The 57671-nt window shown below is 73.4% G+C and carries 45 protein-coding genes (2 of these 45 running past the window's edge); 26 read left to right on the top strand and 19 right to left on the bottom strand.

Annotation, left to right across the window (positions count from 1 at the left end):
- Nucleotides 1–583 carry the 3' portion of a phosphotransferase enzyme family protein gene (locus F6W97_RS30065; protein WP_230687105.1) on the top strand. The gene continues 359 nt to the left of window position 1, outside the view, so only the last 583 of its 942 coding nucleotides appear in the window; its start codon lies off the left edge, out of view; its stop codon occupies nucleotides 581–583.
- Between the two features lie 116 nt (nucleotides 584–699).
- Entirely contained in the window at nucleotides 700–1452 is a 753-nt protein-coding gene (locus tag F6W97_RS30060; RefSeq protein WP_155373913.1) for an SDR family NAD(P)-dependent oxidoreductase, read from the top strand.
- 58 nt (nucleotides 1453–1510) lie between these two features.
- Here the strand turns inward: F6W97_RS30060 and F6W97_RS30055 are convergent, their stop codons facing one another.
- A complete protein-coding gene (locus F6W97_RS30055; protein WP_155373912.1) occupies nucleotides 1511–2416 on the bottom strand; it encodes an AraC family transcriptional regulator in 906 nt (301 codons plus the stop codon).
- A gap of 99 nt (nucleotides 2417–2515) precedes the next feature.
- On the opposite strand from F6W97_RS30055, the gene F6W97_RS30050 reads away from it, so the two are divergent.
- Entirely contained in the window at nucleotides 2516–2707 is a 192-nt protein-coding gene (locus F6W97_RS30050; protein WP_155373911.1) for a hypothetical protein, read from the top strand.
- Nucleotides 2708–2888: 181 nt separating this feature from the next.
- On the opposite strand, the gene F6W97_RS30045 is transcribed toward F6W97_RS30050, so the two are convergent.
- Genes F6W97_RS30045 through F6W97_RS30035 form a run of 3 tightly spaced genes read right to left on the bottom strand, consistent with a single transcriptional unit; the run spans nucleotide 2889 to nucleotide 20270 of the window.
- Nucleotides 2889–3104, bottom strand: coding sequence for an MbtH family protein (locus F6W97_RS30045; protein ID WP_155373910.1), 216 nt, complete (start codon nucleotides 3102–3104; stop codon nucleotides 2889–2891).
- Entirely contained in the window at nucleotides 3101–19171 is a 16071-nt protein-coding gene (locus F6W97_RS30040) for a non-ribosomal peptide synthetase (protein ID WP_155373909.1), read from the bottom strand. The genes F6W97_RS30045 and F6W97_RS30040 overlap by 4 nt, the downstream gene beginning before the upstream one ends.
- A 58-nt stretch (nucleotides 19172–19229) precedes the next feature.
- The gene (locus tag F6W97_RS30035) at nucleotides 19230–20270 is read right to left on the bottom strand and encodes an iron-siderophore ABC transporter substrate-binding protein (protein WP_155373908.1); all 1041 of its coding nucleotides are present in this window, start codon (nucleotides 20268–20270) and stop codon (nucleotides 19230–19232) included.
- A 142-nt stretch (nucleotides 20271–20412) separates the two neighbouring features.
- On the opposite strand from F6W97_RS30035, the gene F6W97_RS30030 reads away from it, so the two are divergent.
- From F6W97_RS30030 to F6W97_RS30020, 3 genes are read left to right on the top strand one after another with little or no spacing between them, the layout of a single operon-like run.
- The gene (locus tag F6W97_RS30030; protein WP_155373907.1) at nucleotides 20413–21444 is read left to right on the top strand and encodes a FecCD family ABC transporter permease; all 1032 of its coding nucleotides are present in this window, start codon (nucleotides 20413–20415) and stop codon (nucleotides 21442–21444) included.
- Between the two features lie 5 nt (nucleotides 21445–21449).
- Nucleotides 21450–22568, top strand: coding sequence for a FecCD family ABC transporter permease (locus F6W97_RS30025; protein ID WP_230687095.1), 1119 nt, complete (start codon nucleotides 21450–21452; stop codon nucleotides 22566–22568).
- Nucleotides 22569–22570: 2 nt separating this feature from the next.
- Nucleotides 22571–23377 (top strand): ABC transporter ATP-binding protein, encoded by an 807-nt coding sequence (locus F6W97_RS30020; protein WP_155373906.1) that lies wholly within the window; start codon nucleotides 22571–22573, stop codon nucleotides 23375–23377.
- On the opposite strand, the gene F6W97_RS30015 is transcribed toward F6W97_RS30020, so the two are convergent.
- On the bottom strand, nucleotides 23367–24086 hold the full coding sequence (locus F6W97_RS30015; protein ID WP_155373905.1) for a hypothetical protein: 720 nt from the start codon (nucleotides 24084–24086) through the stop codon (nucleotides 23367–23369). The two genes, F6W97_RS30020 and F6W97_RS30015, sit on opposite strands and share 11 nt — an antisense overlap.
- 236 nt (nucleotides 24087–24322) lie before the next feature.
- Here F6W97_RS30015 and F6W97_RS30010 point away from each other — a divergent pair, with 236 nt between their 5' ends.
- Nucleotides 24323–25390: a glycerophosphodiester phosphodiesterase family protein gene (locus tag F6W97_RS30010; protein WP_155373904.1), complete on the top strand. Its 1068-nt coding sequence runs from the start codon at nucleotides 24323–24325 to the stop codon at nucleotides 25388–25390.
- Between the two features lie 141 nt (nucleotides 25391–25531).
- Here the strand turns inward: F6W97_RS30010 and F6W97_RS30005 are convergent, their stop codons facing one another.
- Both F6W97_RS30005 and F6W97_RS30000 read right to left on the bottom strand, forming a co-directional pair.
- Entirely contained in the window at nucleotides 25532–26584 is a 1053-nt protein-coding gene (locus tag F6W97_RS30005; RefSeq protein WP_230687094.1) for a Gfo/Idh/MocA family protein, read from the bottom strand.
- Nucleotides 26581–27873, bottom strand: a complete 1293-nt coding sequence (locus F6W97_RS30000) for an enolase C-terminal domain-like protein (RefSeq protein WP_230687093.1) — start codon at nucleotides 27871–27873, stop codon at nucleotides 26581–26583. The genes F6W97_RS30005 and F6W97_RS30000 overlap by 4 nt, the downstream gene beginning before the upstream one ends.
- Nucleotides 27874–28199: 326 nt before the next feature.
- On the opposite strand from F6W97_RS30000, the gene F6W97_RS29995 reads away from it, so the two are divergent.
- Together F6W97_RS29995 and F6W97_RS29990 are read left to right on the top strand one after the other, a co-directional pair.
- Nucleotides 28200–29348, top strand: coding sequence for a peptidoglycan DD-metalloendopeptidase family protein (locus F6W97_RS29995; RefSeq protein WP_155373902.1), 1149 nt, complete (start codon nucleotides 28200–28202; stop codon nucleotides 29346–29348).
- An 18-nt stretch (nucleotides 29349–29366) separates the two neighbouring features.
- A complete protein-coding gene (locus F6W97_RS29990; protein WP_155373901.1) occupies nucleotides 29367–29885 on the top strand; it encodes an SET domain-containing protein in 519 nt (172 codons plus the stop codon).
- A gap of 68 nt (nucleotides 29886–29953) precedes the next feature.
- On the opposite strand, the gene F6W97_RS29985 is transcribed toward F6W97_RS29990, so the two are convergent.
- Nucleotides 29954–30586 (bottom strand): HNH endonuclease family protein, encoded by a 633-nt coding sequence (locus F6W97_RS29985; protein WP_155373900.1) that lies wholly within the window; start codon nucleotides 30584–30586, stop codon nucleotides 29954–29956.
- A gap of 207 nt (nucleotides 30587–30793) precedes the next feature.
- Between F6W97_RS29985 and F6W97_RS29980 the strand changes: the two genes are divergently transcribed.
- On the top strand, nucleotides 30794–31384 hold the full coding sequence (locus F6W97_RS29980; RefSeq protein ID WP_230687092.1) for a hypothetical protein: 591 nt from the start codon (nucleotides 30794–30796) through the stop codon (nucleotides 31382–31384).
- A gap of 64 nt (nucleotides 31385–31448) precedes the next feature.
- Here the strand turns inward: F6W97_RS29980 and F6W97_RS29975 are convergent, their stop codons facing one another.
- The gene (locus tag F6W97_RS29975) at nucleotides 31449–32438 is read right to left on the bottom strand and encodes a LacI family DNA-binding transcriptional regulator (RefSeq protein WP_155373899.1); all 990 of its coding nucleotides are present in this window, start codon (nucleotides 32436–32438) and stop codon (nucleotides 31449–31451) included.
- A complete protein-coding gene (locus tag F6W97_RS29970) occupies nucleotides 32435–34804 on the bottom strand; it encodes a glycoside hydrolase family 3 C-terminal domain-containing protein (protein WP_155373898.1) in 2370 nt (789 codons plus the stop codon). The genes F6W97_RS29975 and F6W97_RS29970 overlap by 4 nt, the downstream gene beginning before the upstream one ends.
- 126 nt (nucleotides 34805–34930) lie before the next feature.
- On the opposite strand from F6W97_RS29970, the gene F6W97_RS29965 reads away from it, so the two are divergent.
- Together F6W97_RS29965 and F6W97_RS29960 are read left to right on the top strand one after the other, a co-directional pair.
- A complete protein-coding gene (locus F6W97_RS29965; protein WP_155373897.1) occupies nucleotides 34931–35242 on the top strand; it encodes an ArsR/SmtB family transcription factor in 312 nt (103 codons plus the stop codon).
- Nucleotides 35239–35643: an SRPBCC family protein gene (locus tag F6W97_RS29960; protein ID WP_155373896.1), complete on the top strand. Its 405-nt coding sequence runs from the start codon at nucleotides 35239–35241 to the stop codon at nucleotides 35641–35643. The genes F6W97_RS29965 and F6W97_RS29960 overlap by 4 nt, the downstream gene beginning before the upstream one ends.
- Before the next feature lie 172 nt (nucleotides 35644–35815).
- Here F6W97_RS29960 and F6W97_RS29955 read toward each other — a convergent pair whose 3' ends face one another.
- Complete coding sequence (locus tag F6W97_RS29955) at nucleotides 35816–36682, bottom strand: calcium-binding protein (protein WP_196279390.1); 867 nt, start codon at nucleotides 36680–36682, stop codon at nucleotides 35816–35818.
- Nucleotides 36683–36967: 285 nt separating this feature from the next.
- Here F6W97_RS29955 and F6W97_RS29950 point away from each other — a divergent pair, with 285 nt between their 5' ends.
- Genes F6W97_RS29950 through F6W97_RS29940 form a run of 3 tightly spaced genes read left to right on the top strand, consistent with a single transcriptional unit; the run spans nucleotide 36968 to nucleotide 39031 of the window.
- On the top strand, nucleotides 36968–37438 hold the full coding sequence (locus tag F6W97_RS29950) for a GNAT family N-acetyltransferase (protein WP_155373894.1): 471 nt from the start codon (nucleotides 36968–36970) through the stop codon (nucleotides 37436–37438).
- Nucleotides 37439–37478: 40 nt separating this feature from the next.
- A complete protein-coding gene (locus F6W97_RS29945; protein ID WP_155373893.1) occupies nucleotides 37479–38411 on the top strand; it encodes an aminoglycoside phosphotransferase/kinase family protein in 933 nt (310 codons plus the stop codon).
- A 38-nt stretch (nucleotides 38412–38449) separates the two neighbouring features.
- Nucleotides 38450–39031 (top strand): kinase, encoded by a 582-nt coding sequence (locus tag F6W97_RS29940; RefSeq protein ID WP_155373892.1) that lies wholly within the window; start codon nucleotides 38450–38452, stop codon nucleotides 39029–39031.
- Nucleotides 39032–39052: 21 nt separating this feature from the next.
- Here the strand turns inward: F6W97_RS29940 and hemC are convergent, their stop codons facing one another.
- On the bottom strand, nucleotides 39053–39976 hold the full coding sequence (gene hemC / locus F6W97_RS29935) for a hydroxymethylbilane synthase (protein WP_230687091.1): 924 nt from the start codon (nucleotides 39974–39976) through the stop codon (nucleotides 39053–39055).
- Between the two features lie 184 nt (nucleotides 39977–40160).
- On the opposite strand from hemC, the gene F6W97_RS29930 reads away from it, so the two are divergent.
- Nucleotides 40161–41393, top strand: coding sequence for an SGNH/GDSL hydrolase family protein (locus tag F6W97_RS29930; RefSeq protein ID WP_407924620.1), 1233 nt, complete (start codon nucleotides 40161–40163; stop codon nucleotides 41391–41393).
- A gap of 93 nt (nucleotides 41394–41486) precedes the next feature.
- Here F6W97_RS29930 and F6W97_RS29925 read toward each other — a convergent pair whose 3' ends face one another.
- Together F6W97_RS29925 and F6W97_RS29920 are read right to left on the bottom strand one after the other, a co-directional pair.
- A complete protein-coding gene (locus tag F6W97_RS29925) occupies nucleotides 41487–42380 on the bottom strand; it encodes a phosphotransferase family protein (RefSeq protein WP_155373889.1) in 894 nt (297 codons plus the stop codon).
- 22 nt (nucleotides 42381–42402) lie between these two features.
- Complete coding sequence (locus F6W97_RS29920; RefSeq protein ID WP_155373888.1) at nucleotides 42403–42822, bottom strand: DUF4259 domain-containing protein; 420 nt, start codon at nucleotides 42820–42822, stop codon at nucleotides 42403–42405.
- A 110-nt stretch (nucleotides 42823–42932) separates the two neighbouring features.
- Here F6W97_RS29920 and F6W97_RS29915 point away from each other — a divergent pair, with 110 nt between their 5' ends.
- The 3 genes from F6W97_RS29915 to F6W97_RS29905 all read left to right on the top strand — a co-directional run bounded on the left by F6W97_RS29915 (nucleotide 42933) and on the right by F6W97_RS29905 (nucleotide 46072).
- Nucleotides 42933–44201 carry a metal-dependent hydrolase family protein gene (locus tag F6W97_RS29915; RefSeq protein WP_230687090.1) on the top strand — a complete coding sequence of 423 codons (1269 nt, stop codon included), beginning with the start codon at nucleotides 42933–42935 and terminating at the stop codon, nucleotides 44199–44201.
- 233 nt (nucleotides 44202–44434) lie between these two features.
- Complete coding sequence (gene modA, locus F6W97_RS29910; RefSeq protein WP_155373886.1) at nucleotides 44435–45223, top strand: molybdate ABC transporter substrate-binding protein; 789 nt, start codon at nucleotides 44435–44437, stop codon at nucleotides 45221–45223.
- A 9-nt stretch (nucleotides 45224–45232) separates the two neighbouring features.
- Nucleotides 45233–46072 (top strand): ABC transporter permease, encoded by an 840-nt coding sequence (locus F6W97_RS29905; RefSeq protein WP_155373885.1) that lies wholly within the window; start codon nucleotides 45233–45235, stop codon nucleotides 46070–46072.
- 6 nt (nucleotides 46073–46078) lie between these two features.
- On the opposite strand, the gene F6W97_RS29900 is transcribed toward F6W97_RS29905, so the two are convergent.
- A complete protein-coding gene (locus tag F6W97_RS29900; protein WP_155373884.1) occupies nucleotides 46079–46501 on the bottom strand; it encodes a phage holin family protein in 423 nt (140 codons plus the stop codon).
- Between the two features lie 173 nt (nucleotides 46502–46674).
- On the opposite strand from F6W97_RS29900, the gene F6W97_RS29895 reads away from it, so the two are divergent.
- From F6W97_RS29895 to F6W97_RS29875, 5 genes are all read left to right on the top strand, one after another.
- Entirely contained in the window at nucleotides 46675–47505 is an 831-nt protein-coding gene (locus tag F6W97_RS29895) for an alpha/beta fold hydrolase (RefSeq protein WP_155373883.1), read from the top strand.
- Nucleotides 47506–47517: 12 nt separating this feature from the next.
- Nucleotides 47518–48117 carry a phosphoribosylanthranilate isomerase gene (locus tag F6W97_RS29890; protein WP_155373882.1) on the top strand — a complete coding sequence of 200 codons (600 nt, stop codon included), beginning with the start codon at nucleotides 47518–47520 and terminating at the stop codon, nucleotides 48115–48117.
- A 73-nt stretch (nucleotides 48118–48190) separates the two neighbouring features.
- Entirely contained in the window at nucleotides 48191–48586 is a 396-nt protein-coding gene (locus tag F6W97_RS29885) for a cellulose binding domain-containing protein (protein ID WP_155373881.1), read from the top strand.
- A 2-nt stretch (nucleotides 48587–48588) separates the two neighbouring features.
- A complete protein-coding gene (locus F6W97_RS29880; RefSeq protein ID WP_155373880.1) occupies nucleotides 48589–51249 on the top strand; it encodes an ATP-binding protein in 2661 nt (886 codons plus the stop codon).
- Nucleotides 51250–51428: 179 nt separating this feature from the next.
- A complete protein-coding gene (locus tag F6W97_RS29875; protein WP_155373879.1) occupies nucleotides 51429–52568 on the top strand; it encodes a serine hydrolase domain-containing protein in 1140 nt (379 codons plus the stop codon).
- Between the two features lie 139 nt (nucleotides 52569–52707).
- On the opposite strand, the gene F6W97_RS29870 is transcribed toward F6W97_RS29875, so the two are convergent.
- Nucleotides 52708–53469 carry a cellulose binding domain-containing protein gene (locus F6W97_RS29870; protein ID WP_196279389.1) on the bottom strand — a complete coding sequence of 254 codons (762 nt, stop codon included), beginning with the start codon at nucleotides 53467–53469 and terminating at the stop codon, nucleotides 52708–52710.
- 126 nt (nucleotides 53470–53595) lie between these two features.
- Between F6W97_RS29870 and F6W97_RS29865 the strand changes: the two genes are divergently transcribed.
- On the top strand, nucleotides 53596–53886 hold the full coding sequence (locus tag F6W97_RS29865) for a DUF3040 domain-containing protein (protein ID WP_155373877.1): 291 nt from the start codon (nucleotides 53596–53598) through the stop codon (nucleotides 53884–53886).
- On the opposite strand, the gene F6W97_RS29860 is transcribed toward F6W97_RS29865, so the two are convergent.
- From F6W97_RS29860 to F6W97_RS29850, 3 genes are all read right to left on the bottom strand, one after another.
- Nucleotides 53883–54920: a glycoside hydrolase family protein gene (locus tag F6W97_RS29860; RefSeq protein ID WP_230687089.1), complete on the bottom strand. Its 1038-nt coding sequence runs from the start codon at nucleotides 54918–54920 to the stop codon at nucleotides 53883–53885. The genes F6W97_RS29865 and F6W97_RS29860 overlap by 4 nt on opposite strands.
- 99 nt (nucleotides 54921–55019) lie before the next feature.
- Nucleotides 55020–56234 carry an FAD-dependent oxidoreductase gene (locus F6W97_RS29855; RefSeq protein ID WP_155373875.1) on the bottom strand — a complete coding sequence of 405 codons (1215 nt, stop codon included), beginning with the start codon at nucleotides 56232–56234 and terminating at the stop codon, nucleotides 55020–55022.
- 196 nt (nucleotides 56235–56430) lie between these two features.
- The gene (locus F6W97_RS29850; RefSeq protein WP_155373874.1) at nucleotides 56431–57078 is read right to left on the bottom strand and encodes a PadR family transcriptional regulator; all 648 of its coding nucleotides are present in this window, start codon (nucleotides 57076–57078) and stop codon (nucleotides 56431–56433) included.
- 90 nt (nucleotides 57079–57168) lie between these two features.
- Between F6W97_RS29850 and F6W97_RS29845 the strand changes: the two genes are divergently transcribed.
- On the top strand, nucleotides 57169–57671 hold the 5' portion of the coding sequence (locus F6W97_RS29845; RefSeq protein WP_155373873.1) for an NAD-dependent epimerase/dehydratase family protein. 466 nt of this gene lie beyond the right edge of the window; 503 of the gene's 969 nt are visible here — the first part of the coding sequence; its start codon is at nucleotides 57169–57171; the stop codon falls past the right edge of the window.

Below are 57671 nucleotides of genomic sequence, written 5' to 3'. Positions count from 1 at the left end.
GTCGGCCGGGACCGGGCCGGTCGACCAGTGGTATCGCGAGCCCGTCGGAGCCGCCCGCTGGGACGAGCTGGTCCAGGAGCTGAGCGCGGCCGGGGCCCCGTTCGCCGGGCGGCTGGCCGGGCTGCGCGACGAGCTGGTGGCGCTGGAGTCGTGGCTCGAACCGCCCCTGGCGCTGCAGACCTGCCATCGTGACCTGTGGGCCGACAACGTCCTGCCCACCGCGGACGGCGGCATCTGCGTCATCGATTGGGAGAACAGCGGTCCGGCCGACCCTGGTCAGGAACTCGGGTGTGTGCTGTTCGAGTTCGCGCGCACCGACCCGGGCCGGGTCCGCGCGCTGACCGACGCCTACCGGCAGGCCGGCGGCCCCGGGGCGGTGGACCGGCGCGGCAGCTTCTCGATGCTGATCGCGCAGCTCGGGCACATCACCGAGATCGCCGCCACCGACTGGCTCCGGCCGAACGCCCGCTCGCCACGGCGCGCCGACGCCGCCGCGTGGATCAGCGAGGTCCTCGACGAGCCGCATACCCGCGAGCTGCTCGACGCACTGCTCGAAGCAACCGCTGATTCGCAAGCAAGGTAGGATCAGGCAAGAGGCCAGGAGCATGGTTCTAACGTCTGGGCAGCTCACGCTGCTTAGCTGGTTACGTCGATATACCAGGGGTGCGAGAGCACTCCGCGAGTGAATCAGGCGGAACCATGCAGATCGCCATCGTCATCGGCGCCAGCTCCGGCATCGGGCAGAGCGCAGCCGTCCAGCTCGCCAAGCGCGGCTCGGGGGTGATCCTCACCTACCACGGCAACCCGTCCGGCGCGCTGGACACCGTAGCGAGCATCGAGAACGAGGGCGGCACAGCCGTCGCGCTCCCGCTGGACGTCGGCCGCAGCGAGACCTTCCCGGCCTTCCGCGCATCGGTCGTCGCGGCGCTGCGCGACACCTGGGGCCGCGACACGTTCGACCACCTGGTCAACAACGCGGGCTTCGGCCAGATGGCGATGTTCGAGGACACGACCGAGGAGCTGTTCGACAGGTTCATGCGGGTGCTGCTCAAGGGGCCCTACTTCCTGACCCAGACCCTGCTGCCGCTGCTGGCCGACAACGGCGCCATCGTCAACGTGGCCAGCAACTCGGCGCTGCTGTCCGGTATGGAGCCCGGATACTCCGCGTACGCCTCGATGAAGGGCGGCCTCCTCGTGCTGACCCGCTACCTGGCCAAGGAGCTGAGCGTACGCGGCATCCGCGTCAACGCCGTCTCCCCCGGCCCCACCCGCACCAACATCGCCGACTGGAGCCTCTACGCCGACGCCGTCGCCGACATCTCCGCTCGGACCGCGCTCGGCCGGATGGGCGAGCCCGATGACATCGGCCTGCTCATCGCGGCACTGCTCGGCGACGAAGGCCGCTGGGTCACCGCGCAGAACATCGAGGTCGCCGGCGGGTACAACCTCTGATCTCTGAACCACGTCCCGGGAGCTGCCGCACGACGCGACGGCTCCCGGGCCCATGCCGTCACACCAGGGACGGCGCCATGGTGAACGCCGAGTCGCGCAGGCGGGCGGCGTCCTGGCTGGGCGGGGCACCGAATTGGCGGCGGTACTCGCGGCTGAACTGCGACGCGCTGTCGTAGCCGACGCGGATGCCGACACCGGTGACGTCGTTCGGGTGCGTGGCCAGCAACAGCCGGGCCTCCTGCAGCCGGATCTGCTTCTGGAACTGGATCGGGCTCATCGCGGTGACGGCCTGGAAGTTGCGGTAGAAGGCGGACACGCTCATCCCGGCCAGCTGTGCCACCTCCTCGACCCGGAACGCCTGTGCGTAGTGCTCGCGGATCCACCGGACCGCCCGCGCGATGTGGGTCAGGCTGCTGTCGGCCAGGCCGAGCTGGCGTACGACGGCGCCCTGCTCGCCGCTGATGAGCCGCCACAGGATCTCGCGCTTGATCAGGGGCGCGAGCACCGCGGCGTCCCGGGGACGGTCGAGCAGGCGCACCAGCCGGACCACCGCGTCCACGAGTTCGTCGGGCGCGTCGCTGACGACCATGGCCGACGGCGCAGCGGCCCCTGTGGACGGCACGTCCCCGGGAGCCGCCTGCAGCAGCAGTTCCGCCACCGTGGCCGGGTGCAGGACGAGGCCGAAGCCGAGCGCAGGCTGCTCCGGGCTCGCCTTGGTGAAATGGCCGGTGACCGGAAGATCCACCGACGCTACGAGGTACTGGCCGGCGCGGTACTCGTAGACCCGCTCGCCGAGCGCGATCCGTTTGGCGCCCTGTGCGATGAGCGCCATGACGCTGCCGGTCATCGACGGCGACGGCTGGCTCCGCTGGTCGACCTTCGAGATCAGGACACCGTCGATCGCGGTGGTCATGTCGGGCCGGGCGTGCCGGCCCAGCAACGCCCGCAGCTCATCGAGCTCCATGATCCGATTGAAGCACGAATCGGCCCCGAACCACCCGCGGCGGTTCGAGGTCACCGGCCGACCTGGCGGGCAACCTGGTCGTCGGGCATGCTGTGGGGCGTGAGCGACAGCTACATCCGCCTGATCCCGAGCGACCGGGACTGGCAGCCTGGCTGGCCGGTCGGCTTCGCCCGATTCGAGGTGAGCGCCATGAACCCGACCCGCGCCAAGTACGAGCTCGACGCGGCAGAACTGGCCGAAGTCGCCGGCCTGCTCGGCCACCCGGTCAAGCAGATCCTGGCCCACTACTGAACGGCCGGGCGGCGGATAGGCCAGCTGATGAACCTCGCTGAGCTTCGGGATTCTCTCTGGTCCAACGACACCGCCGGAAACGCCTTGCTTGACGCACTCCGATGACGCTGCGACGGCGTGCATCGTTCACCGGGGGCAGGACGGCCGCTTCATCCGACGCGGCCGTCCCGCGCCTTGGCACTCAGGCCGCTGCCTCCATGCGTTCGCGCAGGGTGCGCGGGCGCAGGTCGGTCCAGTTGGCCTCGACGTAGGCCAGGCACGCCTCGCGGGTGTCCTCGCCGAACACGCTGTGCCAGCCCGCCGGTACGGCCGCGAAGGCGGGCCACAGCGAGTGCTGGTCCTCGTCGTTGACGAGCACGAGGTAGCGGCCGTCGGCGTCTTCGAACGGGTTGGTCATCGCTCTCTCTCCTGAACATCGGTGCCGGCCGGGGCCGGCGGGACAACGGTCGCCGGGACGAGCCCGGACAGGGTCAGTTCGGGTCGTTCCACCGCGGCGGTGAGCACGCACACCAGGTCGGCGGCGATCCGCTGCGCGGTGGCCCGGTCGAAGCAGGCCGTGGCGTACTCCAGCTCCACGTGCACCGGGGTGTCCCCGGCGGGCTCGTAGAAGCTGACGGTCAGCTCGGCCCGCACCGTGCCGGTGGGGATCTGGTCGAAGCGCAGCACGCCGTCACCGAGGTGGGCTTCCTCGTGGTGCACCACCATCACCCGCGGCCCGTCCAGGCCGGGCGCGACGGCGTCGAGCACGGCGGCGAACGGGACGTCCTGGTGGTCGAGCGCGGCCAGGTCGGTGGCCCGGACCCGGTCGAGCAGCCCGGTGAACGTCGGGTCGCCGGAGGTGTCGGTGCGCATGATGACGGTGTTGTAGAGGCAGCCGGCCAGGTCGGTCAGCGCCTCCTCGGTCCGTCCCGCGACGAGGCTGCCGATGGGCAGGTCGGTGCCGCAGCCGTACCCGGTGAGCAGGGTCGCGAACGCGGCCTGCACCACCATGAACATGCTGGTGCCGGTGCGCCGGGCCAGCTCGTCGACGCCGCGGTGCAGGTCGGCGTCGAGCAGGAACTCGACCGTCTCGCCGCGCCGCGAGACGACGCCGTTGCGGGCGCGGTCGGCGGGCAGGTCCAGGTCCGGTAAACCCGCCAGGGTCTGGCTCCAGTACGCCAGCTGCCGCGCGTGCCGGCTCGCCGGGTCTTGCGGTTCACCGAGCAGCGCGTACGCCCACCGCGTGTAGTCGGCGTAGTCGACCGGCAGCGGCTCCCACGCGGGAGCGACCCCGTTGCCGCGTGCCGCGTAGGCGGTCGCCAGATCGCGCAGCAGCGGGACCACCGACCACTCGTCCACGCCCAGGTGGTGCGTGGTGAGTAGCAGCGCCCGCTGGGGCGTGCCGTGCTCGTCCGCGCCGATGACCAACCGGGCCCGCAACGGCGGCTGGGCGGTCAGGTCAACGGTCTCCCGGGCCAGCGCGTCGAGGCGCTGTGCCAGCGGAGTGCCGTCGTCGGCGACGGGTTCGAGGACACGCTGCCCGAGTGCGCTGTGCAGCGTGCCGTCTGAGCCGGTCACGGTGTGCAGCGGCTGGTGCCGGGTGATCACATCCCGCAGCGCCGTTTCCAGCGCGACCACGTCCAGTTCGGAGGCGGGCACCGCGAAGGCGATGTCCCAGCCGGGCTGGTCCACGGCCCGGTGCAGCCGCCACGGGTGCAACTGCACCGGCGCGAGCCGATCGGCGAGCCCGGCGGCGCCGCCCTGGCCGGTGTCGGCCGACGCCGCGCGGACCAGCTGTGGCCGGTCGGCCGCGATGGTGCGGTCGAGGCGTTCGGCCAGTTCGGCGACGGTCGGGGCGTCGAAGACGTCACGGATGGCGAGGTCCGCGCCGAGCGCGGTGCGGACGCGTCCGATCAGGCGCATCGAGGCCATGGAGTGGCCGCCGAGGTGGAAGAAGTTGTCGTGGACGCCGACCTCGGGCAGGCCGAGGACTTCCGCGAACAGTTCCGCCAGCTGGTGCTGCCGGACGGTGGCCGGCTTGGCGTCGCCGGCCAGCGAGCCCCAGTCCGGCGCGGGCAGCGCCTTGCGGTCCACCTTTCCGTTGGGGTTGACCGGCAGCGGCCCGTCGAGGACCACCACCAGCGATGGCACCATGTACTCGGGCAGCACCGCGCCGACGTGTGCGCGCAGCGCCGCCGGGTCGGCGGGGCCGTCGGGCGACACGTACGCGACGAGCCTGGTGGTGTCGCCGGTGCGGTCGGCGACCACGGCGGCCTGACGGACCGTCTCGTGCCCGGCGAGCACCGCCTCGATCTCGCCCGGCTCGATGCGGAAGCCGCGGATCTTCACCTGGTTGTCGGCCCGGCCCAGGAAGTCGATGTCGCCGCCGGCCTTCCAGCGGGCCCGGTCGCCGGTGCGGTACATGCGCGCCCCCGGCCCGGCGAACGGATCGGCGACGAAGCGCTGTGCGGACAGGCCGGGCTTGCCGAGGTAGCCGCGGGCCAGGCCGCGCCCGCCGACGTACAGCTCGCCGACGACGCCGACCGGGACCGGCCGCAGCCGCTCGTCGAGGATGTAGGCGAGGGTGTTCGGGTCGGGGCGGCCGATCGGCACCGGCGCGTCCCAGTCGGGCACGGCCCGCCACAGGGTCGAGTTGACCGTGGCCTCGGTGAGGCCGTACGCGGCGAACAGCTTCAGGTGGCCGGCCCAGCGGTTGATCAGGCCGGCGGGCACCGTCTCCGTGCCGACCAGCACGCACAGCCCCTCGGGCAGGTCGGCGTCCGGCGGCAGGATGGAGACCAGCGACGGCGGCAGGATCGCGTGGGTGACGCCGTGGGCGTACAGCAGCTGCGACAGCGCCGCGCCGGGTGTGCGGGCCTCGTCGGGGGTGATGACCAGCGCGGCTCCGGTGCACAGGGCCATCGACACCTCGAACGCGAACACGTCGAAGCCGATCGAGGCGAATTGCAGCACTCGGCTGTCGGCTGTCACACCCATCGGGTCGACGGCGGTCTCGACCAGGCTGCCGATGCCCTCGTGCGACACCGTCACGCCCTTGGGGCGGCCGGTGGAGCCGGAGGTGTAGATGACGTAGGCGGCGTGGTCCAGGCCCTTCGGCGCGGGCAGCACCGGGCGTACCGGGGTCACGTCGGTGATGTCGTCGAGGACCAGCACCGGCGCGGCCGTCTCGGGCAGCAGGCCCTTGGCCTTGCCCGTGGTCACCACCAGTGCCGCGCCGGAGTCCTCGATCATGTAGGCGAGGCGGTCGGCCGGGTGGTTGAGGTCCAGCGGCAGGAACGCGGCGCCCAGCCGGTTGACGGCGAGCACGGTCACGATCGTCTCCAGCGAGCGGGGCACGGCGACGCCGACCACGCTCTCAGGGCGTACGCCCTGGTGGGCCAGGACCCGGGCGAGCCGCCCGGCGCGGGCGGCCAGCTCCACGTAGGACACCTCGCGCTCGCCGTCGACGACCGCGACGGCTTCCGGGGCGCGGGCCACCCGCAGCGCGAACGCCTCGGGCAGCGTCAGCTCGGCCACCGTCCGCGCGGTCGCGTTGAACCCGCGCAGCACCTGGTCCAGCTCGCCGTCGACGAGCAGGTCGAGATCTGCCAAGGGCAGGTCGGGCGTCGCGCAGACGGCCTCGGCCAGCCGCGCCAGCCGCCGCCCGAGCAGCTCGACCGTGTCCCGGTCGAACAGCGCGCTGCGGTACGTGAGCAGGCACTCCAGCTCGTCTCCCGCGCCTTCGAGCACCTCGACGACCAGGTCGAACCGGGCCGTGGTGGTCTCCAGCGGCTCGTCGGAGCAGTCCACGCCGGACAGCCCGGACCAGTCCCCGGCATGGTTGCGGTGTACGACCATGACCTGGAACAGCGGGTTGCGTCCGGGCGAGCGGGCCGGGTTGACCGCCTCCACGACCGCGTCGAACGGCACGTCCGCGTTGGCGAACGCGGCCAGGTCGGTTTCGCGGACCCGGGCCAGCAGTTCGGTGAACGACGGCGATCCGGACAGGTCGGTGCGCAGGACGAGGGTGTTGACGAAGAACCCGACGAGGTCGTCCAGGCCTTCCTCGCCACGGCCCGCGATGGGCGCGCCGAGCGGGATGTCGTCGCCCGCGCCGAGGCGGTGCAGCAGGGTCGCGGCCAGCGCGTGCGCGGCCATGAACATGCTCGCCCCGGACTGCGATACCAGCTCGCGCAGGCGGGCCCCGGTCGCGGCGGGCAGGGTCAGGGTGACCGAGCCGCCGCGGGCGTCCGGGGTCGCCGGACGGGCCCGGTCGGTGGGCAGGGTCAGCTCCTCGGGTGCCCCGGCCAGGGCCTGGCGCCAGTGGGCGAGCTGCCGCGCGGCGAGGCTGGCCGGATCGGACGGGTCGCCGAGCAGGTCGCGCTGCCAGAGCGTGTAGTCGGCGTACTGCACCGGCAGCGGCGTCCACGACGGCGCATGTCCGGCGAGGCGGGCCTCGTACGCCGTGGCGAGGTCGCGCAGGAACGGCCCGTCGGACCACTCGTCGGTGGCGATGTGGTGCAGCAGCAGCGCCAGCACGTGCTCGTCCGGTCCGGCCTCGATCAGCGTGCCGCGCACGGGCAGCTCGCTCGCCAGGTCGAACGGGCGCGCCAGCACCGCGTCCACCAGCCGTGCCACGGCCTTCGCCGGGTCGTCCGCCTCCCCGGCAGGCGGGGCCAGGCGGGCGACCTCGGCGGCCGGCGCCAGGTCCAGCACGGGGCGGGCCTGGTCGGCGGGCAGGATGCGCTGCGACGGCTCACCCTCGACCTCGCTGAACACGGTGCGCAGCGATTCGTGCCTGGTCACCACGTCGTGCAGGGCGTCGTGCAGCGCCGCCCGGTCCAGCGGCCCGCGCAGGCGGACGACCAGCGGGAAGTTGTACGCCGCCGACGGCCCTGCCAGCTGCTCCAGCAGCCACAGCCGCTGCTGGGCCGCCGACAGCGGCAGCTTGCCCTCGCGGGGGCGGGCGACCAGCTCGGCCCGCGCGGCCGAAACCGCCGGGTCGATGCGCGCGGCGAGCTGCGCCACGGTCGGGGCCTCGAACAGGTCCCGGATGGACAGCTGCGCGCCCAGCGCGGTCCGGGCCCGGCTGACCAGGCGGATCGCCAGCAGCGAGTGGCCGCCCAGGTCGAAGAAGCTGTCCTCGACGCCGATCGCGGGCAGGCCCAGCAGCTGCGCGAACAGCTCGCACAGGGTCTGCTCGGCGGGCGTGGCCGGCGGGCGGCTCGCCGCGCCGGTGAGCACGGTCGCCTTGGGCAGGGCGCGTACGTCGAGCTTGCCGTTGACGGTCAGCGGCAGCCGCTCCACGGCCATCAGGGCCGCGGGCACCATGTAGTCGGGCAGCGTGCGCTTGAGGTGCTCGCGCAGTGCGGGCAGCACGACCTCGTCGGCGCCGTCCCAGCCGGGGCCGCGTACGACGTAGCCGGCCAGCCGCTTCGCGCCGTCACCGGAGCTGTCCACGATCACCGCGGCGTGCGCGACGGCCGGGTGGGTGCCCAGCGCCGACTCGATCTCGCCCAGCTCGACCCGGTACCCGCGGATCTTCACCTGGTCGTCGGTGCGGCCGAGGAAGTCGATGTTGCCGTCGGCGCGGCGGCGCACCAGGTCACCGGTGCGGTACATGCGCTCCCCCGGCGCGCCGAACGGGTCGGCGACGAACCGCTCCGCGGTCAGGTCCGGGCGCAGGTGGTAGCCGCGGGCCAGGCCTATGCCGGCGATGTACAGCTCACCGGGCGACCCCGGCGGCACCTCGCGCAGCATCGCGTCGAGCACGTAGGCCCGGGTGTTCCAGATCGGCGCGCCGACGGTCGGGCTGTCGCTGTCCAGTGTGCCGCCGCCGAGGGTGTTGATCGTGTACTCCGTCGGCCCGTACAGGTTGTAGCCCAGGGTGCCGGGGGTGTCGCGCAGCGCGGCCCAGACCGCGTCCGAGACGGCCTCGCCACCGAGCAGCACCAGCGGCGGCCGGTGCCGGCCCGGCCCGTCGGCCAGCAGCCCCTCCTCGATCAGGTGCTGGGCGTACGTCGGGGTCACGTTGACGACGTCGATCCCGAACCGGTCGCAGTACGCCACCAGCGCGGGCGCGTCACGGCGCAGCTGCTCGTCGCAGACGTGCACCTCGTGGCCCTCGACCAGCCAGAGCAGTTCCTCCCACGACATGTCGAAGGCGAACGACACGGTGTGCGCGACCTTCAGGCGGCGCCCGCCCGCCGCCTCGATCACCGGGTCGAAGATGGCCTCCCGGTGGTTGAGCTGCATGTTCGTCAACCCGCGGTACGCGGTCACGACGCCCTTCGGGCGGCCCGTCGAACCCGACGTGAAGATCAGGTACGCGGGGTGGTCCAGTCGGCCCGACACCCCTGGCGCGAACAGCGGCCGCTCCGCGTCGGCGAGGTCCCCGCCGTCGTGGGCGGCCAGCTCGGCGCGGGTGTCCGCGTCGTCCAGCAGCACCAGGTTCGCCAGCCCGCCAGGGAGCCGGTCGGCCACCGTGGACGTGCTCAGCACGCACATCGGCGCGGTGTCCTCGATCATGAAGCCGAGGCGTTCGGTGGGCAGGTCCAGTTCCAGCGGCAGGTACGCCGCACCGGTGCGCAGCACCGCGAACAGCGCCACCACCATGTCCACGGTGCGTGGCAGGGCCAGTCCGACCACGGTCTCCGGGCCCGCGCCACGGGACAGCAGCAGCCGTGCCATCCGGTTGATCCGCGCGTCGAACTCGGCGTAGGTCAGGCTGAGCGCCCCGTCGACCAGCGCAGTCACGTCCGGCGTACGGGCCGCCTGCGCGGCGAGCAGGTCGGCGACGGTCAGCTCGCCGATGTCGTGCCCGGTGCGCGCCCACTCGGCGGTCTGCGCGGCGCGCTCGGCGGGCAGCAGCAGATCCAGCTCCCGCACCGGCGCGTCCACGTCGGACACCAGCCGGTCCAGCACCGCCAGCAGCCGGTCCAGCACCGCCTGGGCGGTCGGGCCGTCGACGATGTCGGGCCGGTGGTCCAGCGCGACCCGGATGGCCCGCTGCGGCGTCACCACCAGCGTCAGCGGGTAGTGCGTGGCGTCCACGCCGTCGACGGCCTCGATGCCGTGCCTGGCCCGCAGGTCGGCGCTGCCGTCCTCGTCCACGAAGTTCTGCAGCACGTACAGGGTGTCGAACAGGGTCGCGTGCCCGCTGTCGCGCTGCACCTGGCCAAGCCCGACATGGTCGTACGGCATCAGCGCCAGGCGCTGGTCCTGGACCCGGCGCAGCAGGTCGCCGACCCGCTCGCCGGGCACGGGCGCGATCCGCATGGCGACGGTGTTCAGGAACAGGCCGATGACGTCCTCGACCCCTTCGACCTCGCTGTGCCGACCGGCGACGGTCATGCCGAAGACCGCGTCCGGGCGGCCGGTCAGCGCGCCCAGGGTCAGGCCCCAGGCCGTGGTCAGCACCGTGTTCAGGGTCAACCCTCGGGCGCGCGCCACCTGGCGCACCCGGTCGCTGACGTCTTCGGGCAGCCGGGCCTCGACGCGCTGCGGCACGGCCGGGGCCGGGGTGCGGTCGGCCGGGCCGATCAGCGTCGGCTCGGCCAGCCCTGCCAGCGCCTCGCGCCACGCCGCGGCGGCCACCTGCTCGTCCTGCGCGGCCAGCCACGCCAGATGGTCGCGGTAGGACCCCGGCACGGGCAGGCCGGTCGCGTCGCCGTCCCGCTCGTACAGGGTGAACAGCTGCTCGACGAACAGCTCCTCGGACCAGCCGTCCCACAGGATCAGGTGGTGCGTGATGACGAGCCGGTCGCGGCCGCTCGGCATCCGGATCAGCAGCATGCGGCACAGCGGCGGCCGGGCCAGGTCGAACCTGGCCACCCGGTCGGCTGCCATCAGCTCCGCGGTACGGGCCGCGGCCTGCTCCTCGCCCAGCTCCGACAGGTCGGCCTCGGTCAGCGGCAGGTCCAGCCCGTCGGCCACGAACTGCACCGGCCGGGACACGCCCTCGCTGGTGAACCCGGCGCGCATCGCCGTGTTCCGGGCCAGCAGCACCCGGCCCGCCCGCCGCAGCCGCTCCACGTCGACGCGGTACCCGAGGTCGAACGCGTCCTGCCCGGTGTAGACGTCCAGCGTCGCGGTGTCGTAGCTGGCGTGGAAGAACAAACCCTCCTGCAGCGGCGACAGCGGCCACACCTCCGACACCGGCCCCGGGCTGACCGCCCCCAACCGCGCCATCTCATCGGCCGTCAACTCGAGCAGCAGTCCGCCGCCTGCAGTTTCGGGGAAACTGGGCGTGAGCGGCCCGCGATTCGTGCTGTTTCCCCGAATCTGCGACTCGCCCGCGGCGCTCGCGAGCCTGGACAGCGCGTCGTGCCAGAGGTCGGCGAGGTCGGTGAGGTCGGTGTCGGAAAGTGTGTCGGTGGGCCAGGTCCAGGTGGTGGTGAGGGTGGTGCCGTGGGGGCCCTCGGCGGCGACTACGTCGAGTTGCAGCAGGTGCGAGGGGGGCAGGCCGCCGTTGACCGGGGTGATCGCAGCGGACTCCGGCGCGGGCGTCCACGCGGCCCCGGTCGCCGCTGGGAAGCGGCCGAAGTAGTTGAACAGCACCTGCGGGGTCGCCAAGCGGGCCAGCAGCGGCGCGGTCTGCGCGTTGAGGTGGCGCAGCATGCCGTGCCCGATGCCGCCGTCGGGCGCCGCCCGCAGCCGCTCGCCGACGGCCGCGATCAGCGCAGCCGGGTCGGTGTCCGCGACCGGCAGCCGCACCGGCTGGACGCTGGTGAACCAGCCGACGGTGCGGGACAGGTCCAGGTCCGGTTCGAGCTGCTCACGACCGTGGCGCTCCACGTCGACGAGCAGCTCGCCGGCCACCCGGCCGTGCCGCTCCTGCCAGCCGCGCACGGCCGTGGCCAGTGCCGCGAGCAGCCCGTCGGTGATCTCGCCGCCCAGCGCGGGCACCGCCGCCAGCAGCGACGCGGTCACGCCGGTCGGCAGCGCGGTGATCCGGCTGGTGACGCTGCCGGTCGTACCCGCGCCGGAGTGGGCCTCGGCAGACCCGCCTGCGACCGTGGCCGCGCCGGCAGACGCCGCAGCGGCGGCCGGGTCGGCGGGCAGGACCGTGCCCGGGAGCAGGTCGGCGCCGGGGGCGAGGGTTTTCGCCCAGTGCTCCAGCTCGGCCAGGCGCTGCGGCTGCTGCGCCTGCGCGGTGACGGCCTGCGCGAACCGGCGCAGTGACGTGTCCACGGGCGGCAGCGCCGGCACGGTGCCCGAGGTCGCGGCAAGCCAGGCGGACGCCAGGTCCTCGAAAAGGATTCGCCAGGACACCCCGTCGACGGCGAGGTGGTGCACGACCAGCAGCAGCCGGCCCGGCCGGTCACCCGCGTCGAACCAGACCGCGCGCAGCATGCTGCCCGCGTCCGGGTCGAGCAGCGCGGCGGCCGACGCGGCGTGCTCCGCCAGCAGCTCCGGCAGTGCGGTGTCGTCCACTCCGGACACGTCGACGCGGACCAGCACGTCCGTGGCGGTGGCCGTGTCGGCGGGTTCGGTGCGCAGGGTCCACAGCACGGATGCGATGCGCTGCAGGCGCAGCCGCAGGCCGTCGTGGTGGTCGAGCACCGACTGCAGCGTCGCGGCGATGGACCGCTGGTCCGCCCCGGCCGGGGTGACCAGCAGCATCGGCATCGTGAACCGGTCGACGGCCGCGCCGGTGTCGCGCAGCCAGTGCACGATCGGCAGCAGCGGCACGTCACCGATCCCGTCGCCCGCCGGCGCGGCCGCTGCCGGACGTGCCGACGTGCCTGCCCCCGCCGAGCCCGGAGCCGAGGCGGGGGAAGGCATGCCCGCGGGGTTCCACAACTCGTGGGTTGTGGCCACAACTTCTGGGTTGTGGCGCTGCGCGGCGACACCTGCCGCGGTGGCGAGGTCGGCCAGGCGGCGCGGGGTGCGGGCGGCGAGCACGTCGCGTGGGCTGACCGGCAGTCCGGCCCGGCGGGCGCGGCTGGACACCCCGATGGACAGGATGCTGTCTCCGCCGAGGGCGAAGAAGTCGTCGTCCGGTCCGACCGCCGCAGTCCCGAGGACCGCCCCGATGATCTGGCACAGCACCGCCGCCGGTCCGGTCACGGCCTCCGCGGTGATCGTCCGACTTGCCTGGCACTCGTGCGTATCTTGACCGTGCTTACCCCCACATGCCTGGCAAGTCGGGTGGTCAAGGGCGGCCGGGCGGGGGGCGGGCAGGGCGGCGCGGTCGAGTTTGCCGCTGGGGGTGCGCGGGAGCGCGTCGAGGATCACGAAAGCGGCGGGGACCAGGGCCGCGGGCAGCGCGGCGGTGGCGGCGTCGCGGAGCGCGGCCGGGTCGAGGGCCCGCCCGACCGCCGGGACCGGGTAGGCGACGAGCTGGACGGCGCCGGGGCCGTCGGTGCGGGCGATCACGGCGGCCTGGGCGACGTCGGGGCGGGCGAGCAGCCACGACTCGACATCGGCCGGGTCGATGCGTACCCCCCGGATCTTGATCTCGTGGTCGGTGCGGGCCAGGTAGGTCAGCGTCCCGTCGGGACGGCGGACGACCAGGTCACCGGTGCGGTACATGCGCTCGCCGGGCGCGCCGGCCGGGTCGGCGACGAAACGCGACGCCGTCAGGGCGGCGCGGCCGAGGTAGCCGCGGGCCAGCTGCGCGCCGGAGACGTAAAGCTCGCCGGGCACGCCCACGGGCACCGGGCGCAGGCAGTCGTCGAGCACGTGCAGGCCGGTGCCGGCGACCGGGCCGCCGATGGGCACGGCGGCGCCGTGCTGACCGTCGTTGGGCCACCAGGTGACCTGCACGGCGGTCTCGGTGGGGCCGTAGAAGTTGTCCAGGCGGGTGCCGGTCGCCTGCGCCCAGCGCCGGGCCAGGTCGCCGGTCAGCGCCTCGCCGCCGCAGGAGACCCAGCGCAGGTCGCGGGCCCATGAGCGGTCCGCGAGCACGTCGTCGGCGAGCAGGAACGCCTCCACCATGGACGGCACGAACGTCGCGGCGCTGACCCGGTGCGTACGCATCAGCGCGGCCAGCTCGGCCGGGTCGTGCTGCGCGCCGGGCTCCGGCAGCACCACCGCCGCGCCGGCGGTCAGCGGCCAGAACAGCTCCCAGACCGAGGTGTCGAAGGTGGCCGGGGCGAGTTGCAGCATCCGGTCGCCGGTGTGCAGCCCGAAGACGCGCTGCGACCATTCCAGCTGACTGCCGATCGCCCGGTGCGTGACCAGCACGCCCTTGGGCCGCCCGGTCGAGCCGGAGGTGTAGATGACGTACGCGGGGTGCTCGGGGTCCACGGCGGCGGGCGTGCCCGCGGTCTGCTCGGTCCCGGCGAGCACATAGGACAGCCCGGCCCGCCGGGGCAGGCGGGAGAGCAGGTCCGGGGTGGTCACCACGGTGGTCGCCCCGGCGTCGGCGAGCACGGCGTCCAGGTTCGGCTGCGCCGGGTCGACCGGCAGGTACGCGGCCCCGGAGTACAGCACGCCGAGCATGGCGGTGACCTGCCGGGCCGAGCGCGGCAGCGCGACCGCGACGACCTGCTCCGGCCCGGCTCCCCGGGCGCTCAGGCGGGCCGCCAGCGCCGCGGCCCGGCCGGTCAGCGTCGCATAGCTGAGCTGCTCGTCGGCCGCGATGACGGCGATCGCGTGCGGGGTGCGCGCGGCCTGCGCGGCGACCAGCGCGGCCAGCCCCGTGCCGGTCTCGGTCGCGGGCTCGCCACGCAGCGGCTCCGGCGCGCCGCCGAGGTCGACCGCGCCCGCGGCCAGGTCCGGCCTGGTGAGCACGGCGTCGAGCAGCGCGGGCAGCCCGGCGCGCAGCCGCGCCAGGGTCGTCGCGGGCAGGCGCGCCGGGTCGTGTTCGATGACCAGTGACAGCTCGCCGCCCGGGGTGGCCAGCAGGCTGACCGGGTAGTGCGTGGCCTCGCGGTAGGACACGTCTGCCACCCGGACCGTGCCGGAGGCGTCGCGCAGCTCGCCGTCGGCGGGCAGGTTCTCCACGGTGACGAGGCTGTCGAACAGCTCGCCGCCGCCCGCCAGGCGCGTGATCGCGGTCAGGCCCAGGTGCTGGTGGTCCAGCAGCCCGGTCTGCGCCTGGGCGAGCCGGAGCAGCACGTCGCGCAGCGGCTCGTGCGGAGTCCAGCTCACCCGGACCGGGACGGTGTTGATGAACAGGCCGATCATCGACTCGACACCGGGGGTGTCGCCGTCGCGGCCGGACACGGTGCTGCCGAACAGCACGTCACGCCGTCCGGTGACGCGGCCCAGCAGCAGACCCCAGACGGCGTACAGCAGGGTGCTCGCGGTCACGCCGTGTGCCCGCGCGGCCGCGGTCAGCCGCGCGCCCGTGCCGTCGGCGACGGGCACCGCCACCTGGATCGCCTCGGCGTCCGCCGGCACCTGGGCGGGGGCCGGTCCCGCCGGCTCGGCGGCCTGCGGGTGCGCGGCCCCGGACTCCGGCACGACGAGCGTCGGCCCGTCCACGCCGGACAGCGCCAGGCGCCAGGCGTCCTCCGCCGCCGCCTGGTCGCGGTCCGCGAGGCGGCGCAGGTGCTCGCGGTAAGGCGTCACGGCGGGCAGCCGGACGGCGACGTCACCGGTGGCGTACAGCGCCATCAGCTCGCGCAGCGCGACAGTGGCCGACCAGCCGTCGGTGACGATGTGGTGGTGTGTGAAGACCAGGGTGTGGCGGTCGCCGCCGTGGTCGATCAGCAGGTGGCGCACCAGCGGCGCGACGGCCGGGTCGAAGACGGCGGCCTTCTCGTCGGCGAGGATGTGCGCGAACAGCTCCGCGGCGGGCCCGGCGTCCATCCGGGACAGGTCCACCTGCCGCCACGGCGCGACGGCGGTCGCGGAGACCGCCTGGACGAGGCGGCCGTCGGCCAGCTCGTGGAACGAGGCGCGCAGCGGCGCGTGCCGGGCGACGATCGTGTCCACGGCCCGGCGGACCGCGTCGGCGTCGACCGGCCCGTGCAACTCCACCACCTGCTGCACCTGGTAGCTGCCGTCACCGGTGTACGCGTGGAACAGCAGCCCCTCCTGCAGCGGCGACAGCGGCAGCACGTCGTCGAGGCCCGGCACCAGGGCGGCGAGCCCGTCGACGTCGGCCTGGCACAGCTCGACCAGCGGGAAGTCCGACGGGGTGTGGCCGCCCGCGCCCGGCACGGCGGCGGCCTGCGCCAGCTCGCCCAGCGCGGCGAACCAGCCCTCGGCCAGCTCGCGCACCGCGTCGTCGCCCAGCAGATCCGCCGGGTACGCCCAGGTCACCCCGAGCGACGGCCCGTCCGGTCCCTCCTGCGCGAACGCGTTGACCTCCAGCGTGTACGGCGCGACCGGCATCGCGGCGTCGTACCCGCCGGCCAGCATGCCGACGCCGGGCAGCGCGGTGAAGTCGCCGGTCTCCTCGACGCCGAAGCGGCCCAGGTAGTTGAAGCCGATCTGGGGTTGCGGCAGCGCGGCCAGCAGCGGCGCGGTCTCGGCGTTCAGGTGCCGCAGCAGGCCGTATCCGACGCCGTGGTCGGGCAGGGCGCGCAGCCGCTCCTTGAGGTGCTGGAGCGCCGCGCCGAGGTCGTCGGGGTCGGGGCCGAGGTCCAGGCGCACCGGGAAGATGCTGGTGAACCAGCCCAGGGTGCGGGACAGGTCCGCGCCGGGCACGACGTCCTCCTCGCGGCCGTGGCCTTCGAGGGCCACCAGCACCGGCGGCGTCGCCGTGTCCCGGGCGGCACGCCACCGGCTGACGGCCGTGGCGAGCGCGGTGAGCAGCACGTCGTTGACGCCCGCGTGCCAGGTCGCGGGCACGGTGGTCAGCAGTGGCGCGGTCTGCGCCGCGGGCAGGTGCAGGGTGAGGCGGCGTACGGACGCCAGGTCGCCGACCGGGTCGAGGGCGCGGTGCGACAGTGCCGGGTCGTCGCCGGTGAGCATGCCGGTCCACAGGTCCAGCTCGGCGAGCCGGTCGGGGTGTTCGGCGGCGGCGGTGAGCTGCCGCGCCCAGGTGCGCAGCGGGGTGCCGATCGGGGCGAGGCGGGGCAGGCGGCCCGCGGCGGCGTCGGCGTACGCCGCGGCGAGGTCGGGCAGCAGGATGCGCCAGGTCACCCCGTCGACGATCAGGTGGTGCAGCATGACCAGCAGGTGGCCGGGGGCGTCGGCTCCGGCGTCGAGCCACACGGCCTGGAACATCACGCCGCCGACCGGGTCGAGCCGCTGCCCGGCCTCGTGCGCGGCCGCGTCCAGCCGCGCTCGCAGCGTGTCGCCCGACAGCGGTCCCGCCGCTCCAGCCTGGTCGACGCTCGACCGTCGGATGTCGGCGGGCTCCGGGGCGGAGTCGAGCGCCGGCTCCGACGCGCCGGTCAGGTCGATGCGGTGCAGGTGGGAGGCCGCGGTGACGGCTCCGGGCGCGGCCACGGTCAGTCGCCCGGCACGGCCGGGCGCGGCCCGGTCCAGGCGGGAGCGCAGCACGTCGTGGCGGTCGGTGACGGCCTGCAGGGCGGCGGCCAGGGTCTGCCGGGTCGCGCCGGCGGGTACGCGTACCGCGAGCCACTGGCTGAACGCGTCGATCTCGCCGCCGCAGCCGTCCAGCCAGGACATGATCGGCGTGAGCGGCAGCTCGCCGACACCGGCGAGGGGGTCGTCGGCGCGGGCCGGGTCCGCGGCGACGGCGACCCGGGCCAGCCGGGCGACGGTGCGCTGCTCGAAGACCTGCCGCGGGGTGACGGTCAGCCCCGCGCGGCGGGCCGCGATGACGAGCTGGATGGACACGATGCTGTCGCCGCCGAGGGCGAAGAAGTCGTCGTCGACCCCGACGCCGCTCAGCCCGAGCACCTGGTCGTAGAGGTCGCACAGCAGCTGCTCGCGGGCGTCGCGGGCGGCCTGCCCGCCGGTCAGCGCGGTGAAGTCGGGCGCGGGCAGCGCGGCCCGGTCCAGCTTGCCGCTGGTCGTCACGGGCAGCCGGTCCAGCACCACCACGGCGGCGGGCACCATGTGCTCGGGCAGGAAGCCCTGCGCGTGCGCCCGCAGCTCGGCCGGGTCCGCGGCCCGCCCGTCCCGGGCCACCACGTACCCGACGAGCCTGGTGTCGCCGGGCCGGTCCTGCCGGGCCACGGCCACCGCCTGGCCGACGCTGTCGTGCTGCAGCAGCACCGACTCGACCTCGCCCAGCTCCACCCGGTACCCGCGGATCTTCACCTGGTCGTCGGTGCGGCCGGTGAAGTCCAGCCGGCCGTCGGGCAGCCAGCGCACCAGGTCACCGGTGCGGTAGAGCCGCTCGCCGGGGTCGCCGAACGGGTCGGCGACGAACCGGGTCGCGGTCAGGCCGGGCCGGTTGAGGTAGCCGCGGGCCAGGCCGGGGCCGCCGAGGTACAGCTCGCCCAGCTCGCCGACGGGCACCGGGCGCAGCGCGGCGTCGAGCACGTAGCAGCGGGTGCCCGGGTCGGGCACGCCGATGGGCACGCTGCCCAGCGGATCCATGTCGGGGTCGCACAGCCCGAGCGTCGAGTTGACGGTCGCCTCGGTCGGCCCGTACGCGTTGAACATCTCGCGGCCGCGGGCGAACCGGGCCACCAGCGCGGTCGAGATGCGCTCGGTGCCGGCCAGCAGCGTCGCGCCCTCGGGCAGGTCGCAGCCCTCGGGCAGGGCGGCCAGCAGCGCCGGGGGCAGGATCAGGAAGGTGATGCCGTGGGCGCGGGCGTAGTCGGTCAGCTCCGGGCCGGGCACGCGGCGCTCGGCGGGCACGACGACCAGCCGCGCCCCGGTGAGCAGGCCCAGGCACAGGTCGAAGAAGGCGACATCGAAGCTCGGCGAGGCGAACTGCAGGACCCGGCTGTCCGGCCCGACGCCGAGCCGGTCGGTGGCCGTGGCCAGCAGCTTCACCACACCGGCGTGCGACACGACGACGCCCTTGGGCCGCCCCGTCGAGCCGGAGGTGTAGATGACGTACGCGGCCCCGAGCGGGCTCAGCGGCCCGCCCCGGTCGTCATCGGACGGCGTGGACTCCGGCGACGCGGCCAGCTCGGCCCGGGTCGCGACATCGTCGAGCACCAGCAGCGGCGCGGCCGCACCCTGGGCCGGGTCGGCCTGGTCCGGCCGGGCGGCCGCCAGTTCGTCCCGCCCCGGCAGGACGGGAGCGAGGTCGGCGGTCGTGACCAGGCACACCGGGCGCGCGTCGGCCACCATGTACGCGATGCGCTCGGCCGGGTAGTCGGGGTCGAGCGGCAGGTAGGCAGCGCCGGCCTTGAGCACGGCGACCTGCGCGACGATCATCTCCGCGGAGCGGGGCAGGCACAGGCCCACCACGCGCTCCGGTCCCGCGCCGCGCGCGATCAGCGTGTGCGCGAGCCGGTTCGCGGCCGCGTCGAGCTGGCCGTAGGTGAGGCTGGTCTGCTCGAACACCAGCGCGATCGCATCGCCCCGCCGGGCGACCTGGTCGGCGAACAGCTCCGGCCAGGTCACCGGCGGTTGCCCGCAGGCGGTGTCGTTCCACGCCACGAGGATGCGGTGCAGCTCCTCGTCCGATGCGGGCTGGGACACGGTCTCGATCACGGGGAGACACCTTTCGGGGGCGGTACGGGTGGCGCGGTGGTAGCGGTGGGACGGGTGCTCAGCCGAGCAGCGGGACCAGCTGGTCCAGCGCGTACGGGATGCTCAGCACCGTGCCGAAGGACAGCGCGGCGCCCAGCGGCGGCGTCTCGTACGGCAGGAACACGGCCCGGTTCTCCTTGGCGACCTTGAGCGTGGTGTAGACCTTGTCGGCCTTGACGGTCTTCTCGGTGGACGCGTCGGCGGTGAGGAAGACCAGCTTGTCCACATCGATCAGGTCGAGCCGCTCGGAGCCGATCTCGGCGGCGTACTCGCTGCCCGCGGCCTTGACGATGGCCTCCGGCACGGTGAAGCCGAGCTGCGTGAGCAGCACGACCTTCGGGTCGCTGGGCGCGAACACGGCGTACTTGCCCGGCTCGTAGGGCTCGACCACGGCCACCGTCTTGCCGGCGAACTGCGGGTTCTTGGTCTTGAGGTCGGTCAGCCGCTGGTCGATCGCGGCGATCAGCTGCGCGGCCTTGGCGGACTGCCCGAGCGCCCGGCCCGCGTGCATGGTCATCTCCTGCCACGGCGCGCTGTAGTCGTCGTAGCCCTTGACCTGCGCCACGGTCGGCGCGATCTGGGTGAGCTTGGTGTACTGCTCCTGGCTCATGCCCGAGTACATGCCGATGATCAGGTCGGGGTTCAGCGCCGCGATCTTCTCCAGGTTGTAGTCGTCGCGTTCGCCGACGACCTCGGGAGCCTTGCCGGCCCACAGCGGCTGCGCCCACGGCCACTTGCCGTAGGGGCGCTCGCCGAACCAGTCGATGGCGCCGACCGGCACGATGCCCAGGGCGAGCACCGGGTCCTGGTCGCTGAGCCCGAGGGTGACCACGCGGGTCGGGGCCTTGTCGATGACGGTGTCGCCGTACTTGTGCGCCACGGTGACGGGGAAGGTTGCGCCCTGAGCTGCGGAACCGCTCGGCGCGGGCGTCGCGGCCGGGCCACCGCCGCAGGCGGTGAGGGCCAGCGCGGCCACGGCGAGCGCCGCGGTCATGCGGCCGGTGACCGACCACATGCGACGTGCGCGCACCGGGTCGGCGTGCTTCGGCAGGGTGGACATGACTTCCCCTCGACGTGGGTGGGCAACTGAGGGGATGGTAAAGTAAGGCTAACCTAATTTCAAGATTCGTAGCTTTTGCCCAGCTCATGCCCGGTCGTGCAGTAAGGCAAGGCTCACTTAAGATGACGGTCATGAGGTCGACGTGACCCCCGCTCCCCCGCCACCTGCCCCGCTGCGCCGCGCCGCCGCGTACCTGCCCGCGGCCGCGCTGCTGCTGGCCGTGCTGTGCCTGCTCTCGCTGGCCTTCGGCAGCCGCGCCGTCCCCCTCGGACAGGTCGCCGACGCGCTGCTCGACCGCGCCCGCGTCGATCCCCAGATCGAGGCCATCGTCTGGCACGTGCGGATGCCGCGCACCGCCGCCGGGCTGCTCGTCGGCGCGGCCCTCGGCCTGGCCGGCGCGCTCATGCAGGGCCTGACCCGCAACCCGCTCGCCGACCCCGGCCTGCTCGGGGTCAGCGCCGGGGCCTCGTTCGCCATCGTGCTCGCGGTCGCCGCGTTCGGCGGGAGCACCGCACCCACCGACCTCATCTGGTACGCGTTCGCAGGCGCGCTCGCCGGCGCGGTCAGCGTCCACCTGCTCGGCGGCCTGGGCCGCGGCGGCGCGACCCCGGTCAAGACGGCGCTGGCCGGCATCGCGGTGACGTTCCTGCTCGGCTCGTTCACCAGCGCCCTGGTGCTGCGCAACCCGCTCGCGCTGGACCGGTTCCGGTTCTGGGCCGCCGGCTCGCTCACCTCCGCCGACGCCGCCACGCTGTGGCAGGTGACCCCGCTGCTGGCCGCCGCGGCGGTGCTCGCCCTGGCCACCGCACCCGCGCTGAACAGCCTCGCCCTCGGCGAGGACGTCGCCGCAGCGCTGGGCCGCCGCGTCGGCCTGATCCGGCTGCGGGCCACCCTGGCCATCACCGTGCTGGCCGGCACCGCCGTCGCGCTGGCCGGGCCGATCGTCTTCATCGGCCTGGTCACCCCGCACCTGGCCCGCATGGTCACCGGCCCCGACCACCGGCGCATCCTCGCGCTGACCCTGCTCGGCGCGCCATGCCTGCTGATCGCGGCCGACGTGCTCGGCCGTGTCGTCGCCCGCCCCGAGGAGATCCAGGCCGGCATCGTGGTCGCGTTCCTCGGCGGCCCGTTCTTCATCGCCCTGGCCCGCCGCCGACGCCTGGCCGAGATGTGAACGCCGTGACACCTCCGGTCCCCGGCGCGCCGACGCCCACCGTCCTGGCCGACCCGTATGCGGCTGGTCCGGTCCCGACGACCGGCGACCGGTCACGGACCGCCCTGCACCGGTCCTTGTTCGGCCTTCCGCTGCGCCCACGCCTGGCCGTCATGTGCGTCGTCACGGCGCTCGCCGCGTTCGCCGTGTTCTGCCTCGGCCTGGCGCTCGGCGACTACCCCGTGCCGCTGGTGGACGTGGTGCCGGCGCTGTGGCGCTCCGGTGCGCGCGGCACCGTCTTCGTCGTGCACGAGGTGCGGCTGCCCCGCGCGCTGACCGGAGTGCTGGTCGGCGCGGCGTTCGCGGCCTCCGGCGCGGTGCTGCAGGCGATCACCCGCAACCCCCTGGCCAGCCCCGACATGGTCGGCATCAACGCCGGGGCCACCACCGCCGTCGTCGCGGGCATCGTGCTCGGCTTCGGCGACACCCTCGGCACGCCGACGCTGGGCCTGGCGGGCGGGCTGCTCGGCGCGCTCGCCGTGTACCTGCTGGCCTGGCGGCGCGGCAGCACCGGGTTCCGCATCGTGCTGGTCGGCATCGGCGTGTCCTGGATGTGCACCAGCGCCACCGACTACCTGCTCACCCGCGCGAAGATGCACCAGGCCCAGGAGGCGGTCGGCTGGCTGGTCGGCAACCTGAACGGGCGCGGCTGGGAGTCCGTACGCCCGCTGGGTGTCGCCGTCGCGGTGCTGCTGCCCGCGGCCCTGCTGCTGGCCGGGTGGAACCGCAACCTGCAGCTCGGTGACGACGTCGCCCGCGGCCTGGGCACCCCCGTGCAGCTGGCCCGCGGGCTGCTGCTGCTGGTCAGCGTCGCGCTGGTGTCGTTCGCGACCGCCGCGGCCGGGCCGGTGCTGTTCGTGTCGCTGGCCGCGCCGCAGATCGCGCAGCGGCTGGCCCGGCTGTCCGCACCGCCGGTGCTGCTGTCCGCGCTGACCGGGGTCCTGCTGGTGTCCGGCAGCGACCTGCTGGCCCGGCGCCTGCTCCCCGACACGGACCTGCCCGTCGGGGTGGTGACCGGGGCCATCGGCGCCGGGTTCCTGCTCCGGCTCCTGGTCCGCTCCAACCGCGCCGGCAGTGGAGGCTGACCATGACGGTGATCCGGGCCGAAGGCCTGACCCTCGCCTACGACGACCGCAACGTCGTGTCCGAACTCGACCTGCACATCCCGCCCGGCCGGGTCACCGTCGTCGTCGGGGCCAACGCCTGCGGCAAGTCGACGCTGCTGCGCGCCCTCGCCCGGCTGATGCGCCCCGAACACGGCGCGGTGCTCCTCGACGGCCGGGCCATCCACACGCTGCCGACCCGGCAGGTCGCGCGGCAGGTCGGCATCCTGCCGCAGACGCCGGTCGCGCCCGAAGGCATCAGCGTGCTCGACCTGGTCGGCCGGGGCCGCTCACCGCACCAGACCTGGTGGCGGCAGTGGTCCACCGCCGACGAGCAGGCCGTGGCCGAGGCCCTGGCCGCCACCGGCATGACCGAACTCGCCCACCGGCCCGTCGACGAGCTGTCCGGCGGCCAGCGGCAGCGGGCCTGGATCGCGATGGCCGTCGCCCAGCAGACCCCGGTGCTGCTGCTCGACGAGCCCACGACCTACCTGGACCTGGCGCACCAGGTCGACGTGCTCGACCTCGTCACCGACCTGAACCGGCGCGACGGGCGCACCGTGGTGATGGTGCTGCACGACCTCAACCAGGCCTGCCGGTACGCCGATCATCTCGTGGTGATGCGCGACGGGCGGATCGCGGCCGAGGGCGACCCGGCCGCGGTGGTGACGGCGGAGCTGGTCACCGAGGTGTTCGGGCTGGGCTGCCAGGTCGTGCCCGACCCCGTCACCGCCACCCCGATGGTCATCCCGCTCAGCCGCCACCACCCCGCCCGGACCGTCACGGCGTGACGCGCGGCGGCGGCCCCGCCGGCACCTCGGCCCGGATGTGGACGATGCCACCGCCGCCGCGCCGCGCCGCGGCATCCTGATCGCCGGTCGCCGTGACCGTGCCGGAGTCGCCGGTTGACGTGGCCGCACGGCCGCTGGTGGGCGTGGCGGCGGAGCCGCCGCGCGTCGCCGGCCACAGGGCCGCCAACATCAGCAGTCCCGACACCGGCAGCAGGTCGAGTGACACCGCCGCCGAAGCGATGCCGGCGAGCAGAACCACCGGGCTCCACCACGGCAGCCGCTTCGCGCGGGCCAGCAGGACCGACAGCACGAGCAGGCCGACGAAGAACAGCTGCGGCCCCACCTGGTACACGACCAGGTCGACGCCCGGGATGTCACCGAAGCTCTGCGACAGCTCCCGCATCCCGGCCTTGTCGGCGGCGCGCAGCCCGAACCAGATGTCCGCGCCGAACTGGACCATCGAGGCCGCGAGCCCGGCCAGGGACAGCACCACGGCGCCCGTGCGCCACGGGCCGCGCGGCAGCAGCCCGGCGAGGCTGCGGATGCCCGGCACGAACAGGACCATCCCGGCCAGCGCCAGCAGGTGCGCGGCCTGCCAGTCCAGGCCCGGCCCGTAGACCCCGTCGGACTTGCCGACGATCCGGACGAGCCCGTAGGCGGTGAGCATGAGCGGCGCGAGGAGCAGCACGACGGCTGAGGATTTCTTCACATGGTGATCCTCTGCCGGTGCGGCGTCGCCCGCCTCCGGGCCGCGCCCCGACCGCACCCCGACATCGCCGCCAGGGCATCCCCCCAGCCGCCCGCCGGACGGCCCGATCGTGCCGAGCACCGGCACCGGCCCGTACACGAACGTTCATGACCCCCTCACGCCCAGGTCATGACGGGTACCGGCCCGGCTCCTACGGTCGTACCGGAAGAAGATCTTGAAGGAACCGAGGTACCCCCATGTCCTTACGTCACGTCCTGGCCGCCCTGGCCGTGGTGCCGGCGCTCGCCGTCCCCGCGGCCGCGCACGCGTCGGCGCCCCACGGCCCGGCCGACCGTCCCCACCGGACGCACTTCGACCTGCAGGCCCACCGCGGCGGCATCGGCATGACCACCGAGGAGTCCCTGGAAGGCTTCGCCAAGGCGCTGCGCCTCGGGGTCAGCACGCTGGAGCTGGACACCCAGATCACGAAGGACGCGAAGGTCGTCGTCACCCACGACCGCAAGGTCAGCGCGCAGAAGTGCGCCGACACCGCCCCGGTCACGCCCGGCGACCCGATGTACCCGTACGTCGGCAAGTACGTCAAGGACCTGACGCTCGCGCAGGTCAAGACGATGGACTGCGGGTTCCAGCAGCTGCCGGGCTTCCCCGAGCAGCAGCAGATCAAGGGCCAGCGCATGGCCGAGCTGCGCGACGTGCTGGACCTGGTCAAGCGCCACCGCGCGCACCAGGTCACGCTCAACATCGAGACGAAGGTCGAGGCGGGCGCGCCGGAGCAGACCGCGCCGCGCGAGCTGTTCGTGCGCCGGGTGTACGAGGAGATCCGCCGCTCGGGCATCGAGAAGCAGGTCAGCATCCAGTCCTTCGACTGGGGCGCGCTGATGGCCATGCACCGCCTCGCGCCGAAGTGGCCGCTGGTGGCGCTGACCAACTACGACTTCCTGCAGGTCGGCCAGCCGGGCGCGTCGCCGTGGCTGGGCGGCATCGACGCGGACGACTTCGGCGGCGACTTCGTGGCCGCGGCCGCGTCGATCGAAGGTGTCACCGCGCTGTCGCCGAACTACGGCTTCCCGCAGAACGGCAAGATCGGCGACCCGGGTTTCCGGTTCTACCCTGACCGGGCCATGGTCGACCGGGCGCACGCCCGCGGCCTGAAGGTCATCCCGTGGACCTGTGACGACATGCCCACCGTGGCGGCGCTCATGGACATGGGCGTCGACGGCATCATCACCGACTACCCGAACCGGGTACGCGAGCTGATGGCCGAGCGAAGCATGCGGCTGCCGAAGGCGTACCAGGCGCGCTGACGGCCGCACCGCACCAGGTGCCCGGCAGGTCTCCCCGCCTGCCGGGCACCGCCGCGTTCACCTTCGTCCTGCTCACGGCACCCGCAGTGTTAGGAAGGGCACCTTCCACCACCTATAGCAATAAGAAGGTGCCCTTCCTTCTCAAGCAGCCCAGGGGAGAGGGAGTGGGGGTGGGAAGGTGGAGGTGACGTCGACGGGGGTGCCGGTTTGTTGGGAGTGGGTGGCGGCAGTGAGGATGTCGACGATGTGGGCGGCGTGTTCGGCGGAGCAGCGGTGGGGGCGGCCCTCGTTGATCGCGGAGACGAACTCGGCGATGCCTCGGCCCCAGGGGATGCCGGGATAGGGGTCGCCGAGCAGCGGGACGGGCTCCGGGGGCAGGCCGGCACGAATCTCGGAGTCGAAGTTGGTCCAGTCGGCGATGTGGATGGAGCCGCGTTCGCCGTGCAGCTCGATGCCGGACTGGCGGGTGCCCGCGCCGACGTAGAAGTTCGCGGTGAGGCGGACGGTCGCGCCGCCGGCCAGTTCGAGGATGACGACGGAGAAGTCGGGGGCCTGCGGGGAGAACATCTCGCCGGACAGGGTGACCCGGTCCGCTTTGAGGATCGTGCCGTACGCCCACACCCGGCGCGCGGGGCCGAGCATCGCGGTCAGCGCCGTCAGCGAGTAGACGCCGACGTCGAACAGCGGCCCGGACCGGTACGGGCCCTGCGGGGCCGGGTGCCAGGACTCGATGCGGTCGTGGTTGACCTCGGCGTACACCAGCTTGATCGGCCCGACGGCGTCGTCGCGGACCAGCTTCCACGCGGTCTGGATGGCCTCACCGAGGTAGGTGAACGGCGCGCAGCCCAGCCGCAGCCCCCGGGCCGCCGCCTCGGCGATCAGTGACCGCGCCTCGTGCGCGGTCGGCGCGAGCGGCTTCTCGCTGAACACGTGTTTGCCCGCGAGCAGCGCCGCCCGCGTGACCGGCACGTGCGCCACCAGTGGGGTCAGGTTCACCACGACGTCGACCTTGTCGTCGGCGAGCAGCTCGTCGAGGCTGCCGTAGATCGGCAGGTCGTGCGCGGCCCCGAACGCCGCGGACTGCGCCGGGTCGCTGTCGTAGCCGCCGGCGACCTCGATGCCGGGGTAGGTGCGCAGGTCGGTCAGGTAGCCGGCGGCGATGTTGCCGGTGCCGACGATCGCGAGTGTGGTCACGGCGCCTCGATCCCTCCGTCGGGTCGGCGTACCCGGGCCGACCATCGTTCGTGCAGGTGGGTGACGGCCGGGTACTTCGCCGCCGCCTTCTCGTCGACCTCGATCCCCCAGCCGGGGGCGTCGTTGGGGTACAGGTAGCCGCCGCGCGGGTCGAGCGTGCCCGGGAACACCTCGCGCACCGGGTCGGGCCACAGGTGGCCCTCCTGGATCGCGAACGCGGGACTGCTCACGTCCAGGGCCACGTTGCAGGCCGCGCCGATCGGCGACACGTCCGCGGGCGCGTGCCAGGCCGTGCCGACGCCGGTCAGCTCGCACAGCGCGACGAGTTTGCGGGCCGGGGTGAGGCCGCCGATCGCGGAGATGTGCAGCCGCAGCAGGTCCACCCCGCCGCCGAGGACCAGGCGGGCCGCGTCGGCGACCGAGGCGACCTGCTCGCCGACCGCGATCGGCATCGGGGCCGCGGCGCGCAGCTCGGGCAGGCGGTCGTACAGCTCCAGCGGGATCGGGTCCTCCAGGAAGAACAGCCGGTACGGCTCCAGCGCGCGGGCCAGGGCCACGGCCTGCTTCACGGTGAGCCGGTGGTGCACGTCGTGCATCAGGTTCGGGGTCTCGCCGAGCACCTCGCGGGCCGCGGCGAACAGCTTCGGGGTGTCGCGCAGGTACTGCTGCACGTCCCAGCCGTCCGGGTACGGCGCGTCCGGGTAACCGCCCGGGGTGCCGGGTGCCCCGTAGGTGCCCAGCCCCGGGCCGCCGGCCTGCAGGCGCACGTGCCGGTAGCCGGAGTCGAGGATTTCCTGCGCGTGTTCCAGGGTCTGCTCGATGGTCGCGCCGGCGGCGTGCAGGTAGGTGTCGGCGGCGGCCCGCACCCGGCCGCCGAGCAGCTCGTACACCGGCATCCCGGCGCGCTTTCCGGTGATGTCCCACAGCGCCTGGTCCACCCCGGACAGGGCGCTGTTGAGCACCGGGCCGCCGCGCCAGTACGACGACATGTGCACCATGCGGGTGATGTCCTCGATGTCGGCCGGGTGCCGGCCGATCAGCATCGGGCCCACGTGCCGGTCGACGGCCGCCACGACGGCGTGGAAGCGCTGCGTGAACGTGGCGCAGCCGTAGCCGTGCAGGCCGGGGTCGCTGGTGTCGACGCGGACGACGACCAGGGGCAGGCCCTCGGGCGCGGTGACGATCGCGCGTACGCCGGTGATCCGCAGGCCGTCCCGCGCCGCCCACGGCGCCTGCGTCTCGGCCATCACGACAGGCGGGCCGGAGTCCGCCGCTTGCTCGTGCAACATGCGCTGTCCTTCAGGTGCGTCAGAGGCCGGGTGACGTGAGCGGACGCCGCCCAGCGGGATCATCGCGACCCTACCCGCAGCAGGGCTTTTCGCAAGATCGGGTCCATGGACGGGGACGGCGGGCGTGGCGGGGTCCACGCCCGCGCGAGCCGCCGCGGCGGGTCCGGCCCCAAGTCCGCGGATTCGTTGGGTCACAGCGGCCACGTGTGACGCGACGATGAAGGCTCGTCAGCACGCGCCCACAAAGATCGTCGAGGCACGCGGCACGGTGGCTTGCGGAGCGGCATTGACGAGTTCCGACCCCCGGACACGAATCGAGACAGCCCATGACAGCACATGCACAGCCGCCGAAGACCGAGTTCTCGCGGCGCTTCTTCCTCGTCGGCGGCGCTGCGGCGGGGCTGGCCGTCGTGGGCGGGCAGGCGCTCGCGGCCACGCCGGCGGCGGCCGCGGTAGCCGGCTACAACCTGCCGTTCACGAATCTCTACGAGGCGGGCACCGTCGTGCCGCGGCTCGACGACCCGTACGGTCCCCGTTCCGGTGTAGGCGACGGGTTCCACAACGGCATCGACTTCAACGCGGTCGGCACCGGTGGCACGGTGCTGGGCCGCAGGGTTCACCCGGTCCGGCCGGGCACCATCGTGGCGAGTTCGTACAGCAGCGCACTCGGCAACTATCTGACGATCCGCCACGCGGACGGGCGGGAGAGCCTCTATGCGCACCTGCAGTCCAAGTACATCACCAGCGGCTCGGTGACGTCCGGGAGCGTCATCGGCACCATCGGCGCGACCGGCGACGTCACCGGCCCGCACCTTCATCTGGCGTTCTACAGCGGCGGCAGCAGCTACGACCCGTGGCCGTACCTGAACGGGGCGCCGTACGCCAACGGCGGCGGCACCACCCCGCCGCCCACCTCCTCGGAGGGCGTGATCCTGCAGGAGATCGCCCAGGCCGGGGGCTACACCGGTCCGGTGGACGGGGCGCCGGGCACGAACACGTGGCTGGGTGTGCAGCAGGTGATGCGGGGTTACGGGTACACCGGCCCGCTCGACGGGGCACCCGGTGCGAACACGTACGCGGCGCTGCAGCGGCTGGCGCAGAAGGGCGGCTACACCGGCCCGGCCGACGGGGCACTGGGCGTGAACTCGTGGAAGGGCATCCAGACCGTGCTGCGCGGTTTCGGCTACGGTGGCCCGATCGACGGGGTGCCGGGGACGAACACGTACGCCGCCCTGCAGCGGCTGGCGAAGCTCGGCGGCTACACCGGCCCGGCCGACGGCGTGCTTGGCGCGAACTCGTGGAAGGGCGTGCAGAAGGTGCTCTCCGGATACGGCTACACCGGCCCGATCGACGGCGCTCCCGGCACGAACACCTACGCCGCCTTGCAGCGGATGGCTCAGCTCGGCGGGTACACCGGTCCGGTCGACGGCGTCCCGGGGCCCAACACCTGGTCGGCGCTCAGCCGGCTGATCTGAGCGTGCTCAGTGCATCGCGTGACCGAGCCCGCCGCAGACTGCTGGCTGCACGCCGACGTCGAGGTCGGCACTTCCGCCATCGCCGGAACGGGCTTGTTCGCGCGCCGCGCCCTCCCGGCCGGGACCGTCGTGTCCCGGCTGGGCGGGCGCCTGGTCAGCGGGGCGCGGCTGCGGGAACTGTTCGCCGAGGCGGCCCGGGAGGGACGTTACGTCGACACCGTCAGCGTCGCCGAGGACGTGCACCTGGTGCTGCCGCCGCGGCAGCCCAACGGGTACGGCAACCACAGCTGCGACCCGAACCTGTGGTGGACCGACGCGTACACCCTCGCCGCCCGGCGCGACATCGCCGCCGGTGAGGAGATCACCAACGACTACGGCACGAGCACCGCGGTCGCCGACTTCCGCATGGCCTGCGCCTGCGGCACGGCGCTCTGCCGCGGCGTGGTCACCGGCGACGACTGGCAGCTGCCTGACCTGCGGGAACGCTACGGCGAGCACTGGATTCCGCTGCTGCTGGGCCGCATCCGTGCGACCTGACGCGACACTGCTCGGGTGAGTCCCCGGCCGCCGGCGGACACCGCCCGCGACCGGGGACTTCACGACGATCAGCAGGTGGCGAGCATGCTGTTGAGGGCCGACTTCTCCGCGCTGTCGACGGTGAGGCTGTAGTACCACTTCACCTGGATCCAGGCGCGGGCGTAGGTGCAGCGGAACGACGACAGCGACGGCTGCCACTCGGCCGGGTCCTTGTCGCCCTTGGACTGGTTGACGTTGTCGGTGACCGCCCACAGCTCGGGCCCGCTGAGGTCGTTGGCGTAGGTCTGGCGCTTGGCCGTGGTCCAGGCCCAGGCACCGGACGCCCAGGCCTCGGCCAGCGGGACCATGTGGTCGATGTCGACGTCGGAGGCGGCGGTCCAGGTCGCGCCGTCGTACGGGCTGTACCAGGAGCCGGAGGTCGCGGCGCAGCTGCTGTTGACCACGACGCCGACCCCGTCGCGCTTGAGGACCTGCTCTCGGGCGTTGCAGGTGCCGGTGATCGTGATCCAGTGCGGGAACAGGTCCCGGTTGTACGTGGAGCCGTGCGACTCGGCCGCGACGGTCAGCGCCGCGAGGCGGCTGACGGCGGTGCTGTAGGAGGGGATGTTGGGCGGGGTGGCGTGGGCCGGTGTCGCGGTCAGGGTGAGCGACATGGCCAGGGCGGCCGCGGTGGCGGCCAACGCCTTCAGGACACGGGACATTGGAGGGTCTCCCGACTGTCCGCCGCCGCGGCCGGTGGGGGATCCGGCTGGGGTCACGACGACGACAGATGGACGATCTCAGATGTTGGGCGGGTCTATCCAGACTGGATGCGTACGACGGCATGAATTTCTTGTGACAGCACCACCGTGGGCACGGTCACCGCGGCGGCACCCGTGCGGAAGGCCGGTCCGGTATCGTGCCGCTCCGTGCTCCGACGAATGATCCTCCTGGCCTTGGCGACCAGCATGCTCGCCGCTTGCGGCACCGGCTCGCCCGCCGCCGATCCGTCCACGGCCGCCGCGTCACCCGCCGCGGCCACCATGCAGGGCAGGTGGTGGACCTGGGCGGCCAGCGAGCCGACGGCGACCAATCCCGTCGCGGACGCGACCGGGGAGTTCTGCACCCGCAACCAGCCCGCCGACGTGTGGTTCCTGGCCGGCACCTTCGGCACGCGGGCGCAGCGGCGCTGCACCGTGCCGCAGGGCCGCCCGATCGTGGTGCCCGTGCTCAACCTCTTCGGCGACAGGAGCGACTGCGCCGCCTTCATGGCGGCCGCGCGGGGCACCGCCGAGCTCGACGGCACCGGCCTGGCCCTGGAGAAGTTCACCGACGAGCGGATCGAGGTGACGGCTGTCGCGGGCAACGCCCTGGGCCAGGACGCCGGCACGTTCCCGGCGATCGGCTGCGGGATCTGGGCCCGGATCCCCCCGCCCGCGGCGGGCACGCACCAGCTGCGCGTACGCGGCACCTCCGGGGACTTCGAGGTCAGCATCGACTACGACCTCACCGTCGCCTGACGCCTCGCCCCGGCGGGGAAGGCGCCTTCCACCACGCAGGCGATGTGCAGGTGCCCTTCCTCTGTCAGGTGGTGGCGCGGGGAATGAGGTGCAGGACGTCTTCGACGGGGACCGGGGTGGCGCGTTCGCCCGCGAGACGGGCGACGGCGGAGCGGGCCAGGTGCAGGGCGGCTGCAGCGGGGGCCACGGCGATCGTGGTCAGGGGTGGGGCGCTGTAGGCGGCCAGGGGGATGCCGTCGACGCCGATGACGGCGATGCGACCGGGCACGTCGACGGCGAGTTCGCGCAGGCCGTGCAGGGCCGCCAGGGCGACCTCGTCGTTGTACGCGCAGATCGCGGTGACCTGTGGCGCGTCGGCCAGCAGCGCGCGGACCGCGGCGGTGACCGCCGACGGGTCGTCGGGGACGGTGAACGGCACGGGTGCGGGCAGTTCCCGGTCCGCGCAGGCCTGGCGGACGCCGTCCTGGCGCGGTCCGGCGAAGACGGACAGGCGGGGGTCGGCGGGCAGGGCGTACGCCAGGCGGGTGTGCCCGGTCGCGGCGAGGTGTTCGACCTGCATCCGGCCCTGCCTGCGCAGCAGTGCGGCGGTGGCCAGGCCGTCGGACCCGGTGCCGGCCGGGACCGCGCGGATGCCCACCCGCCGCAGGGCGGCCAGGTCGGCGTCGGGCAGCGGGAACAGGCTGAGCACGGCGCGGACCGACAGCATCGCGGCCAGCCGCGGCAGCCGCGGGGCGGCCGGCACGTCGAAGTGGACGACCAGGGTCAGGCCCTGCGCGGCCAGCGAGCGGGTCACCGCGTCGACGAACCGTGAGGTCAGCTCACCGGCGGGCACGTCGGGCATGGCCAGCAGCACGATGTCGCTGTGCCCGTTGGCCAGCGTCCGCCCGGCCAGCGACGGGGCGTAGCCGAGCCGGGCGGCGGCGGCGAGCACGCGTTCGCGGGTCGGCTGGGCGATGCGCTCGCCCGGGGCGTCGTTGAGCACGTAGCTCACCGTCGCCCGGGACACCCCGGCTTCGCGGGCGACGTCGGCGCTGGTCGGGCGGCGTCCGGTCATCGCCGCCGGGCCCGCAGGAGCCTGCGCAGGCCGGCCAGCCGGCGCCCGTTGATCAGGTCGAGCAGCCCTTCCTGGACCGGGCGGCCGATCTTGCCGCGGCTCATCATCGACAGCATCCGCAGTGGCATCTCGTCGAGCATCGCGCCGATGAGCAGCGCCATCGGGCTCTTCGGGTCCTTGACGAAGCCGCGGGCCTGCCGGCGGGCCGTGGCCTGCAGCAGCCGGGTCACCGGCGAGCTGCGCATGTCGTGCAGGGGCGTGTTCAGCGTGTACGCGCCCGGAACGTCGGCGGTGTTGTCCGGCAGCGGGCGACCGAAGGCGACGCCGAAGCGGTCCCGGTCCCAGTGCTGCCCGGCGGCGGGCACCGGGTACGCCGGGGCGGGCGGGCCGTCGCCGGGCACGTCGACGGTGGCGGTGGCGCGGATGTCGCGGCTGGACGCGCCGACGCGGATCTCGTACCGGCCGCCGGTGACCGCCCAGCGCGCGCCGGCCACGTCGTACCAGGCGAACGCGCGCCGGTCGAGGCCGATCGTGACGGCCCGCGACTCCCCCGGCGCGAGGCGCACCTTGGCGAAGCCCTTCAGCTCCTGCTCGGGGCGGGCCCCGGCGGCAGCCGGCTCGTGCACGTACACCTGGACGACCTCGCTGCCGGCCCGCTCACCGGTGTTGGTGACGGTGACGGTCACCTCGGTGTCGTTCGCGGTGACGTCGGCGTAGGCGAACGTCGTGTAACCCAGCCCGTGTCCGAACGGGAACAGCACGTCGGTGCCCGCGGTGTCGTAGTAGCGGTAGCCGACGTACACGCTCTCCCGGTATTCGGCCTGCCGCGGGCCGCTGGGCAGCGCGTGCACGGGGTTGTCGGCCCAGCGGTGCGGGAACGTCTCGGCCAGCCGCCCGCCGGGCTCGGCCAGCCCGAACAGCACGTCGGCGACGGCGCTGCCACCGGCCTGCCCGCCGAGGTACGCCTCGACGATCGCGGGCACGTCGCCGTGCCAGGGCATCTCGACCGGCGCGCCGTTGTTGAGCACCACCACGGTGCGCGGGTTGGCCGCGACGACGGCCGCGACGAGGGCGTCGTGGCTCGCGGGCAGCCGCAGGTGGGTACGGTCGAGGCCCTCTGTCTCGTAGCTCTCGGTCAGCCCGACGTACAGCAGCACGGTGTCGGCGGCACCGGCCGCCTCGACCGCCGCGGCGAGCAGCGCGCCGTCGACCTCGTCGGAGTCGCGCCGGTAGCCGGGGGCGTAGGTCGTCTCGGCCAGTTCGGACAGCCGGGTGTACGCGTCGTCGAGGCGGTGCGGGTTGATGTGCGCGCTGCCCGCGCCCTGGAAGCGCGGCTGCTCGGCGAACGCGCCGATGACCGCGATCCGCCCGCCCGGGGTCAGCGGCAGCAGGCCGCCGTCGTTCTTCAGCAGCACCGTGCCCTCGGCGGCAACCCGGCCCGCGAGCGCGTGGTGGGCGTCGCGGTCGTAGGTGTGGCCGCCGGCGCGGGCCGGCGCGGTGCGCTCGATCAGGGCCAGGATCCGGGCGACGGTCCGGTCGAGCACGTCGGCGGGCAGCAGCCCGCTGTTCACCGCGTCGGTGATGAGCTGGTCGTGGTGGCCGCCGAAGCCCGGCATCTCCACGTCCAGCCCGGCGGCGAGGCCGTCGACGCGCTCGTTGACCGCGCCCCAGTCGGAGACCACGACGCCGTCGAAGCCCCACTCGTCGCGCAGCACCCGGGTCAGCAGCCACTCGTGCTCGGCGGCGTAGGTCCCGTTGAGCCGGTTGTAGGCGCACATCACCGTCCACGGCGCACCGCCGTCGACCGCGGCCTCGAACGCGGCGAGGTAGACCTCGCGCAGCGCCCGCTCGTCGACGAGGGCGTCGATGCTGAAGCGGCGTTGCTCCTGGTTGTTGGCGGCGAAGTGCTTGAGCGACGCGCCCACGCCCTGGCTCTGCACGCCGCGGATCCAGGCCGCGCCCATCCGCCCGGCCAGCAGCGGGTCCTCGCTGTAGTACTCGAAGTTGCGGCCGCACAGCGGGGTGCGCTTGATGTTGACGCCGGGGCCGAGCAGCACGCTGACGCCCTCGGCCCGCGCCTCGGCGCCCAGCGCCCGCCCGACCTGCTCGATCAGCTCGGGGTCCCAGGTGGAGGCCATGCCGGCCGAGGTCGGAAAGCAGGTGGCGGGCACGCTGTCGCCGAGCTGAACCTGCTCGGTGCTGCGCTCCTTGCGCAGCCCGTACGGGCCGTCGGAGACTCCGATCGCGGGCACGCCGAGACGGGGCACGCCGTAAAAGGACCAGAAGTCGCGCCCGGCGCACAGGGACGCCTTCTCCGCGAGCGTCATCGACGCCACGAGCTGGTCGGTGGCTGCCGTAGCGGTCATCAGTGCTCTCCCACGTCGTCGTCACCGGGCACCAGTGATGCTTACGCGCGTAACCAGGCGCGTCAAGGCCGCAACGTGTCGGAAGAAGTTGACACGTCGGAGATCTCCGACGTATCGTCACCCGCTGTGACCACTGACGTGTTCAGCGCATTGGCCAACCCGGTTCGCCGGCAACTGCTCGACTCGCTGCGCGAGGGCCCGCGCGCGGCGGGCGAGCTGGCCGGGCTGTTCTCGCTCAGCCGGCCCGCGGTCTCGGAGCACCTGCAGGTGCTGCGCGGCGCGGGACTGGTGCGCGAGGAGCCCCGCGGCCGCCACCGGTACTACCACCTGCAAGCGCAGCCCCTGGCCGAGGTCGGGCAATGGCTGCATCCGTACGAACACTTCTGGCGCGAGCGGCTGCGGTCGCTGCGCGACACACTCGACAAGGAATTCCCATGACCGAACCAGGTGTCATCCGCTGCGACCAGTTCCTGAGCCACCCGCCCGCGCGGGTGTGGCAGGCGCTGACCGATCCCGAGCTGCACGCCAAGTGGTGGACCGCCGGCGACGTGCGACCGGTCGTCGGCCACCGCTTCACCCTCGACATGGGCAAGTGGGGCGAGCAGCCCTGCGAGGTGCTGGCGGTCGAACCGGAGAAGGTCTTCAGCTACCGCTTCGCGACCGGTTCGCTGGACAACACCATCACCTTCCGCCTGGAGCCCGAGGGCACCGGCACCCGCCTGTTCTTCGAGCAGGCCGGCCTGGACCTCGACTCCCCCCTGGGCCGCAACGCCTACGAGAACATGTCCAAGGGCTGGCCCGGCCTGCTCCGCCGCATCGAATCCGCCCTGACGGCCTGACCCACCCCGCCCCACCCCACCCCACCCCTGCCGCAACTCTTAAAGAGTCGCGCCTTCGGGACACTCCGCAGGCCACGAGTCTTTAAGAGTTGCGGCCGGAGGGGGCGGGGTCGGCCCGGCCCCGCCCGGCCCCGCCCGGCCCGGCCTCGGCCGGTGTCGGCCGAGGGGAGGGTCAGGCTTCGCAGTCGGTGGGGGTTTCGGTGGTGGCGCAGATGTCGATGCCGGGGCCCGCGTCGGCCGAGTCGGTGCCGACGCCGCCGGTGATCAGGTCGGTGAAGGCCAGGTCGCCGACCACCGTGAGCTTGTCGTTGCCGGTCTTGGCGTCGCCGTAGACGGTGTCGTCGCCGGGGCCGGCGTTGATGTTGTCGCGCCAGCCGGTGCCGCTGACGGTGCCGGGCGTGGTGACTGTCTCGTAGTTGCCGTAGATGACGTCGTTGTCGTCGCCGCCGGACAGGTTGTTGCCCGCGGCCTCGACGCCGAGGGCGCCGGCCACGTCGAGGGTGAGGTTGCGGGCGTCGCCGTAGATCGTGTCTGCGCCGGGGCCGCCGAAGACGCCGTCGGCGGCGAACGCCGCGCCGGTGGCGAGCGCGGTGGCCGTCACGTCGATCGCGTCGCCGTACAGGGTGTCGGCGCCCTCGCCGCCGTACAGGTAGTCGTTCCAGCCGACGCCGCCGACCACGGTCGGGAACTCGGCCGCGCCGAAGTCGCCGACGACGATGTCGTCGCCCGGTCCGGCGAAGACGGTGTCGTTGCCGCCGGCCGCGGCCGCGTCGAGGGCGGCGGATTCGCCGTACACGGTGTCGTTGCCTTCACCGGCGCAGATCACGTCGTTGCCACCCAGGCCGCTGATGGTGTCGTCGCCGGCCAGCGCCAGGATCACGTCGTCGCCGGGGGTGCCGACGATGATGTCGGCCTCGGCGGTGCCCAGGTGGGTGACGGGCTTCTCGTTGCACAGCGCCACGGCGTGCGCGGGTGCCTGCACGGCGGCGAGGCTCAGGGCCGTGACGGCCACGGCGAGGGCGGTGCGTGCGATACGCATGGACGGTGCCTCCAGGTGTCTGCGGACGTACGCCCCCGGCGCAGGTTCGGACACCACCCGATGTGGCGGCACACACTGCCGGGGCAATCCGAGATCACATGCTAAGACCGGACAAATGTGGCACATCGGAACCACGCCGATCATGTTCTGATCTGCGGTTTTCCGGCTCCGACCGGGCGCTCGGCCGAGCAGCGCGGCCGCACCCGCGACCACGGCCGCCTGCCGCGGGTCGACGCTCTGCTCCTACGGGTATCGACACCTGTCCGACCTGGCATGATGCCCGTCATGACTGCCCCCGTCACAGCTGATGCCGTCCGTCTCGCGCCGGTCGACGCCGCCAACTGGCGTGCCGTCACCGCGCTCACCGTCGCCGAGTCGCAGTCGGACTGGGTCGCCGCGCCCGCGTACTACCTGGCGCTGTGCCACTACGGCGAGTCGGGCTGGCGGCCGCTGGCGGTGCTCGACACCGAAGGCGACGTGGTCGGCTTCCTGATGTGGACCGTCGACCCCGCCGACGGGGCGGCCTGGCTCGGCGGCGTCATCATCGACGCGGCACGGCAGGGCCGCGGGTTCGGCAGGGCCGCGGTGCGCGCCGCGATCGGGCTGCTCGCCGACGAGCACGGGCTGAGCAGTTTCGCGCTGTCGTACGAGCCGGCCAACACCGCCGCCCGCCGCTGCTACGCGTCCCTCGGCTTCACCGAGACCGGGGAGACCGAGGACACCGAGGTCGTGGCAAGACTGCAGCTCACCGCCTGAGGGCGGCGCAACTGCGGACGAAGTGCTAACCTGCCCGGCCATGGCGCACTCGATGCCCGCCCCGCCCGCCGTCGCCGACGCCGACCTCGACGCCTGGTGCCTGCGCTGGCTCGGTTCCGGCGTCTCCGAGACCCTGTTCACCGCCACCCACCTGTCCGCCGTCGTCGGCGTGCGGCTCAAGGACGACCGCGAGGTGGTGGTGAAGGTGCGCCCGGCCGCGGCCCGGCTGGCCGTGTGCACCGCCGTGCAGCAGGCGCTGTGGCACGCGGGGTTCCCCTGCCCGCGGCCGCTGCTGGGCCCGGTGCCGTTCGGCGCGTACGCGGCCCACGCCGAGGTCCTCGTCCCCGGCGGCGAGGCGCTGCCCGTCGGCGGCGACGCGGCCGAGCGGTACGCGGCGCTGCTGGCCGACCTGGTCCGGCAGGCGCCTCGCCCGCAGGGGGTGGGCGTGCTCGCGCCGCATCCGCCGTGGACGGCCTGGGACCACGAGCACGGCGGGGTCTGGCCGCCGCCCGACGACCGCGACGCCGACCTCAACGCCCAACCCGGCAGCGCCTGGCTCGACGACGTGGCCCGCCGCGTCCAGCGGCGTCTGCGCGAACTTCCGGCCGGGCCGACGGTCGTCGGACACGGCGACTGGTACGCGGAGAACCTGCGCTGGCGCGACGGGCAGCCGTGGGCTGTGCACGACTGGGACAGCTTGATCAGCGCACCGGAGCCGGTGATCGTGGGCCTGGCCGCCGCGGTCTGGACCATCGGCGCGGAGCACGGCGCCGCCACGGTCGACGAGTCCGCGGCTTTCGTCGAGGCATACCAGCGCGCCGCAGGCCTGCGGTGGAGTGCCGAACAGGTGCAGGCGAGCTGGGCGGCGGGCCTGTGGGTGGACGCGTTCGACGCCAAGAAGCTCGCCCTGGACGGCATCGACTGGCTGTCTCCCGACGACGCCGACGAGCGACTGCGCCGCGCGGGCGCGTGAGCCGTGCCGCCGGGCCGCACCGGTGGCATCATCGGCGGGTGCACGCTGCCGACGTCTGCGGGACGACTTCCACCATCCTGGTCGTGATCAGGGGAAACTCCGGTTCCGGCAAGTCCTCGATCGCGCGGGCGGTACGGCTGGCGTACGGCCGCGGCTGTGCCCTGGTCGAACAGGACCACCTGCGCCGGATCATCCTGCGCGAGCTGGACGGCCCCGGCGGCCTGGCCCCGGACTTCATCGACAACACCGTGCGCTACCTGCTCGACAACGGCTACCACGTGGTGCTGGAAGGCATCCTGCACGAGCGCAAGTACGGGGACATGGCGCGCGGACTGCTGGCCTCGCACCGCGGGACGAGTTCCGCCTTCTACCTCGACATCCCGTTCGACGAGACGGTACGCCGCCACGGCACCCGGCCGCAGGTCACCGACTTCACCCCCGAGCAGATGCGCGGCTGGTACCGCGAGCGCGACGTGCTCGGCGTCGACGGCGAGCACGTCATCGGCCCGGAGTCGACGTTCGACGACAGCGTCGCGCTGATCGCGGCGCGGTCCGGCCTGGCCGCGGCCGCCCCGTTCCCGGCCGACGTGCCCGCCGCGCCTCCGCCACAGCCCCGATGACGATGCGGCGGCTCGACCGGGTCAGCGCAGGTAAGGGTCGAGCAGTTTGCGGGCGCCGAGGGACAACAGCTCATCGGCGGCCTGGCGGCCCAGCGCGGGGGCTGTGGTGCGGTCGCCCGCGACGACGGTGGTCAGCAGGCGGTCGCCTTCCGGTGCGTACACCGCGGCACGCAGGGTGACGGTGTCCCATTCGAGGTTCGCGTGTCCGCTGACGGCGCTGTTGCAGCTCGCGCCGAAACGCAGCAGCAGCGCCCGCTCGGCCAGGCTCGCATCCCGGGTGTCCGGGTCGTCCAGCGCCATGACCAGCGTGTACGCCGGCCCCGAGGTGCGGGTCGTGACCACGACCGTGCCCGCGCCGACCGCCGGGCCCATCAGGTCGGCGTCGAGCAGCTGCGTGATGCGGTGGGCCTGGCCGATGCGGTGCAGCCCGCACGCGGCGACGACGATCGCGTCGACGTCGCCTGCGTCCAGGCGCGCGATGCGGCTGTCCACGTTGCCGCGGATCGGCTTGACCCGCAGGTCGGGGCGGGCCCGCTGGAGCTGCGCCTGGCGGCGTACCGCGCTGGTGCCGACGACCGCGTCGCGGGCGAGCTGGTCCAGGCGCAGGCCGTCGCGGCTGATCAGCGCGTCGCGGGGGTCGTCGCGGGGCAGGTACGCCGCGATGCCGATGCCTTCGGGCAGCGCGACGTCGCCGGGGATGTCCTTGAGGCAGTGCACCGCCAGGTCGATGTCACCGGCCTGCAGCAGCGCGTCGATCTCGCTGGTGAACGCGCCCTTGCCGCCCGCCGTGGCGAGGCTGCCGGTCCAGCGGTCGCCGTGGGTGGACACGGGCACGATCCGCACCGCGAGGCCCGCGTGCGCGGACTCCAGTTCGCGGGCGACGTGGCGGGCCTGCGCCAAAGCCATGGTGCTGCCCCGGGTGCCGAGGCGGACGGTCGTCGTCACCTGAGGAACCCTACGGCCAGCCGACATGAACAGGCCGTGAAGCGATCCAGGCGTGTCGTGCGGAAGCTTTTCTTCACCATGAACGACGGCATTGACGTACTTCGCCGCGCGTGATTCGATCTCGCGAACCGTTCTCACATTCCATATCGGAGAGGAAGCTTCAGTGCTTCGACTTCGCCAGGCGATGGCCGCCACGGCCGCCGTCGCCCTCGGCTGGGGCGCCTTCGCCGTCGCCACCGCCGCCCCCGCCACGGCCGCCCTGCCCACGGCCGCCGTCGCGGTCGGTGACAGTTTCATCAGCGGTGAGGGCGCCGGCGCGTACACCGCCGTCGCCGACATCAACGGGACCTCCCAGGGCTTCCCGGGCTGGTCGGCGGCGAACAACAACGCCTACTTCTGCCACCGCTCGGCCAACGCGTCGCTGAATGTGGCCGCGCTGTCGGGCATCGCCGCCCGGTTCAACCTGGCCTGCTCGGGCGGCCAGCCGCACGACATCGCCAACGCGTCGAACACCCGCACCAACGGCCGCCTGGTCGCCTCGCAGCTCAACCAGCTGCGCGCGGTCGCGCAGACCCACGACATCGACGTGGTGCTGGTCGGGCTGGGCTCCAACAACAGCTCGTTCACCTTCGGCGACGTGGCCACGCTGTGCGCGAACCGGTTCATCGCCGACGCGTGGACCGGCTGGTGGGAGTTCTGGGCCTACATCAACGGCCCGGTGCCGCAGGAGCCGTGCACCGATGCCGACCTGGCGTCGGCCGCCGAGGTCGCCGCGGCCACCACCGAGACCACCAACGCGCTCCGCCAGCTGATCACGACCCTGAACGAGATCGACGCCGACGGCCAGCACCGCATCGTGTTCCAGGACTACACCAACCCGCTGCCGTTCGACGTGTACAGCTCGTTCATCGAGCAGGACGGCCGCCAGGACGACCGGGACAAGTTCCGCGACCTGGGCGCGGAGCGCTACGCGGCGGGTTGCCCGATCCACCGCGCCAGCCTCGCCCCCGGCCACCGCTTCTCGGCCAACCTCGGCAACGTGGTGCGCAATTCGCACGCCAACCTGTCCGCCGAGTTCCCCGGCCAGGACCTGGTCTACCTCAACGTGCAGCGCGCCTTCGACGGCGCCCGGCTCTGCGAGAACGCCAACAGCCCGACCGGCGCCCTGGCCACCCCGGTCCGCATCATGGACGGACCGTCCGGCACGCACATCACGAGCCTGTCCGGATACGACAAGATCGCCATCCAGCGGTTCGCGAACGCCTGCGTGACCTACTTCCAGACCTGCCAGGAGTCCTGGCACCCCAACGCCGCCGGCCACGCCGTCCTCGGCCAGTGCCTGGCGGCCGCGGCCACCACCGCCAACCGCACCATCGCCTGCATCCGCAACCCCAACGGCACCCTCACCTTCCAGTAACCCCCTGATCGAAGGAAGGGCGCCTTCCCATCGCTATGCGTGGAGGAAGGTGCCCTTCTTAACGCCCGCGGGCAGGATGCGCAGGTCGCGGGGTCAGGCCGGGAAGAGCCAGGCCATCGCGCCGACGGCCCGGTCGAGGTAGCCGGTCCGCCCGGTGTCGACGCCGTACGCCAGGTCCTCGAAGACACTGCACCGGGCGTAGAAGACAGCGCGCTCGGCGAGCGCCGCGACCTCGGCGTCCTCCGCCGGGTAACGGCCCAGGGCGGCCCGCAGCGCCGCGGGACCGAGGTCCCGGTAGAGCAGCCCGAAGTCGTACGCCGGATCCACCAGCGCGGCGTCGCTCCAGTCGATGACCCCGGTCACCGCCCACCGGGCCGGGTCGACCAGCACGTGCTCGATGCCCAGGTCGTTGTGCGAGAACACGAGACCGTGCCCCGCCGGTGGCGGCGGCGCGTCCAGGAACGCCTCCACCGCACGGCGACACCCCACCGGAACGTGCCCTACGACCGCCCGGTACAACTCCCCGGCCTCGCCGAGCCACTGCGCGGGCGGCTGACCGTCGGTGTCCACCAGACCGGCCCACCGGTCGGCCGGCCCCGCGTGCAGCGCGGCGAGCAACTCCCCCAACTCCACCGCGATCGACACGCCGTGCGCCGACCGCCCCGGCCGGGCCAGCTCCGACAGCGGCACGCCGGGCAGCTTGGCATAAGCCAGGCAGCCCAGCTCCGTGGCCGTGAACAGCGGTTCGGGCACGGGCAGCGGGCAGACCCCGGCGACCGCGGTCAGCAGCCGGGCCTCGTGCTCGACCAGCGCGGCCCGTCGCCGCGGATCGGGCTCCCGGCTGAAACGCACCACGAGCGCGCCGTCGACCTCGTACGCCACATTGTCCAGTCCCGCGCCGAGCTCGACCACCGACCCGATCCGGTAACCGGGCAGGTGAGCTGCGACGACGCCGTGGACGTCGGCTATGGAGTGTCCACCGGGCATTGCTCACCCTACCGAGACACCGCTACGGCACGGTGCACAGCGCCATCCGCAGGTCGCCGACAGCCGCCAGCGCGTCCGCCGGCTCGCCGGTGTCCTCCCACAGCTCACGCCACTCGGAGTCGTCACCGACGACCCGGTCCAGGGCCCGCACCGCGAGCGCCGCCACGTCGTCGGGGACCACCAGCGACCCGCCTTCGAGCAGGAAGTCCGGGGCGTACGGTGAGTTCAGCGGCTCCGCTGGGGCCCGCTGCGACACGATGACCGCCGCGGCCGCGACGGCCCGCACCCCCATCCGGTCGTCGAGGTAGCCCGCGTGGTCGGCCACGGCGGCCAGCGTCTGCCGGATCATCCCGAGCCGGTCGCCCGGATCGGCGTCGTTCAGATCGCCGCACCAGTCGGCGGCGGCGTCGTTGTCGAACGGACCCGAGTCCCATGTGCCCACCAGTGCCTCCTCCGCAGGGCGCAGCGGGACCGTACCGGCCGCATGCGACAAGTCCGCGGATCCGGCCCGTTCCGCCACGCGGTCCCGGCTGCGGCCGCGACACTCGACAGATGGCACCTGATCAGGCCACCGACGTGACCGAGTTCCGCGCCGTGCGGGTTTTCGACGGGGTGAACCCGGCGCTGTCCCCACCCACCACGGTCACCGTCTCCGGCGGCCTCATCACCGGCGTCGGCGGACCGGCCGAGCCCGGCGCGACGGTCGTCGACGGCGGCGGCCGGGTCCTGATGCCGGGGCTGATCGACGCGCACTGGCACGCCATGATGGCCGCCGTGCCGCTGCCGGTGCTGGCCACCGCCGACCCGGGCTACCTGCAGCTGGTCGCCGGCCGGGAGGCGGAACGGACGCTGCTGCGCGGGTTCACGACGGTGCGCGACGCGGGCGGTCCGGTGTTCGCCCTCAAACGGGCCATCGACGAAGGGATCATCGCCGGTCCGCGGATCTACCCCAGCGGCGCGTTCATCAGCCAGACCGCCGGGCACGGCGACTTCCGGTCGCTGCTGGACGTGCCGCGCGAGCCCGGCGCGCCGCTGACCATGGTGGAGCGCACCGGCACCGCGGCCATCGCCGACGGCGTCGACGCGGTGCTGCGGGCGACCCGCGAGCAGCTGATGCGCGGCGCGAGCCAGATCAAGGTGATGGCCGGCGGGGGCGTCGCGTCGCCGTACGACCCGATCGACGTCACCCAGTACACGTTCGCGGAGCTGGCGGCCGCGGTGGAGGCGGCCGGGCACTGGGGCACGTACGTGATGGTGCACGCCTACACCCCCGCGTCGGTGCAGCAGGCGGTCCGGGCCGGGGTGCGCTGCGTCGAGCACGGGCACCTGCTCGACGACGAGACCGCCGCGCTGATGGCCGAGCGGGGTGTGTGGTGGTCGATGCAGCCGTTCCTCGACGACGCCGACGCCGTCCCGATCACCGACCCGGGCGGTCGGGTCAAACAGCTCGCAGTGACCGACGGCACCGAGACCGCGTACCGGCTGGCCCGCAAGCACGGGGTGCGGCTGGCCTGGGGCACCGACACCCTGTTCGACGCCCGGCTGGCCACCCGCCAGGGCGCACAACTGGCCAAACTCGGCCGCTGGTTCGCCCCCGCCGAGGTGCTGCGCATGGCGACGTCGGACAACGCGGCGCTGCTGGCGCTGTCCGGGCCACGTGACCCCTATCCCGCTCCGCTGGGCGTGGTGCAGCCGGGGGCGTACGCGGACCTGCTGCTCGTCGACGGCGACCCGCTGACCGACCTGGACGTGCTCGCCGACCCCGCCCACCTCCGGGTGATCATGAAGGACGGGGTGGCCGTCCGGAACACCCTGCCCTGACGCGGCGGCCGCGGGTTCACGTGCCGGCGCACGCCCGGGGGCAGCACCCGCCACCGGGGGCCGGCAACGGCGCCGACACCTGACCCATGACCTCATCATGCAGATGCGAAGCCGATCTCGCCGCTCTTCACGCAACAGAGAGCCATAACCAAGTAAAGCCCTCGCGGATGCGAGCAGTAGTCTGGATCCCGCGGCGCGCGTCGGACGGGCCGCGCATCCAGGGGAGGAAGCGAATGGGCAGCAGAGGCATCCGGACTGCGCTGGCCGGGCTTGCGCTGGCCGCGGCCATGGCGGCCACCGCATGCGGCAGCGGACAGACCCCGGCCCCGGCGGCCGGCGGCGGCGTCTCCGGCGACGTGACCGTGTTCGCCGCGGCGTCGCTCACCGAGGCGTTCACGAAGATCGGCAAGGACTTCGAGGCCGCGCACCCCGGCACGAAGGTCACGTTCAACTTCGCCGGCAGCTCCGCGCTGGCCACCCAGATCACCCAGGGCGCGCCCGCCGACGTGTTCGCCGCCGCCAGCCCCGCGACCATGAAGACCGTCGTCGACGCCGGCGACGCCACCGGCGTCCCGGTCGTGTTCGTCAAGAACCAGCTCGTCATCGCCGTGCCCAAGGGCAACCCGAAGGGCATCACCACACTGGAGAACCTGAGCAAGCCCGACCTGAAGGTGGCCCTGTGCGCCGAGCAGGTCCCCTGCGGCGCGGCCGCGAAGAAGGCCCTCGACAGCGCCGGGGTCAAGCTCACCCCGGTCACCTTCGAACAGGACGTCAAGGCGGCGCTGTCCAAGGTGAAGCTCGGCGAGGTCGACGCGGCACTGGTGTACCGCACCGACGCCAAGGCCGCGGCCGCCGATGTGGACGGCGTCGAATTCCCCGAGTCCGCCGGCGCGATCAACGACTACCCCGTCGTCGCCCTCAAGGACGCCCCGAACAAGACCGGCGCCGAGGCGTTCCTGGCCTACCTGCAGTCCGCACCCGCGAAGGCCGTGCTGACCGCGGCCGGGTTCCAGGCTCCGTAATCTGAGCCCATGGCCGTCGACGAGATCCACCACCCCGGCGCGGCGGCGACCCCGCCGCGCCGGCGCGGCCAGCGGCGCATCCCGGTCTTCCTGATCGTGCCCGCCGGGCTCGGCCTGGCGTTCCTGGTCCTGCCCCTGCTCGCGCTGCTGCTGCGCACCCCGTGGCGGGAGCTGCCGCAGCACCTGGCCGAGCCCGCGATCCTCGAAGCGCTACGGCTGTCGCTGCTGACCGCCTCCGTCGCCACGATCTTCTGCATCCTGCTCGGCGTGCCCCTGGCCTGGCTGCTCGCCCGGGTCGAGTTCCCCGGACGGCGGCTGGCCCGTGCCCTGATCACCGTCCCGCTGGTGCTGCCACCCGTCGTCGGCGGCGTGGCCCTGCTGCTGCTGTTCGGCCGCCGCGGCCTGATCGGATCCTGGCTCGACGAGACCTTCGGGTTCACGCTCCCGTTCACCACCGCCGGCGTCGTCGTCGCCGAAGCGTTCGTCGCGATGCCGTTCCTGGTCATCGCGGTCGAAGGCGCGCTACGCGGCGCCGACACCCGCTACGAGGAGGCCGCCGCGACGCTGGGCGCCGGCCGCTGGACCACCTTCCGCCGGGTCACCCTGCCGCTGGTCGCACCCGGCATCGCCGCGGGCGCGGTGCTCTGCTGGGCACGGGCGCTGGGCGAGTTCGGCGCGACCATCACCTTCGCGGGCAACTTCCCGGGGCGTACGCAGACCATGCCCCTGGCCGTGTACCTGGCCCTGGAGACCGACCTCGAAGCGGCGATCGTGCTCAGCCTGATCCTGCTCGTCGTCTCGGTGACCATCCTGGTCAGCCTGCGCGACCGCTGGATCAGCAGCCCCTGACCCGGCTCACCCGCCCCGGCGTTCCAGGCCCGTGGACGCGGGACGCGACTTGTCGAGCCCCTCGGCGTCCGCACGCAGCGGACGCCACGCCTGCTGCCCGACCGGCGGGTTCGCGACCCGGCTGCGCGACCGGCCCGCCAGGCCCAGCCCGACCCCGAGCAGCACCAGCCCCGAGGCCACGCACAACACGGCCGCCCACAGCGGCATGACCTCGGCCAGCCCGAGCACACCCGCCACCACCAGCGCGGGCAGCACCCAGATGAAGACCAGCCCGGCGGTGCTCAGCCGCCCCTGCGCCGCACCCGCGTCCCGCGACGCGCCGTGCAGCCACGTCCTGGCGAGGACGAACTCGGTGCGGGACAGGCTCGTCAGCTGCTCTGCTGCCGTGCTTCCCGGATCCTGCGACGACGGGCGGTGTGTCTTGGACATCAGGTCACCTCCACCTGCCTACCTTCTGCCCTGATAACAGTGTGCCGAATCATTTCGGCCGATCCCTCCCATGATCTTCACCCGCAGGTGTGAACCCCGTATGAAAGAAGCCGGAACACCGCGCCCCGCCGCCACATGATCCGCCGACCGCATCCCGTACTAGGCTGGCCGTTATGCAGATCTCGGCACGGGGCCTGGTGTTCGACCTTCACGCCGGCGGCCCGGAGGACGGGCCGGTGGCGCTGCTGCTGCACGGCTTCCCGCAGCACGCCGGGGAGTGGGAGCTGGTCGCCGCCCGCCTGCACGACGCCGGCGTGCGCACCTACGCCTTCGACCAGCGCGGCTACTCCCCCGGCGCGCGCCCTACCGCCGTCGCCGACTACGCCATGGGCGAATGCGTCGCCGACGCGCTCGCGGTGCTCGACGCGCTCGGCGTGGACCGCGCGCACGTGGTCGGCCACGACTGGGGAGCAGTGGTCGCCTGGCATCTGGCCGCCGGGCACGCCGACCGGGTACGGACCCTCACCGCGATCTCCGTGCCGCACCCGACGGCCTTCGCCAGGACCATCGCCACCGACCCCGACCAGCAGCAGCGATCCGCCTACATCGGACTCTTCCAGCAGGAGGGCAAGGCCGAGGACCTGCTGCTCGAAGACGACGGCCGACGGCTGCGGGAGATCTTCACCGGGGTGCCCGCCGAGCGGGTCGAGCGCTTCGTCAGCCCGATGCTGGACCGTGCCCGCCTCACCGGTGGCCTGAACTGGTACCGGGCGCTGACCCTCGGCGCGGGCTTCACCCCGGCGGGCCGGGTCGAGGTGCCGACCACGTTCCTGTGGAGCGACGGCGACTGGGCCATCGGCCCGAAAGCGGCCGACAGCTGCGCCGCCTACGTCACCGGCGACTACCGGTTCGTCACCCTTCCCGGGGTCAGCCACTGGATCCCCGACGAGGCCCCCGACGACACCGCCCGCGAGATCCTGGCCCGCATCACCGAGCAGGACTGAGCGGAGGCACCCGTGTTCGTGAAGATCTGCGGCCTGTCCACCGCCGAGACCGTCGCCACCGCCGTCGACGCAGGAGCCGACGCGATCGGTTTCCTGCTGACCCGCAGCCCGCGCCAGGTCGCCCCCGACACCGCGCGCCGACTGGCCGCCACGGTCCCGCCGCACGTGCTGACCGTCGCCGTCGTCGCCGGCACCGACATCGCCACCGTGCGCGACCTGGTCCGCGACACCGGCCTGCGCGCCCTGCAACTGCACGGCGACTACTCCCGCGCCGACTTCGCCGCGGTCGCCGACCTCGGCCTGACCCTCATCCGGGCGGTCAGCTACCAAGCGCCGGATCTGCACGTCGGCGCATACGGCGAAGACCTGCTGCTGGTCGACGCGACCGAGCCGGGCTCCGGCGGCGCGTGGGACTACACCCTGGTACGCGAACGCGCACCCGGTGACGGCTGGATCCTCGCGGGCGGCCTGACTCCCGACACGGTCGCCGACGCCATCCGGCAGTCCGGGGCGGGCGGCGTGGACGTGTCCAGCGGCGTCGAATCCGCCCGCGGCGTCAAAAGCGAAACCCTGATCAGGGAGTTCATCGCCGCCGCACGCAAAGCAGGCTGACCGCCCGCTCCGTGGGAACGTTCCCACCGGCCCCGCCTCCGGCCGTAGACTGCCGTCGATCGAAGGAGGCGGCATGAACGGCATCCGCGTACGGCTGGCCGCGGTCGCGTGCACGGCCACGCTGGCGGCGCTCTCGTCCACCGGCACCGCCTCGGCACAGCCCGGCGGGATCGACTGCCGCTACCTGCTCACCACCTACCCCGGCGGGTTCACCGCCACCGTGCTGCTGGACAACACCGGCCCCGCCGTCAACGGCTGGGCGCTGACCTGGACGTTCCCGGCCGACACGACCGTGCAGGGCGTGTGGCAGTCCCGGATCACCCAACCCGGCCCCCGCTCGGCGATCGCCGTGAACACCCCCTGGAACGCGGCCATCCCGACGAACACGACCCTCGGCTTCGGCTGGACCGCCGCGGCCCCCGCCACCGACATCCCCACCGACCTGACCATCAACGGCATCCCCTGCTGAAGTTGGACATCCACGACCCCGGCGCCGCCCACCCCGGCGGGCCACGGACCCGACACCCCGAGCAGAAACCTCGTTCCGACGGCCCACCACGCGAACCGGGACCGCCCGAGCGCGACACACCCGCAGTCGGCGACGTACGCACCCTCGACGAGCTGGCCGGCCTGCTACGCGGGCTGCGCCGCCGGCACGCCCGCCGCACCCGCACACCACAGCTGTCCTACCGCGACCTCGCCGCCTCCACCGGCTGGTCGCACGGCATCATCGGCGAATACCTGTCCGGCCGGGTACTGCCACCCACCGATCGCTTCGACACGCTGGTCCGGCTGCTCGGAGCCACCCCCGCCGAACAGGGGGCGCTCGCCACCGCCCGCGACCGCGTCGAAGAACAGCGCCGCCCACGCGCCACCGCGCCACACCAGCTACCCGCCGACGTGCCGGCGTTCACCGGCCGCGACGCACAGCTGTCCGCACTCGACGCCCTGCACATGCCAGGCTGCCCGACCGTCTCGGTCGTGTCGGGCACCGGCGGCGTCGGCAAGACGGCCCTCGCCCTGCACTGGGCGCACCGCGCCGCCGCACGGTTCCCCGACGGGCAACTGCACCTCGACCTGCGCGGCTACGCCCCAGGCCAGCCGCTGCCCGCCGTCGACGCGCTCGGCATGCTGCTGCGCGCACTCGGGCTGGGCCGGGCCGCGATCCCGGCCGGAGTGGACGAACGCGCCGCGGCATACCGCAGCCTGCTGGCCGGGCGGCGGATGCTGGTCCTGCTCGACAACGCGCACAGCGCGGCCCAGGTCCGGCCGCTACTACCAGGCACGGCCGGCTGCGCGGTCCTCGTCACCAGCCGCGACGACCTGGCCGGGCTCGTCGCCCGCGACGGAGCCCACCGGATACGCCTCGACGCGCTGCCCCCCACCGACGCCGTCGCGCTGCTGCGCACACTGCTCGGCACGCGGGTCGACGCCGAACCGGCAGCCGCCGCCGCGCTGGCGTCCCGCTGCGCCGGGCTGCCGCTGGCCCTGCGGGTCGCCACCGAAGTCGCCACCGCGCGACCCGACGCCACCCTGGAACACATCGCGGCCGAGCTGACCGGCGCCGACGCGCTGGACACGCTGCAACTGCCCGGCGACCCGCCCTCGGCCGTGCGCACCGTGCTGTCCTGGTCACACCGGCACCTGAGCCCACCCGCCGCACACGCGTTCGCGCTGCTCGGCCTTTACCCAGGACGAGACGTCGACGCCCCGGCGCTGGCCGCCCTCGCCGACGCGACCACCGACGCCGCCGCGCGGGCACTGGACGACCTGACCCGTGCGCACCTGGTCGAGCGGTCCCCCACCGGCCACACGATGCACGACCTGCTGCGGGCGTACGCCGGCGAACGGGCCCTGGCCGAGCTGACCATCCCCCGACGCCGCGACGCCATCACCCGCCTGCTGCGCCACCACCTCGACGCGACGGCAGCCGCGATGGACCTGCTGTTCCCGCACGAGCACCCCACCCGCCCGACCGTCGCCGCACCCCATCGGCCGCTGCCGTTCCCGGCCGAGCCCGCCGCGGCCCGGCGCTGGCTCGACACCCGCCGCGGCGAGCTGGTACGGCTGGCCGTGTTCGCCGCCGGGCACGACCGCGCGACGGACAGCGCAGGACTGTCCACCCTGCTGTGGCGATACCTCGAAGTCGGCGGGCACCACGAAGAGGCCCTCGCGGTGCACGCCGGGGCGCTGGCCGCACTCGCGCCCCACGCCGCCGAGCGGGCCGCGGTGCTGGCCAACCTCGGCACGATCCACTGGTGGCTGGGCGCCTACGACCAGGCGCGGACCGAACTAACGGAATCGGCCACCGGATTCGCGGCCGCCGGCGACCGGCCAGGGCAGGCACGGGCACTGTCGCGACTGGCCGCGGTACACGAACGGCTGGGGGCGTACGCCGACGCCATGGCGTGCCTCGGCACGGCGCTGATGCTGTGCCGGGCGGCCGAGGACCGGCACGGCGAGGCAGCCATGCTGCTCAACCGCGGTTCACTGCACCGGAGACTGGGCCGCCATGCCCGCGCCGCCGCGCACCACCGCCGGGCCGCGGCGATCTTCGCCGACCTCGGCGACCTCCGGCTCGAAGGATACGCACTGGGCAACCTCGGCGTGACCTACGAGCAGCTCGGTCGCTACCACGAGGCGGAGACCGCGCTGACCCGGGCGCTGGACGGCTGCCGGGCCGCAGGAGACCCGGCAGGACAGGGCAGCGCACTCGCGGCGCTCGCCTCCGTGCACCGGCACACCGGCCGCCCCGCCGAAGCCCTCGACGACCTGGGCCGGGCACTGGCCCTCGGCCGGGACACCAGCGACCGGGGCCTGGAGACCGAGTCGCTCAACGGGCTCGGCGAGACCCTGCGCACCCTGGGCCGGCCCGGGGACGCGCTGGAACGCCATCGCGCGGCCCTGGATCTGGCCGAACACACCGGCGATCGCTTCGAGCAGGCCCGTGCCCTGGAAGGCATCGGCGACGCGCTCGCCGCCCAGGCGGCCGCCGGGCAGGTGCCCGGGGCGGCGCGGGAGCACTGGCGGCGAGCGCTGACGATCTACACCGAGTTGGGAGTCCCGCAAGCGCGACCGCTGCGAGAGCGCACCTGCCCGACCGAGGCCAAGCGCCCCTGCACGACCCGCTGACACCACTCCGCGTGCAGGTCGCTCCTGCGTGTCGCGCCACGACCTCCTCGCGGTCGGCACCGGAATCTGTGACCGGGTGACCAAGAAACATTTGTGATGATTTGATGGGATCCAAGAGTGCTCGGGCCGAAGCGTGCATGGCGGCGCCGATCGGAACGCGGCCCCGGAAGAGGTTCTCGATGTGGCGGAAGAGCGTGGTCGGGGTGGCCGCGATCGTGATGACAACCCTGGTGGCATGTGGCCAGTCGACCCGCCTGCCGGCCGACCGGGACGGCCGACATTCGGATGACCGGGATGCCCGGCTCACCGCCGCGGTTCCCGAGCTGATGCGGCAGGCCTCGGTGCCCGGGGCGATCGTCGGTGTCTGGCAGGAGGGCAAGGCCCCATACGTGCAGGCGTTCGGTGTCCAGGACACGAACACCGGGCAGCCCATGACGACAGATCTCCACATGCGTATCGGCAGCCTCACCAAGACGTTCACCGTGACTGCCCTGCTGCTGCTGGCGCAGCAGGGAAAGCTCGGACTCGACGACCCGATCGACCGGTACGTGCCCGGTGTCCCGAGCGGCGATGTGATCACATTGCGCCAGCTGGCCGCGATGCGCAGCGGGCTCTTCAACTACGCGGACGTGACCCTCGCCAACCTGTCGAACGAGCCCGATCGTCAGTGGACGCCGCAGGAGCTGCTCGCCGTCAGCTTCAGCCGTCCGCTGCTCTTCGAGCCGGGCACGAAGTTCGACTACTCCAACACCAACACCGTGCTGCTGGGGCTCGTCGTCGAGAAGGTCTCCGGCCAGTCGATCGAAGCCTTCATCGACCAGCACATCCTGAAACCGGAACGGCTTGCCAGCACCGTCTTCCCGACCAGCTCCGACTTCCCGTCACCCCACTCCCAGGGCTACGCGAAGGCCGCCGACGGTGCGACCGTGAACGCCACGAACTGGAACCCCTCATGGGGATGGGCGGCCGGTCAGATGGTGTCGACGCTCGACGACGTCCGTGTCTGGACCCAGGACCTGGCCACGGGCAAGCTGTTCACACCCGAGATCCTCCAGCAGCGCAATCAGTTCCTGCCCGCACCCGAGGAGGGCCAGGGCGCTCAGTACGGCCTGGCGATCGAGAACCAGAACGGCTGGCTCGGCCACAACGGCAACATCGCCGGCTACCTGACGTATCCGTACTACCTGCCCGCCGAGCAGACCACCATGGTCGTGATGCTCAACTCGAATGTCGACGTACTGGGGAGCTGGGCGTTGATGGAAGGGATCGTGAAGATCATCAGCCCGCGCCACCCCTGGCCCAAGCCACCCACCGAGTAGCGGGCAACTCCGACGGGACCCTCTCGCTCAGGCCACGAGCGAGAGGGTCTTTTCACTATGCGCGGTCCAGTGGTGAGCGGCCCTCTGAGGCTGTCGATGTTCGGCGACCCACTGTCGGGGACTCGATCCTCGGCGACCTTCAGTCGTCGTCGAGCTGCTGCGAGATCACTACCGCGTTCACCCACGGCACTGGCTGCGCGCCCGCCACGGTGAGGTTCAGCTGGCCGGTCTGCCCGGTCGTGTCGGCGTCCTGGGGCGAGGTGACGGTGACCGTCTGCGGGACGGCCCAGTTCGCCGGGGTGAACACCAGCGCGGCCGGGGACGCGCTCATCGCGGGGTTCGTCGCCCCGCCCACGGGCACGGTCACCACCGCCGCGGGTGCCTGGCTCAGCCGCACTGCGAACGTCGCCGTACCGCCTTCCGGCACCGTCGGCCGGGCCGGGCTCGCGATCACGTACGGCTGCGGGGTGTACGCGCACGGCTGCCCGTTGACGGTGAACGCGGCCGGCGGCGTGTTGGTGAGGTTGGGGTTGGTCTGCACGCCGATCAGCACGGTCACCGAGCCGCCCGCGGGCACAGTCCCGTTGAACGACGCATTGGCCAGGGTGACGTGCCTGCCGGACTGGACCGGCCAGGCGTACGCCGCGAACGTCAGCACCTGCGCCGGGTCCGGCAGGTCGAACTCGGCGGTCCAGCTGGTCACCGCCGCACCGGGCGAGACGGTGACCTGTGCCTGGTAGCCGGTGCCCCAGTTGACGGTCACCTGGTGCCGGACGGTGCAGGTGGGGACCGCACCGGCGGGCGAGGACGGGACCGCGGCCGCGGCGGCGGCCAGCACGAGCAGGGTGAGCAGCCGCGCCGCCGGGCGGCGGGCGGGATGGGAGCGGAGGTTGTCTGCCATGGCCATGATGGTCGGTGCCGTGCGGCGCGCACCGGACCGCCGTTGGACAGGACTGGACATCGGTGTACGCCACGCCCACGTCGGGTACAACGGAATAGCAGGTCAACGGGGATGAGGTGAGGTCGGGTGGCACTCGGCCCGGAGGACGAGCGGCGGCTCGCGGAGCTGGCCGAGCGCACCCGCGCGGACGACCCGCAGTTCGCGCTCGGGCTCGGCGCGGGTGAACCGCGGCCGCCCGCCGAGTACCGCCGAGGCCGCCGGTCGGGGCTGCGGATCGCGCTCGGCCTGGCCGGGTTCGCGCTGGCCCTGGGCCTGTTCGCGGCAGGCGCCCCGGGCGGCGGACTCATCGCCGCGCTGGGCGCTGTGCTCACGCTGGTCACGATCGGCGACGGCTTCTCCGGCCCCAGCGCCGACTAGCCGGCCGCGCGGTACGCCTTTCCGGCCGCGGTGGGGCTGTCGCCGTCGCGGTACAGCGCGGTGCCCTGGTGGCCCTCGGTGGGCCACGGCAGCGCGAACCACGCGTAGCGCTCCACGTAGGACAGGCTCTCCATCATCTTCGTCGAACCGGTGACGAACGCGGCCTGCTGCGCGTCGCTCGGGTACACCGCCCCGCCCGCACCCCACTTGATCAGGGAGTACTCGGTGACCCAGATCGGCATCCGGTAGCGCTGGTACACGGCCTGCAGGTAGTTCCTCAGGTGCCCGACGGCGGCCGAGGAGAAGTCTCCGCCGTACCAGTGCAGGGTGATGAAGTCGACCCGGTAGCCGCGTGTCTTCGCGCCGGCCATGAACCGGTCCAGCCAGCCCCCGGCCTTGTCCGCGCCGACCGCGACCGCAGGGCTGCCCATCCGCAGGCCGGTCGCCTGCAGGCGCGGCCACAGGTCCAGGGCGCGCTCCACGGTCATGTTCGACTGGCTGGCGAAGTCGGGTTCGTTGAAGCCCAGCAGCACCTTGCCCGATTTCTTCGCCCGCGCCAGTTCCGCGTCGGTCACCGACTTCTCGCCCCAGATCATCGGCACGAACGCGGCGCTGGTGCCCGCGTCCTTGCTCGGGCCTGCCGACCAGTTGTAGTACCAGCTCGCGCGGACGTCGGTCAGCGCCGCCTTGAGGCCGCCGAAGTTCCAGACGCTGACGCCCTTCTTCGGCGACGTCTTCGCCGGCTCGCCGGCCGCGCTCTTCGCGCTCGGCGACACCGAGGGCTTCGCGGAGGCGGACGCGCTCGCCGACGGCCCGGCCGAGGCCGAACCGGACACCGCCGGGTCCGGCACGCCCTGCGTCACCGCCGCGGGCTCCCCCGGCCCTGCTGTGGTCGCCCCGTCGTCGCTCCACAGCCGAACCGCCGCGAAGGTCCCTCCGATCAGGACCGCGACGGTCAGCGCCACCGCCAGCCACAGCTTGCGGCGGTCGCGCCGCACGTGCCTGCCGGGTAACCGCTGCGAGGTCTCGTCCACGAGCCGACACCCTAGCCGCCGCGCGTGAACACGGCATCTCAGGGCACCGGACGCTCCCACGGAACGGCCGGTGCCCTGGGACACCGTCTCTAAAGTTTCCTAGGCTGCTGGGACGTGGGCGTCCCAGTCGATGCGGTGGTCGAACTGCCAGGCCATCTTCTCCGGCTTGGCCAGCAGTTTCATCGCCGTCGGCAGCAGCGCGTCGCGCAGCACCCGGGCCACCGGGCCGGCGGCCTTGTCGCTGTTGGTGCGCGCCGCCACGGCGATGATGCGCTCGACCCGCTCCCGGCGCAGCCGCTCGTACGCGATGAACGCCTGCTCGGCGGGCAGGTCGCGCAGGCAGCGGGCGAGCTGCACCGCGCTCTCCGCGGCCAGGGAGGCGCCCTGGCCCGACGACGGCGAGGTGGCGTGCGCGGCGTCGCCGACCAGCACCATCCGGCCCCGGTGCCAGTTCGGCACGCGCGGGATGTCCTCCATGCCGCCGACCGCGACGAACTCGGACTCCACGGAGGTGCGCAGGATGGCCTGCACCGGCATCCGGTCGTCGGCGAACGCCTCGGTGATCACCCGCAGCCACTCCCGCGGGCTGGTCCTGTTCGCCTGCGACCAGGTCATCGGCTGCGGGTGCGGCAGGTTGGCGAACCAGCCGCAGCGACCGTCGTCGAACACCTGGTAGCCGAAGAACGCGCGCTTGCCGAACATCATGTACATCGCGTCGCCGGTGCTCGGCAGGCCGGTGCCGGTCGACCAGCCGCCGAAGCCGAGCAGGCCGGTGTAGCGGGGCTTGGGCGCGGCCGGGTCGATGAGCGTACGCACCGTGGAGCGGATGCCGTCCGCGCCGATCAGGACGTCGGCCTCGGCGGCGGTGCCGTCCGCGAAGTGCGCCCGCACGCCGGTGGGCGCGTCCGGCGATCCCAGGTTCTCCGCCGACACCAGGCGCTTGCCGTGCTCGACGGGGATGCCGCGGCGCGCCGCCTCACCGTAGAGGGCCTGGTAGAGGTCGGGCCGCATCACGAACCGCTGCGGCTCCATGCCGCTCGGGCCGCCGAACTCGGCCAGCCGCTTGCCGGTCCAGCTGTGGATCACGATGCTCGACATGGGCAGGCCGATCGCGCGTACCACGTCGTCGGCGCCGATCACCTTGAGCGCGGCCAGGCCGTTGGGCGCGATGCTCAGGCCGCCGCCGACGTTGTCGGCGGTGCTGCCGTACGCCTCGTACACGCGTGCTTCGATGCCCGCCTGCTGCAGGGCCATCGCGGCCACCGGGCCGGCGATGCCGCCGCCCACGACCAGGGCGGATCTCACTTTCGTCATGACTGTCTGCTCCCCATGGGTAGCCGGCCGGTCGGTGCGACCGGCTCGGGTTCGGATCGGTGCGCGCCGAACCGGCAGGGGAACCCGGCTATCCTTGCGGTTGCCACCTCTCGTGGCCGGGCCCCTGTGGTGCGGTGCGAGGGTTGAGGTCTCCGGCGGCGTGTTGGCGCACGCTGCCGGGGACCGCTTCACGAGGTCACTGCGGGTGCAGGCCCCTTTCCATCAGCTCCGCCAGCTCCGGCGGAACGACTCCGGTCTCGCTGAAGACCTGCCAGTCCGCCAGACCCGGGAACGTGCCGGAGGTCAGCTCGCCGAGCAGCCCGCGTACGAAGCCGATCTCGGCCTCGGCCACGGCCAGCTCGTACTCCTCCTCGACGAGGAAAAGCCGCGGGACCTCGCGGGCCGCCTCCGCCAGCGCCGTGCGACGAGCGGCGAGCGCCTTCTCCAGCGCGGTGAGCCGCTGGGCCAGCAGGTCGGCCGCCTCACCGGGCGACAGCACCGCCAGCACCGACAGTGCGGCCGTGAACCGCGACTGCTCGTGCTCGGGCGTGGACAGCAGCTCGCGCACCCAGTCGGTCAGCTCGGCCCGGCCCGCGTCGGTGATGCGGTAGACGGTCCGCTCCGGGCGGCCGCCCTGGCGCACGCTCTCGCCGGCCTCGACCAGACCGTGCTTCTCCAGGTTCTGCACGACCGTGTACAGCGAGCCCCATTTGATCTTCATGTTCTGGTCCTTGCCGTGCTCGCGCAGGACCGAGGCCATCTGGTACGGGTGCATGGGCTGCTGGACGAGCGCGGACAGCACGGCCAGCGCCATCAGATTGCCGACCTTGCGCCGTTTCGCCACGTCCGTCACCTTCCTCGTTGGTCAGCCTTGACTACTCGTGAGCGAGTATACGCATCCGAGCACTCGCTCGCCACCGCTAGGTTGACCCGTATGCGACTGCTCCTGCTGGGCGGCACCCGATTCCTCGGCCGCGCGCTCGCGCACGACGCCTCCGCCCGGGGCTGGCAGGTCACCGCGTTCCACCGCGGTGTGACGGGCCTGCCACCGGCCGGGGTCGACTCCGTGCTCGGCGACCGGACGGCGGCGGCAGACCTCGCCCTGCTCACCCGCCAGACCTGGGACGCGATCATCGACACCTGGGACGGCGCGCCGCAGGTCGCCGCGCTAGCCGCGGCCACCCTGGAACCGATCTGCGGCCGGTACCTCCACGTGTCGAGCCGCTCGGTCTACCGCGACCTGTCGACCCTTGGCCTGACCGAGCTGTCCCCACTGGTGCCGCCGGAAGGCGAGAGCTTCGGCGCACTCAAAGCAGCCGCCGAGCACGCGGTACGCACCGTTTACGGCGAACGGGCGCTGATCGCGCGGCCCGGCCTCGTCCTCGGACCGCACGAGCAGCCCGAACGCCTCGTCTGGTGGCTGCGGCGGCTCGCCCG

It is taken from the genome of Catellatospora vulcania (assembly GCF_009720385.1).
Taxonomy (GTDB): Bacteria; Actinomycetota; Actinomycetes; order Mycobacteriales; family Micromonosporaceae; genus Catellatospora; species Catellatospora vulcania.
The sequence above is the reverse complement of the archived record's forward strand: the minus strand, read 5'-3'. Positions and strand labels throughout refer to the sequence as shown.

What these genes read in the sequence shown, in the direction of transcription:
- F6W97_RS29950 (WP_155373894.1), top strand. Translation starts at nt 36,968, where the DNA reads ATGACTGCCCCCGTCACAGCTGATGCCGTCCGTCTCGCGCCGGTCGAC.
- F6W97_RS29895 (WP_155373883.1), top strand. Translation starts at nt 46,675, where the DNA reads ATGCAGATCTCGGCACGGGGCCTGGTGTTCGACCTTCACGCCGGCGGC.
- F6W97_RS29915 (WP_230687090.1), top strand. Translation starts at nt 42,933, where the DNA reads ATGGCACCTGATCAGGCCACCGACGTGACCGAGTTCCGCGCCGTGCGG.
- F6W97_RS29975 (WP_155373899.1), bottom strand. Translation starts at nt 32,438, where the DNA reads ATGACCGGACGCCGCCCGACCAGCGCCGACGTCGCCCGCGAAGCCGGG.
- F6W97_RS29970 (WP_155373898.1), bottom strand. Translation starts at nt 34,804, where the DNA reads ATGACCGCTACGGCAGCCACCGACCAGCTCGTGGCGTCGATGACGCTC.
- F6W97_RS29925 (WP_155373889.1), bottom strand. Translation starts at nt 42,380, where the DNA reads ATGCCCGGTGGACACTCCATAGCCGACGTCCACGGCGTCGTCGCAGCT.
- F6W97_RS29900 (WP_155373884.1), bottom strand. Translation starts at nt 46,501, where the DNA reads ATGTCCAAGACACACCGCCCGTCGTCGCAGGATCCGGGAAGCACGGCA.
- F6W97_RS29930 (WP_407924620.1), top strand. Translation starts at nt 40,161, where the DNA reads ATGGCCGCCACGGCCGCCGTCGCCCTCGGCTGGGGCGCCTTCGCCGTC.
- F6W97_RS29985 (WP_155373900.1), bottom strand. Translation starts at nt 30,586, where the DNA reads ATGTCCCGTGTCCTGAAGGCGTTGGCCGCCACCGCGGCCGCCCTGGCC.
- F6W97_RS29885 (WP_155373881.1), top strand. Translation starts at nt 48,191, where the DNA reads ATGAACGGCATCCGCGTACGGCTGGCCGCGGTCGCGTGCACGGCCACG.
- F6W97_RS29955 (WP_196279390.1), bottom strand. Translation starts at nt 36,682, where the DNA reads ATGCGTATCGCACGCACCGCCCTCGCCGTGGCCGTCACGGCCCTGAGC.
- F6W97_RS29875 (WP_155373879.1), top strand. Translation starts at nt 51,429, where the DNA reads ATGTGGCGGAAGAGCGTGGTCGGGGTGGCCGCGATCGTGATGACAACC.
- F6W97_RS29960 (WP_155373896.1), top strand. Translation starts at nt 35,239, where the DNA reads ATGACCGAACCAGGTGTCATCCGCTGCGACCAGTTCCTGAGCCACCCG.
- F6W97_RS30020 (WP_155373906.1), top strand. Translation starts at nt 22,571, where the DNA reads ATGACGGTGATCCGGGCCGAAGGCCTGACCCTCGCCTACGACGACCGC.
- F6W97_RS30000 (WP_230687093.1), bottom strand. Translation starts at nt 27,873, where the DNA reads ATGTTGCACGAGCAAGCGGCGGACTCCGGCCCGCCTGTCGTGATGGCC.
- F6W97_RS30060 (WP_155373913.1), top strand. Translation starts at nt 700, where the DNA reads ATGCAGATCGCCATCGTCATCGGCGCCAGCTCCGGCATCGGGCAGAGC.
- F6W97_RS30010 (WP_155373904.1), top strand. Translation starts at nt 24,323, where the DNA reads ATGTCCTTACGTCACGTCCTGGCCGCCCTGGCCGTGGTGCCGGCGCTC.
- F6W97_RS29870 (WP_196279389.1), bottom strand. Translation starts at nt 53,469, where the DNA reads ATGGCAGACAACCTCCGCTCCCATCCCGCCCGCCGCCCGGCGGCGCGG.
- F6W97_RS29905 (WP_155373885.1), top strand. Translation starts at nt 45,233, where the DNA reads ATGGCCGTCGACGAGATCCACCACCCCGGCGCGGCGGCGACCCCGCCG.
- F6W97_RS30055 (WP_155373912.1), bottom strand. Translation starts at nt 2,416, where the DNA reads ATGGAGCTCGATGAGCTGCGGGCGTTGCTGGGCCGGCACGCCCGGCCC.
- F6W97_RS29855 (WP_155373875.1), bottom strand. Translation starts at nt 56,234, where the DNA reads ATGACGAAAGTGAGATCCGCCCTGGTCGTGGGCGGCGGCATCGCCGGC.
- modA (WP_155373886.1), top strand. Translation starts at nt 44,435, where the DNA reads ATGGGCAGCAGAGGCATCCGGACTGCGCTGGCCGGGCTTGCGCTGGCC.
- F6W97_RS30035 (WP_155373908.1), bottom strand. Translation starts at nt 20,270, where the DNA reads ATGTCCACCCTGCCGAAGCACGCCGACCCGGTGCGCGCACGTCGCATG.
- F6W97_RS29995 (WP_155373902.1), top strand. Translation starts at nt 28,200, where the DNA reads ATGACAGCACATGCACAGCCGCCGAAGACCGAGTTCTCGCGGCGCTTC.
- F6W97_RS30045 (WP_155373910.1), bottom strand. Translation starts at nt 3,104, where the DNA reads ATGACCAACCCGTTCGAAGACGCCGACGGCCGCTACCTCGTGCTCGTC.
- F6W97_RS29945 (WP_155373893.1), top strand. Translation starts at nt 37,479, where the DNA reads ATGGCGCACTCGATGCCCGCCCCGCCCGCCGTCGCCGACGCCGACCTC.